This window comes from Halobacteriovorax sp. RT-1-1 (assembly GCF_047085455.1).
Lineage (GTDB): Bacteria > Bdellovibrionota > Bacteriovoracia > Bacteriovoracales > Bacteriovoracaceae > Halobacteriovorax_A.
The window spans coordinates 939,603-996,904 of record NZ_JBKIXZ010000002.1; the positions used below are offsets into that span (position 1 = coordinate 939,603).

Genomic DNA, 57,302 nt, shown 5'->3' on the forward strand with positions numbered 1-57,302 from the left:
GAGCAATTGGCAATTATCTGGCTAAATTATTCAATCATTCAAAAAGAAAGAGGGCGGTTCTTCTTATGGCCGGATGTGGGGCCGGGTTTGGCTCTGCTATTGGTGCTCCCTTTGCTGGAGCAATCTTTGGCATTGAGGCCATTTACTTAAATGCAAGAATAAAGTTATCGACTTTTCTTGAGTGCTTAATTGCTTCTTATATTGGCTTTTACACAACACATCTATTATATGCGCCACACTCAAATTATATTCGATTCAAATTTTTAGGTTTTTCATGGAATCTAATCTTCTATGCACTTATTGCTGGAGCTGCCTTTGGTCTAGTTGCAAGGATATTTGTTTTAACTGTTGAGAAATCAAAATTGAAAATTAAAACTTTGGGAAAACCTTTGCTAATTACATTTACGGGAAGTGTTGTTTTATTACTTTTCTACTTTGTACTTAATGACTTCTACAAGCAGCGCTACACTGGACTAGGTATCGAAGTTATTCAGCAGGCATTAATAGAAGTTGTTTCAATAAAAGATTTTATTTTAAAATTCATACTCACGGCAATTTCTCTTGTTTCAGGAATTAAAGGAGGAGAGTTTACACCTCTTGTTTATATTGGAACGACAATGGGCTCTTGGATGTCATCGATTGTTGCGATCAATCCAAACTTTCTCGCTGCTCTTGGTTTCTGTGTTGTTTTTGGAAGTGCTTCAAATACACCTCTTGCTTGTATTGCTATGGGAGCTGAGATCTTTGGTTATGAATTATTGCCATATCTCTTTGTTGCGATGGCCATAGGACAATTTGTCTCGGGTAAGAAGACAATTTACACATCTCAAATCGTTAAGAAGTTTAGATAGTTGACCAAAATACTTTCTAATTAAATCTGGCAAGTTAAATTTTTTTCTTCACAGACTGTTTTTTTAATTTCTATAATAACTTGTTTATATTTATTTATGTGCTTTCAGGGAGGAAAGAGATGAGAAAATCAACGCTATTGATTGCTCTTTTTGCTGCAATCTTTTCAATTCAATCTTATTCATGTGATATTCATGGAAAAACAGGAATCATGCCAGAGAACGATCTATACCGTGGTGTTGACGCACTAACAGGTAATGGAATGACTGAAGAGTTATTCAATATCATCATTGATCGTGCAAACGAAGTTTACGCTCCAGTTGTTGAAACTGAAGGTGCAACTCTAAAGTTTCACCGTAAATGGGAAGATGGAACAGTAAATGCTTACGCTAACCAAGGTGGCGGAGTATGGAATGTTCACATGTTTGGTGGTCTTGCTCGTCACGAGCTAGTATCTCCAGATGGATTTGCTCTTGTAGTATGTCACGAACTAGGTCACCACCTAGCTGGTGCTCCAAAAATCAAAAGATTTTGGGTTTCTTCATGGGCATCAAACGAAGGTCAGTCTGATTACTGGGCTTCACTTAAGTGTTTCAGAAGAATCTTCCAAGATGATGACAATGCTCGTATCGTATCAAAAATGAATATCGATCCAGAAGTTGAGTCAAAGTGTAATGCTGTTTGGTCTGATTCAAATGAAAATGCTCTATGTAAGAGAATGGCACAAGCTTCAAAAGGTCTAGCGACTCTTCTGAACTCTGGTCGTTCAGTATCTTTCACAACACCAGATATGTCTGTTGTTAGAAAAACTGATGACAAGCACCCAGCTGGTCAGTGTCGTCTAGATACTTACTTCCAAGGTGCTCTTTGTGACAAAGACCTAAATGATGACGTATCTAAAACAGATGCTCTTGCTGGTACTTGTAACAGAGTAGATAACTACGAAACAGGTATTAGACCACTATGTTGGTATAAGCCAAAAAATATGTAATTAAATTTTAAATTATATATAAAAAGAAAGGCAGGTTTTAAACCTGCCTTTTTTATTTCTATTGATTGATGACTTCTTGGATCGCTTCAATTTTACCATCAATTTGATAATGGTTATCAAGGCCTAGAAGCCTTAAGACAAGAGGGAAGATGTGAATATTCTCTTTTGAGTCTGCAATGTAATTCTTTTTAAAATCTGGCCCTTGAGCGTAGAAAATTCCATGCATCTGCTGATTTGTAAACTGATCCCAGCCATGTGAGCCCGCCGGTGTATCAAAGTCTGTTGCGGCAATCCACCAACCAGCATTAGCAATACAGGCAAATGTTCCAATACGAACATTATTTTTGAAATTGTATCGTGATGGAATTGAATCTTTATCATAGCACTTAAAGTTCTTTGCTTTTGCGTTTATTTGTTTAAGTGTTGCTTGAATATCTAAGACGATCTTTTGTTCTGTTTCTTTTTTATAGAATTGAACAATTGGTCCCTCTCCAAAAATTCGATAATCATCTTTTAACAGAGCTAGCGTTTCATCTTTTAAGATAATTTCCTTCTTGTTCTGATCAATATCTTCCATTCCATGATCTGAAACAATTATGATATTTAGATTTGGAACAAGTTTTGTTGCTGCTGTGATTAATTTCTCAAGAGAGGTGTCTACATTCTCAATGGCCTCTTTTACTTCTTTTGATTTTGTTCCGTAATGGTGGCCGGCAGAGTCCACATCTGGGAAGTAGAGAGTCATGAAGTATGGCCTTTCTTTAGTCGGTAGTTTTAGCCATTCTAGGATCTGTTTGATGCGATTTTCATGTGGCATTTTATGAATATAGTCATACCAATACGAAGGTCTTATTCCTGAAATATCAGCTTCAGATCCTGGCCAAAATAGAGTAGCAGTCTTTAGTCCTTGCTCTTCTGCAGCTGTCCAAATCGTAGGTGAAAGATAGAAGTTCTTATTTCTTACCGCTTTTCGATCTTTTAGAGAGTAGTTTAACTTTAGATCTGGAGCATAGAAATGATTTGCCACAATTCCATGATTCATCGGGTAGCTACCTGTTGCAATCGAGAGATGATTTGGAAATGTTTTCGTCGGATAAGAAGGAATGAGACTTTTTAATTGAGTTCCTTCATTTGAAAATTTTGTTAAAAACTTTGGTTTATAGTTCTTTGTATAATCGTATCGATAACCATCAAGAGAAATAAGAAGTACAGGGTTTATATTTTGTAATTCTTCTTCAGAGGCCACATTCTGGCTTGATCTCTCAATATGATAACTATTCTTGTAAGTGGAGTCGTTCTTCGTACATGAGCTATACGAGAATAAGCTTATTATTGCTAACGGAGCTAGTAACTTCTTCATTGGTTAATCCCTTGTAAATCAATATTTACTTAGATTGTAAGGGATTAACCGTATTCTTGTATATTAGGAATTAATAACAGTTATAATCGTCATAATCGATGTCAGAGAACCTGAACTTCAATGTACGAATATGGTCTAGAGGGATATCGTATTCTTGACGAAATAATCCATCTATATCCTTTGTGAAAATAATTCCATCTACTACTCTGTATTCAACTGCTTCAATTGTCATAAACTCTATCTCCTTCTTCATGAAGAAATTTTAAGACAAGTGATTAAAGGTGAACAAGTAAAGATTTTCTTAAGAAATGCTCTAAAGCCCCGTTTCTTAAGGTTATCTTAAGGTTCGTTAACGCTTAAAAAGAGGGTGAGTTCCTACACCCGTGTATTCACTAGTGATGTAGATACATGCAACAATAAAAGATGTTACGATTATTGTTGATAGTAGGAGTGTAACATTTTCTGACATTCCTTTCTCTTCTAAATAATTAACTAGCTTGGCCTGTCCCCAGATACCAAAAACGATGGTTACAATAAATAGAATACCTGTTGAAACAAGTGTCAGGAGGATATTTGAAATTTCAGTATAGTCACTATCAGGAGCGACATTTGCTGTCGTGTTCTTTGTGATTTTTCCACTTGGAAGGATGAGAGGCCCTCCGGATGTCTGAGCATCCAGAGAGACTTCACGTTTTACTGATTCTGTTGGAAGGTAAAAGCGAGAAAAAGCCGGCTTATCATTTGATTGATAGGCTTCGATCGTAAAGTTGATGATAACTTCTTCACCAACAACAAGTCCGCCGTCAAAGTTTTTACTCCAGTTGATACCAAAGTCAAAACGATTGATCTTAAAGCTTCCTTCAAAGTAGATCCCTTCTTTATTAGTCCAAGGATCAGTACGCTTACCAAGATATTTTAAGCTAACAGGAACAGTCTTCGTTTTTTCTTTTACTGTTATCGCTAGCTTTGCATCGGCCTTTTTGTCTTTTAAAACAATGGCCTGAGCACTTTTAAATTTGATAATTGGAAAATTCTCAGCATTGAAGAATTCATTTTTCTTTAAGTGCTGATCTCTTTTCTTATCAAAAGTATTGATACTCTTAACTATGATCTCACCTTGAAGATCAGAGATCGTATTATCGTCTTTCTTAAAGTAAATTGTGTAATCGTCAAATTGACCTTCAACATCAGTCAAGGCCATGTACTTAACACTGAACTTTAATTTTGAATGTTCTTTATTAACAATATAAGAAGATGCAAGAGTATTAAGGGAAATTAGTAGGGCAAAAAAAAGGTGCCCAATAAGGCACCCTTTGTAATTATTTAACAAATTTTTCATTATAGTCTTCTACGCCGAGGTTGATAACTTTCATTGCTGTTTCAGCATTGTATGTTTCTGTAATTTCTACTTTAGCTTCACCATCTTTTACAGGGATTTCCTTGTAAGTTAGGAAGTAGTGCTTAAGTTCTGCAAGTACAGCAGCAGGAACTTGATCGATATCAGTGATGTGACCAAACATTGCATCGTCTTTTAATACAGCGATGATTTTATCATCAATTTCACCACCATCTAGCATTCTAAAACCACCAACAGGAATACAGTTAACTAGGATATCACCTTGAACAATATTCTTTTCTGCAAGTACACAAATATCGATTGGATCATGATCTCCAACAATTCCTGTGCGTCCTGTTTCTGCTTCAGCAAAGCTTGCTGATTTTGAGTCAGAGTAAGTGCGTGGGATTAATCCATATAATTGTGGAATAATATTTGAGAACTTCTGTGGACGATCTACCATTAGGTATCCACTTTCTTTATGAACTTCATATTTCACGCGGTCATTAGGAGTAATTTCGATATAAGCATTAAGAACTTTCTTATCTTCATTGTCCCAAGTCTTGATACCATGCCATGGATTTGGCCTAAACATTTTTCCATATTTCTCTAAGAAATCATTTAGCTCTGAGTTAGTCATTATTAATCCTTTTTGTGAATATTTTGGCATTAACTTAGCACAAAGAGGATAGTCTAGGAAGTTTTATCAGGCCCAATAAAAAGGGATTCGTCGCTACTTCGAAAAGAAGCGAATGATCTCTGCAAATGCACTTTTTGGTCCATTTACTGTATTCTTTAGATTGTTTTTATTGAGCTCACTTATAGCATGAGCGCTATGGGTAGTAGCGTTAAGAATACCAATCTTCGCCTCAATATCATCGAGGATTTTCTTTAGAAATGCTTCTTCTTTTGGGTCGAGCTCATCAGAGCGAAAGACAATATTTGCCAGGTGATGGAGTTGGCTTAAGTGAGCAGGGTAGTTTACTTTATGAATGAATTCATCTGGGCGATGTCTTTGAATCAGGTCTTCTTTTAGCTGAAGTCTATCTTTATCTTCAAGCTTGGCATTGTTGATAAAGTCTTGAATTAGAGTTTTTTCTTGTTCTGAAACAATATTATCGAGATGAGTCAGAGAAACTAGTGTTCTCCACATATTTAGGAAACTATCGTACTTCTTATCATCACTTAAACTATTCATTGAAATATCTTAGCACAACTGAAAAATCAGCTATTTAGGCATGACACTCTTTGCCTAGTGAACGCGAAACTATAAAGAAGGTATAATTTTTAGGACGGGCGGTAGTGTAAATTTATGAAAGTCGAAGATTACTCTAAGAAAATTACTCAAATGAATCAGGAGCAGCGAAAGCAGCTCAATCATATTCGTGAAGGCTATCAGTCCAATCTTCAAAATATTCAAGATAAGAATTCTCATAAAATCGATAATATTAAGCATGAGCACGCAAAGAAGCAGCAGGCCCTTATTGAGGATAATCAGCAAAAACTTGATGAAGCTGCAAAGAAGGCCAAGCTTGCTATGGCCAAGTCAAAAGAATACTTTCGCGAAAGAAATGAGCAAATTAGAGAAGACTTTCATAAGACTTCCACTGATCAAAAGTCTAAATTCGACGAAAAGCTTGCTACCTTAAAACAAGCTTATGCAGATACTATTGAACAAAGAGATACTACATACGAAAGTAGTTTAGAGTCACAAAATAAAAGATCACAAGAGCGAATTGCACTTAATCAAGACCGTTTCCAAGATACGATTAAGCAATTAAATGAGCACACGAGTGAATCAAATCAAAAGCTTAATGCTGACTTCGCTGCCCGTGAAAAAGCACAAGTAAGAAGAAATCGTGACCAATTAAATGAGCTTAAGTCACAATTTTCTCTAGAGAATCGTGACCTTAAAAATGCCGCTGACAAAAATCTTAGAAAAGTTGTCGATGAAGGCAAGAGGCGTGAAGACTTCTTAGTTGCTTCTAAGAAAAATGCATTGGAAGAAGCAAACCAATCTTATCTTCGTCAAATTAATGAAAAGCAAGCAGGTGTTGATCAAATTGCTCGCGATCTTCATATGAAAACGCAAAAGTCTCTACAAGACCAAAGACTCAGTCACGAAAAAGAGGTCTCTGAGTTAATCAGAGATCAGGTTAGTAAAAGAGAAGATATCAAAGGTGATCATGATCTCGATATTGCTCGTTTCAAAAATTCTCAGTCGATGAGCCAAATGGAGCAAAAAGGTGTTGAAGATAAATTTCAACAAAAGATAGATCGCTTAAAAGAGCTTAACTCTCAAGTCATTAAAGATTTTGAGGATAAGTTAGTTGAAAAAGATAATGCGGTAACAAAAAGAGTTAAGGATCAGTCTCGTGAGCAACAGGCCCGTATGGCCGATTTCCAAAGTGAGACCAGAGCGAATGCTGATGAGATACAAGCTCGCTCTCAAAGACAGCATGAAATTAAAAAGGCCCAATATAATAGAAATATTTCTTATGAAAAAAAGGTTGCTGAAGACAATATTGTTCAAAAAGAAAATCAATTTCGTGAGTTGATGGATGGCCAGAGAAATCACTTTAGAAATAATCTTATTCGTACAGAAGAGAAGAATCTCGAAACAGTTAAGTCTTTGCAAGATTCATTTAGAGAAGAAAAAGAAGAGATCAATGCTCGTAATCACGAGATGTATGCAGATACACTAAAATCTCATCGCCAAGAAATGGATAAGAAAATCTCTGATATCCAGGCATCATATGAAAGTAAATTTCAAGTTCAAGAAGAGCACTTAAAGAAGTCAATTGCTGATGCTGAAGAAAAGCTATATATGCTGAGAACAACTTCAAAGAGAAAGCAGCAGTCTGAAAGTGAATTCTTTCAAGAACAGTCTCGTATGCAAAGAAGCGAAATGAAGGAAAATTTGGATCATATTAAGGATCAGTATGAGAAACAATTCCAAGCGCTTCGTGACGACTTTAACACTCGCCTTAAAATGGTAAAAAGAGAAAATGAAGTAAAAACATCTCGTATGACCCATAATCATAATCTTGAAAAACAGAAGATGACAGCAGATCACAATACAGATATGAGAAGAAAACTTAATCTTGCTCAGAAAAAGCTAGAGAGACAAATGAGCGACTCGCAAAGACTTAGAGATCAACTTGTTTCAAGTTACGAAGAGAAGATTAAGAACCTTAAAAAACAATATGAATTAAAACAAATTGAAGAGTATAAGCAAGTTTAATGAAAGTAGTTATTCAACGAGTCTCTAGTTCTAATGTAAAAGTAAATAATAAAGTCGTGGCCCAGATATCTAAGGGCCTTCACTTACTAGTCTGTATTGAACATGACGACAACCGACAAACAATCCAAAAGGCCTGTGAGAAGATCCTTGCTTTAAGAATATTTGCAGACGAGCAAGGAAGAATGAATCGTTCTGTTGTGGATATTGAAGGAAGTATTCTTGCGGTTTCACAATTCACTCTTTCTTGGAATGGTAAGAAAGGTAATCGACCAAGCTTTGATGGAAGCGCCAAGCCTGAAGTTGCAAATAAATTATTTGATGAGTTTGTTGAGATACTAAAAAGCACTGTCCCTGTAGAGAAGGGAGTCTTTGGAGAAAGCATGGCCGTCGAAATACATAACGACGGGCCAGTAACTTTTCATATTGAATTTTAATTAAGCAGTAACTTTAGATTTAGATCCTTCTTTTTCTCTTTTCTCCATTCTAACTGCTGTTTTCCAAATTCCAGCAAAGATGAAGGCAAAGATCACAAAGAAAGTCATAACGTGAAGAACTTCAATCGTCAGAGAAGATGCAATATATGCTGTATCTCTAACTGGCTCTAGCATTTCACCTTTAGGAACAATAGACGTCTCGTAAACTTTAGTGTTTTCCATGGGGTCTCCGTTTAAGTAGTCGATATTGCGTCAATATTAAACAATTTAAGAAAATTGTCCAGTATTAACTTACTACAAATATGAAATAGAAAACATGTTCTTTATCAGTTTTTTGTTTAGATTCGAAATAAGTATAAATTTCATGGCACTTATGCAAGTATGGACAATCCATTTTTTGTATTTTAAATACAATTTATTTTTATTTTCATCATATGGAGGGGATATGAGATTTTTTACATTTGCCTTATTACTAGGGCTATTAGTTGGTTGTAAGACTGAATTTAAAGGTACTCTAGCAGTTGACTCTGCTGTAGAGCTTAAGTCTAAAGATGATAGTATTTCACTTGCTCAAGGTGAGTACAAAGCTAAGCTGAAGTTTATCGGTAAGAGAAAGCTTAAGATTCAAGTTGCTGGTGAAAAGCTAACTGTTAAATTCGATGAGAAGTTTAAGCTTCCAAGTAATGGAGAGTTTACACTTGATAAGGCCGACACAACTCTAAATTATGATCTTCATGGAACGATCACAACTGATATCGAGCGTGGACCAATTCGCCACCGTGATGAATTCTGTGAAATTACTATTCCTGAAGTTGTTTGTAGCAGTAGAAGAAGACAGTGTACGACAGTATATCGTCGCTACCCAGGTCGTCGTTTTGTTGAGTACCGTGATGACATTATTTCTAAAGTATTTAGAATTGATGTTGCAGATGCTGGTCAAACTTACTCGACTTTTGATGCAACTTCTAGAGACTACGACCGTGTTTACCTTTATCAAGGACGTTGTGGTTTTTAATTAAATCAAAATTAACTAAATGAAAAGGCCCTCTGTGTGAGGGCCTTTTTTATGCTATACCTTTGTTGATATCGTCGATTTGCTCATTAAGTGTCCAAAAGTCATAAAGAACGCCAAAGAGGAAGAAGCCACCCGTTAGAAGATAGAGTATCCCCATAAGAATCTTTCCTTGATAAAACTTATGAAATCCAAAGACACCTAGAAATGTTAGAAGAATCCAAGCGATATTATAATCAAGGACGCCCTCATAATAGCGATTATCACATTCTTCATCCATAGAAGGAATTAGAAAGATATCTACTAGCCAGCCAAGCCCTAAAAGGCCTAGTGTTAGCATCCAGATCGTTCCTGAGATAGGCTTACCATAGTAGAAGCGATGAGCTCCCATAAATCCAAAAAGCCACAATAGATATCCCATGACTTTACTGTGAGAGTTATTAGGGAGAATTCCTTGTTGTTGATTCATTATTTATACTCCTTTAGACCCCATGGAGGTGCTTTGCGCTCACTTAAAAGAAGCTCAAAGGCATCTTCTATTTTTTCAAAAATTTCCTTGGCCTCAAAGAAATCCTCTAGCTCTTCCATTTGCTCTTCTTCATCAAGAGACAGGGGGATACCAGTGATAAAATAGTTAAGCTCTTGACCTTCATACTTAGCATTTATCGTTAATGTATGAAATTTCATTTCATTATTTTGGTACTTCGTAAGCTTTGTACCAGATAGAAATAAATGGTATTTATCATTTGTGTCTGGGCCGATTTCAGTAGTGAAAAAATACTCAATATCGTTAAATTCGCAAGAGAACTTCATATTTTGCTCGTTGGTTTATTAGATTTAAATTTAAGTTACACTAATATTATACTAGACTTGGAGATATATGTGAAAGTTGATTATTTAATGAACTCAAATGGAGATAACGTGAGCGAAGAAAATAAGTCGAAAGACAGGAAAGAGCCTCGTCGCATTCTAGTTTCAAGTGATAAAAAAACTCTTAACCTTGCTGATAAAGATATCTTAATTGTGGCCTCAAAACTTAAGAAATATATTAAGGATAAGCATGGCCTAAATACTTCTGCAAATGTCATGGAAATCTTGTCTGATATCATTAGAGTAAAATGCGATTCTGCGGCCGAGCGTGCAAAGCAAAGCGGAAGAAAGACACTTCAAGAAAAAGATTTTTAAGTAATGTCCAAATTAGATGAAATAGCCAATAGTGTAGAGCTTTATTCTTCTGAGACGAAGTCGACAGTTACATTGTTTGGAGGAAGTTTTCATCCATTTCATCAAGGGCATCTTGAGTGTCTAAATCAATGTAGTGAGTTTGAAGACAATATTATCATTGTCTTAGACTACAGCCCTTGGAAGTCCAATGAACAAGAGGATCCGTACGGAGAGTATCTAAAGATCAAAGATGCCACAGGAGCTCGATTTCCTATCTATACGGGCTTTTGGGCCCAGAAGCTTAGAAGACCCACATATGAGTGGCTGCAAGAGGTTAAATACCCAAATATTAATTGGTTGATGGGTGATGATACATTTGGCTCATTTCTTAAATGGTTTGAAGTTGAGAAGGTTTGCCAGCTTCTAACTAAAATCTATGTTGTTCCTCGTGATGAGAAAATGGATGAATATAGAGAAGTTGAAAAGAAGATAAAAGAATTTAATCCAAAGCTTGAGGTTGTCTATCTTAGGCCTCATGAGTATCAAGAGCTAAGTTCGACAGCGATTCGAAATAAGTAAAATAATAATTAAATAGTGCGTTGATTTGGCGGCTATGGCGAACCGGTCGGGCGTGAACCCGACCTCTCGTATATTTTGGCAAGCTAAAGACTCCTGCCGATAGAAATAAAAAAGGCTCCGTAAGGAGCCTTCTTTTATTTCTATTACTTTACTTTCCAGTAGTACTCAATAACTAGCTGAGAGTTGAATTCAAATGGTACATCTGATTCAAGAGGAGCAGCAACCATAGTTGCTTTCTTCTTATCTGTACCTTCAACATTGTAACAAGCTGGAACTGCTGCGAAACGTGGAGTTTCTTGAGTTTGCTTGTAAAGTTGGTTGTTATAACCTTTCTCAGTTAGAGAGATAACATCACCTTGGCCAACGATGAAAGATGAACGGTCAACTTTCTTTCCGTTAACTAGGATTTGTCCGTGAGAAACCATTTGAGAAGCTGCCATCATTGATGGTGCAAATCCAAGTCTGAAAACTACGTTGTTCAGTCTTGACTCAAGGTTAGATAGAAGTACTTCCATCCATGGCTTACCAGCAGTGTTCTTCTTAGCTTGCTTAACGTAAGTAACAAGTTGCTTTTCTCTTAGACCGTAGTGGAATACTAGTTTTTGTTTTTCTTTTAGACGAACGGCGTAGTCAGAAATTTTCTTTCTTTTGTTACCGTGTACACCTGGTCCGTATGGACGACGTGCTAATGCACCAGCTTTACCAAGACCTGGAAGTTCAACACCTAGTGCTCTTTGGATTTTAAAGCGTGATCTCGCTGTAGTACTCTTTGCCATTGTTGGCTCCTTTTGAATAAAAAAGACTTTAGGGACAAGGAAAAGTTACATCACATCTCAAAGGCTAACGCCTTAGGCCCATCAATCTTACTTAATATTTTCGGATGTAACTGAAGCTTTATAGCGAACAATGGCCACTATTGTCAATGGGAAAGGATGTAAATATTAGATATTATATAAGTTTCAGAGTTCAGACTTAAAGATATCAAGCACTTGTATAGTTTTACTTCCAGGTTTTCCATTTCCGATCGTTGTATCGTCAACTTTTACAATTGGAACAAGGTATTTTGTTGATGATGTAAGAAAGCATTCGTCAGCTTCTTTAAGCTCACTTCCCGTGAAGTTTACCTCTTCAAATGGGATGCCTTGTTCGCCAAGAATACGAATAACATTTTCTCTGGTTATACCTTTAAGAAGTCCAGCTGCAATAGGGGGCGTTTTAAAAATACCATCTTTTACTATCCAGATATTACTCGTTGTACATTCTGTGACATTGCCATCTTGGTTAAGCATGATGGCATCAAAGTAGCCTGCTTCTTTGGCCTCGTTATATGCAAGGATATTATTAAGATAGTTTCCAGATTTGATATTTGGGTCCATCGACTTGACTGGATTTCTAAGAGTTGAAGCGATAATTACCTCAACACCATCTTCATACCAAGTGCTAGGATTTTCAGGAAGCTCTTTACCGATGATAATGACATTTTGATTACTGGCCGCTTGCGGGTCAAGAGTAATTTCTCCCTCTCCTCGTGTGACAATTAATCGTATATAGCATCTGTCATGACCTGCTTCGTGCAGCTTCTTTGCAACGTCTACAATGCGCTTTTCATATTCAGTAAAGTTGAGTTGAAGATGCATGTGCATCTTTAAAGCAGAGTTTTGTAAGCGTTCAAGGTGCTCTTTTAGAAAACCAATTTTACCATTTCTAACTTCTGTTACTTCGTAGACAGAGTCACCGTAGAGGAAGCCGCGATCAAGTACAGATATTTTTGCATCTTCTTCTCGCTCTAGAATTTGGCCATTAATACTTATTACTTTCATGGTAGAATTGCTTTATATCCTTCTGGGATGATATTCCAGGCGTCATTCTCGAAGCGAATTTCTTTTGTTTCCTTACCCATTAGATAAATCTTCTGGCCACATTGTAGCCACTCGAGGATTCCACCAAATAAATTTGTAAACTTTGTATTAGGGTTAGTTTTTGAAAGCTCGAGGATTGCTTTCGTTGAACGTGTTCCAATTGTAGAGTAGACGACAACTTCTTTGCCTTGAAGTTGAGGATAGACTTCATGAAGCTTCGATAAAGGAATTGCGCGTTCAATGTGAGAAACTTCAAATTGATAAATATCTCGTGCATCTACAATTACGAGGCGATTATCTTTTAAACGTAAGCGTCTTTTTAGGTAGTCACAGTCGATATTTTCAACGCTTGGGTACTTCTTAGAAAGGGCGGTTGCCATACTGCCAATAACTTTTCTCTGATCCTTGATTCCATCAGTTCCGATACAAGAAGTTAGCAGAAGTATTGAGAGAACAATATATTTCATAATTTGATCCAAACCTTTGTCATTTAAACAACTTAACTATTTTGATTATCATGCCAAATCTTTAATTATTTGACCATGAATAAAACTTAACCCATAATTTTACTATGCAGAAATTATTTAAAATCTTCATTTTTCTTTACCTTACAATCACTAGTGCTTACGGTGCGTCTCTGAGTCTGGATGACAAAACTGAGCCAATCTTCTACTTGAGAAATTCTACAGGTGAGAACTTAAATGAGCTTTTTTATAATTTGGGTGGGGATGGTTCCACTCCTGAAGCCGCAATTACTCTTTATGTTCCCCTAAGCCTTGGGACGGGAACTCAAGATTTTGCTTATTATACTGCAGACTCTGGGGGGCTAAGCCCAAACTTGGCAGATGAAACATCTGAGTTAGGTGGTCTCTACTTACAGGATGTTGACTCACTTGCTTACACTAATGAAGAGCTTTACGTTGCATTAAAAGATAACGACAATTCAAATCCTGCTTTTCGAATTGTTACTCAAATACCAAGCTCTCAAGTTGAAGCTCCCTTTGTAAGTTTTGCAGATATCTGTTCAACGAGTGAGCTAAATTGTGCTGGTATTACAGACTCTATCGCTTCTATTAAAGACAGTGTTGAATTAGTGTTGTTCTTTATGCCTAATGATACTGATTACAGCTCAAATGAAGAAGTAGAGATTCCGGATGCTGTTGGTAGAGCAATCTACTTTAAGCTTGTTATTAGTGCAGCAGCTACTGATATTAGAACTCGTGCAACTCTTAACATTATTGGTACATATGCAGGGGATCAGACTGCTGTTATTGAGTACACCGGTGATCATGGTGGTAATGGTGCCTATATTTCTCGAATGGCCCTTTACGTGCAAAGTGGCGGTGGAGTTGTAACGAGAAATATTAATGATATTAGAATTGTTGAAGATCAATCAAATGAAGGTAATGTAAAGGTAACTAACCTTACTAATAATACTACCTACAGTTCGGCAATTTCATATCTTGATCATTTTGGCTATGTCGGTCCAGGGAGTGTGAGTAATGCTGATTTGGCCACGCAAACTGGAAATTATCAACCGAAGCCAATTGAAAAGCTTTTGTCGCAAAATCAGTGCTATCTCGTGACTGCAGGCTTTCAAAGAGATCATTATGTCTTGAATTACTTTCGTGTCATTCGCGATGAGTACTTGATGAAGACGACGCTAGGGGCAGCATTTGTTGATTTTTACTATAGCAGTGCGCCATTTTTTGTTGAAACGATCTTAAATAACAAGGCCTTGGCCTCGATGGTTAAGAGATATAGTTTCTCAATGTATTTTATTTTACAAAATATCCTGTTTATAATAGGATGCATGACTATAATTACGTTGTTAACGTTTAGAAGAGAATTAACATATGCCGTACAAAGTTTTAATCGTCGATGACGAACCAGATATTCTAGAACTATTGGCCGAAGAGCTTGAGTTTGAAGGTTATGAGACAGAGTGCGCCAACTCTGGAAATAGCGCTGTAAAGCTTATCAATAGTGGAAAAACATTTGATGCCATAATTTCTGACTATAAAATGCCAGATGGTAATGGAAAGGTTGTCCTTGATTGCACAAATAGCAACGATAGCCAAAAAGAAAAAGTTTTCTACTTTGTTTCAGGTCAAGCTGATATTTCTTTGAAAGAAGCTATGAAGGAAGGGGTGACTCGTTTCTTTTATAAGCCTTTTGATTTAGATGAATTACTAACAAGCTTAAAAAGAGATTTACAATAAAAAAAGGGACCGTTTGCGGTCCCTTTTTTATTTGGCTAGTTTAGAATTGTCGAATGCGTACCACGTACGTATCGATTTTTTCCGATGTGATCTTCTTTGCTTTCTTCAAGCAGTAGATCCCAAAAACCATCCATCTCATTATATTTGGCCAGTAGCTCATAAGTACGGCCAAGCCCCTGTCTCGAAAAGGCACTTCGTTGAAATTCTACATTTGTACGAAGTGACTCAAATTCACCCTTTAATTGATTTACTGTCTCTTGTGAAAGATCGCTGAACTCTTCTTGCATTAGCTCTAGAATTCTTCCTGCAAGTCTCTTTGGACCAAAGTATGAGGAAATGAATTTCACAAAAACGCTGGCATTAATCTTTCTAAGAATAGGATTTGCTTTGTCATAAAAAGCAGCAAGGAAACACTCATCAATTTGCTGATGTCTTACTTCATCAAGCATATGATAGTAGTGGCATTGCCAAAAGTTCCAGTCCACTTCACCGGCCTTTAGGGCCTTATTGTATTTTTTAGAAATATCTAATGTTCTCTCTTCAAAGAATAGGGCAATCCAAATCCACCATAGAAAGATATTTGGAAATGTCGTAACAACCTTCATGATAAAGTTTTGAACTGGGCCAAGTTTAAAAATGCGAAGAGGACTTTCTTTCGAATAATTTTCTGGCTCTGCCTTCATGAGCATTCTAAGAAAGATTTCACCGTGCTTATCTTCTTCTTCCATAAAGTGATCAATGGCCTCTGTCATTTGAGGATTAAGCTTATAGATTCTTTTACAGCTTTTAAGTGCCGGATTTAGAAGTACATTTTCAAACCAAATAAATTGCTCACAAATAGAGAGTCCAATTAATTGATTGAATCTAAGTTTTTGTGCTTCAGTAAGCAGATCATAACTAGGTAAGTAAGAGATAGTGACCATTTCTTCTGGTGTCCACTTGAGATTCTTATCGATTGGTTTAGACCAATCAAGTGCATCAACAGTGAAAGCACGCTCTACAGATTGCTTATTAAGTTTTTCTAATTTGCTAATAAGTCTTGTTTCCATCTTAGCTCCAATTATGAAAGTACTTGTCTCAGTTCTTCGTTATGATTTTTTTCTAAGTAATTAATTAGGTCTTGAGTTGTTTGACACTGTAAAAAAATTGTTACAGGTAGTTCTTCAAAATCTTCCTTAAGACGTCCAATAAATGACATGGCATCATAAGAATCAAGCCCAAGAGTGATAAAGCTAGTCTCTAAAGTCAGTGTGATCTCTTTTTCATCACTAACTTCAGCAATTGCTTCATTCAAATATTTTAAAATTTGTTCTTTCATCTATTTATCCCAATTTCTCTTTAATTAAGAAATTAAACTTAAATTTATTTTTTATGTAACGAGATACTATAAGATTAAATCGATAATTTTTCTCGATTTTTGTAATTTCTCCGGCCATGTATCTTTTTTGGGCATTTTGGCGTTTTACTTTCCCACTAGTTGTCTTTTTAAGAGTTAGCTCTGGCACTATTGAAATATTGTCTTCTGTGAGTGCTAATTTTGATTTTAGAGCATTTGCCACGTCTTCTTTGACTTTGTTACGGGCCTCTTTTGACTTCTCATTTAGCTCAATGATGAGGTGAGGTTTCTCGCTCTTATCTGTTTGAATTGAAAAAGCAACCATACGCCCAAGCTTTACCGCAGGTACTTTTGCGGCCATAAACTCGATATCATTTGCAAAGATATTAACACCATTGCAGATTAAGAGATCTTTACTTCGTCCTGTTACGTAGAGCCTACCTTCTTCATCTAAGAAGCCTAGGTCTCCTGTGTTTAGCCATCCATCTTCGAGATGAGTTTCTCTACCATAATAGTTAGTCGATACTGATGGCCCTTTTATATAGATTTCACCAACACCTTGGTGTTGATTTCTAATCTCAAGCTGAGTCGGTGCTAGAACTTTACCACAAGAAATAAACTCTTCATCTTTAATCGTGACAGTCTCAAACTGTGTACCAACCTCATGAAAAGTTACTGCAAGAGTCGCTTCTGCTAGTCCATAAACTGGCATAATGGCATTAGTATTGAAGCCATATTTTTCAAAACGATTGCTAAAGGCCTTTAAAACATTGGCCTTAATTGGCTCAGCTCCACATTGAGCAAAGCGTATATGAGAAAGATCAAGACCTTCTAACTTCTTTTCTGGGATTTTAGTTGCACAAACATAATATGCTGAATTTGGGATACAAAGAGCACTACACTTTGTTTCTGAAACAAGGTGAAGCCATTTATGAGGCGCAATGACATAGTCTTGAGTACGAATAATATGACATTCAAGATTCTTTAAAAGTGCTGTGAGAAGACTTCCTATCAGCCCCATATCATGGTGAAGAGGTAGCCATGTACAAATAGAGTCAGAATCACTCAATTTGATCCCTTGATTAATTTGATCATTATTTGCAAGTAGATTGCTATGGCTTATCACAACTCCTTTTGGTGCAGAAGTTGATCCTGAAGAAAATTGAATAAAACAAGTTTCACTGCTTTCAGGATTTGCAAATTGTGTTGCCATCTCAGCGTCATTAAATTTTGCTATATTGGTAAAGCCCTCTGGAGAGTTCTTTGCTGCGATATACTTTGTTTGTGCCGCAGATGCGAATTGGAATAGTAATTCTTGGTAATCATCTTTTAACATTAAGGCACTTGATGCCATTGGTACAGGTACGTTACCTGATAGGATGATACCAAAGAAGTAAGTCACAAAGTTTTCTTCATTTTCAAATGAAAGAATTATATTTTTTTTAGTAATATCATTTGCCTTAATTTTAGAAGCAATGACACGGGCCTTCTCCATAAGCTCATTTATAGAAAGTGAGCTAGCAAGCTTAAAGTTCTTGTAAAAGAAGAGAACCTTCTTTTCTTGATCTTTATTTGAAAGTAGCTTGTCGATGAGATTACGCATTCAGCTGACCTTCTAGGTATGAGATGATCTCAAGTGTTTTATTGAAGATATGTGGCATGAACTCATATTCATTTACACTGTGGCCTACATAGTAGAATAGGACTCGGTTAAGTAGATATTCATTTGCACAAGATAACATATTTTCTAGTTTTTCTTGCTTAGATAGTTCAAGCCCATCTTTTGAGAAGTAATAATTTATATCATTCGCAATTTCACCACTTGGTGTTGTAAAGCTCATGAATTCCACAAGGTCTCTATATGGAGAGTTGTAGCGAGATAGTTCCCAGTCATAGAAGCATGGGCGACCATTTTTAAAACAAATATTTCTTGGATTAAAGTCGTTGTGAGTAAGTGTCTTTGGACCTTCGTTGATGATCTTTGACCATTGTTCAAAAGTATTTAGAACTTCTTCTAACTTTTCCTCTGTCTTTGCACTGATGTAGTTTTGTGCACGAATATAAGTGATAATTGATTTCGTTAAGTCTTTATCAATATTTACTTTTCCAAGGTTAAGAGACGACTCAGAAACTTCTTGTGAATTTGCAAAGTTCTGATGAATCTTAGATATAGCATCAAAAATTAATTCACGAGTTGAGCTTATCCATAATTCTAAACATCCTTGAGTGTTCATTAACTCAATTTGAGAAAAGTTTAAATTTTCTAAAAGAAGAAGGTATGCTTCTTTCTGAGCATTTATATATGTTCCATGAAGCTCTGGCATATAGCGAGAGAAATCCTTTGAAACCATACGGTATGCCTCAATTTCTCTAATATGACATTTCGTAAATTCATTATTGTGAATTGTTTTAATGAATTTTCTTCTGATATCACTATCCGCAAAACCTGCAATGGCCGCAAAACCTGCAATTACGTCAGTATCAAGGGGTTTTGACTTCAGAATTATTTTATCTTCTTTGTTGATCTCTAGTGATGTAAAGCCAAGAGATTTGTTCACCACTCTTGAAGTAGCTTCTGTGATAATTCCATTTTCAATATTAATCTTGTGGTCGTGTTCAATTGACTCACTTTCTTTCACTAGAGTTGACTGATCAGTGAAGTTTTCATTGATAAACTCTTTTGTAATATCTTTCGTTTTAAGCTGATCTTTCGGATTATTTCTACCAAGCTTGTCGTGTGCATAAGCAAACTGTCCACCACAGATGGCCGACATTGTTGAAAGCTCAAGAGATAGCGCCGCTCCAGCTATAATTTTTGCAAACCTTTCGACCTTTCCTGCTCCTGCACAACCGATCGACTTTAAGCAGTCTTTATAGTGGCCAAGTCCTGTTCCACCTCCAACAGTTCCAATAACTAGTGAAGGTAGAGTTAAGCTTACGTATAAACCTTTTTCGTGTTTTTCAAAATTTAGAACAGCTGTTGATGACTCATGAATACAAGCAAGATCTTGTCCTGTTGAAGCAAAAATGGCCGCAACAGCGTTGGCAACGTTTACGTTATATCCTGTCATTCCTTCAAGACGAGTAATAGGTAGTGATCTTAAGTAGAGATTGATTAGATCAGTACTTGATGTTTTCAGAATACGCTTTAATACTTTTTCTGGCACTACACATTCTGCAGTTACATATGTTCCACGAGTCTGCATTGCAGAACCAACAGAAACTTTCTTATCACTTGAACCATTTCCTTCTAAGAAGAATTCAACGAGTTTAATTTTTGAAGTTAAAAGCTCTTCTTTGATCCAAAGACATGATTGCCACGTACAAACAGTTGTCATGTTTTGTCCGGAAGCGTCGGCACACTCATAGATAAATTTCGCGTGAACATTGCGACCGATAAGAACTGGCTTGATCTTTTTTAGATCTGCAAAGTTTGAATACTTTTTAGTAATACTTTTAATCGTATCGAAGTTATCTTCTAGCCATGAGATAAATTCATCAGCATGGTCAATATCATCAAATGTGAAAACAGGAGCACGGTACATACGCTTTCTTAAAACCTTGGCCTTGAAGCCACCACTTAAAGAAACAGCAAGTGCACCACGAGTGATCGAAGAAACTAGAGCGCCCTCTGAGGTTGCAATTGGAATATATAAATCTTCCTTTTCACCTTTCTCATTAATTTTTAATGGCCCACAAATTCCCATTGGAATTGAAATACTTCCAGCATAAGACTCGATATTACCCTTGAGGTTTAATCCATCTAGGTCTGTTATTTGAATTGAGTCGAGATTTTCCCCACACTGGGCCTCTAAAATCGCAATACGATTTAGCCTTGCCGCTTCAGAGTAGTCAAAACGAGATGGGGCCGAAAGCTTCTGCTTTACGACTTTTGCTTCCTGCTCAGAAGCTGAATTTGTGCTAATTTCATTGATCTTCATAGTTCAAATATAGCTTATAAAGATGAACGAGAACGTTTGATTGAAAATTGTACTATGGCCGTCTACACAGTAGACGGCAGTTTTATACTAGTAAAATCAATGATTTAGATAGTGAATAGGTGATAGTAGCGAGTTTTCTGCGAAATATCTTTCGCAAATAGTGAGGGAAGGTTCCCGTCTCGCATCAAGCATAGATAAGCTTGCTCATAATGAGATCTTACTTGGGGGATAATTTCCTTAAGTAGGTAAATGAAGCTTAGCCCCATGTAACGATGATCTGGATGGACTCCCATAGTCTTAATTAAGAGCCTCTTTATATTTGTTGCTGTGGGATCCACAAAATTTAGGATGATCCCAATAATTGAATTGTCTGCTTTTGAAATTAGAGCACGTGAGGTATGAGGACAAATAAGGCCAGCCGCTTGTTGGCCATACTTAAGTTTGAATGTTTCAAATGAAATTGGTGAGTAGGCGATATTCTCTCCAAAAACTTGATCAGCACTTTGGTAAAATCGTTCAAGGTTATCAAGCCAAAATTGTCCATCAATTACTTTTAGGTCATAATTTTCAGTCATTGGTGAATCATCAATTTCATCAAATTGCTCAGACCATTTTAAGAGCTTATCAAAATCATTAATTTCATAAGTTACATAACTCTCAAAGATCTCACCATGAGACTTCAGTAATTCGTACAACTCTTTGTCGTAAGAGGGCTCCATTAAGTGATGAGGTAGATCTTCATTCTGTTTTAAGCGGTAGCTATTATATGTAGAAAGATTTAATGGCCCAACCATCTTTTCGCTTCCATACTTTTCACGATAATCTTTGGCGGCTTCAATAAAGCTTTGTGATAGCTTCCCATTACAAAAACCAAAGTACGCTTGCTTATCAATAAGAATGAAAATTGCTGAAGCATCGCCATCAACAAATTGTTCAATACTTGAGATTGCTTCGTTATCTTTAAAAAGAAGGAACTCTTGTTTTTGCTCTTGGGTAAGTCGGTCTAAATTAATTTGCATAAACACCTACAATAAGAGCGATATAAAGTAGGAGAGCGAAGAGTCCGAATGACTTTTCATTCTTCTTACGTCCTTCAAGACTTGGTTTTTTTAAATATTTAAAAAGTGTCGATTGAGCAGCTGCAAAACCTGCGATACCCATTGCAGCTAGAATTGATCGTAGATTCGGCATTAGTGGGATGAGATAAAGAAAACATCCAAGAGTTATCATATTCATTAATGTGATAATGAGAACGCTTCCACCTGTGCCATAAATCTTTGTATATGAGTCAAGTGTTTCAGTCTCTTCTTCAGGGCCACGAGTCTTTCTTGTAAATTCATATGAGAAACCTGATGCAAAAGACATGGCAAGAATAAGATAAACATAGAATTCAAATGTAGGAACCTGCCATTTTGCCGACATAATCCAAATAATAATAAGAGGAGAAACGAGCATGTGGCTAATTGAATAAAGCGTTAAGCGCTTTTCTAGCCATGTACCAATAAAGAACTCCTTGGCCATAAGTATGGACCACAGATAAACAGCGCCGTAGCAAATAAGCGTTAAATAATTATTTGAAATTAAAGCAGAATAAATTAATCCAATAATAGTAAAAACTGCAGCAATAATATCTAGGTGCCAAAGTTTAATGAGGCCTCTTTGGAGCGCACGCTCTGGGTGATTAATACAGTCAACTTTGAAATCTTTATGTTCATCAAACACTCTTAAGACAAAGTAGTGTCCGACTACAGCAATTGCCCCTAGGATATCTAATGGTGTAAAATCTAATGCTTTATCTTGTAAGAATAGAGCAAGGCGACTCATGACAAAGAAAGTGATTAGACCGGAGATGACATTGGCCATTGGGAAGCGCTCGTTTGACCAAGCTAAATATCTCTTAATAAATGAATCTTCTATTGTAATATGACTTATATCTTTGCTCATACATCCTCATCTGAATTTATTTTCTTTGTACCATTATATAATGAAAACAACTATAATTGTGACATGGCAAAATATTTTACTGACAAATTAAATTACTCACTAGCAAATGAAGATATTGAGATGGAGTCAAAAGTTTGTGAAAAACTTTCTCCTAAAAAAATTGGCTCTATTTGTGGTGCAGGACCAAGAGGGTTATACCTTATTACAAATACTGACTCAAAGTTAGACCTCTTTGATGTATCGGGCCTTCAGATTGAATGGGCAAGAGCGTATGAGAAGGCGATTCTTGCACTTGAAGAAGTGGATTATTTAAGAGCATACCATGATGATTCCGCGATTTTAAAAACAGTTGGTGCTAATGTTGGACTTAATGATTATTTTGAGGCCAATGAAATTGCGGCACTTGCCGGATCATGGGAAAAAACATTTATTACCTTTTCAAAGCTTTGTCGTAAAATTTTAGGGCATCGTATTATTGAGGCCCTTAGAAATTGTAAAACAATTCAAGAGCAATTAAATATAATGGATACAGTAAGCTTTAAGGTTAAGTGGACAGTTGTTTTATCAATTGTAGGAAATAAGGCCTTAATGAACTCTCTCTTGTATCGAGGTGACTTCATTAGAAAGAATATCCCAGAAAGTTATGTGAAATTTTATCGTAATCGTTTTGCTCGTCTATTTAAGAATAATCTTATTAAAGATAATTTTTTCTTAAGTCTATGCTTCTTTGGTGAAGTAACTTTGACAAATACGCCTCTACGTTGTCGAAGTTTTTCGCATCTTAAAGATTGTATAGAAACAACTCAAATCAATTATCATATTGGTGATGTTGTTTCAGAGCTTGAAAGTGGAAAGTATCAATTTGATTATTTCTCTTACTCTGATGTCCCTAGTTACTTTGATGATAAATTAGGCAAGGATTTCGTTCAAAAAGCAAAGTCTTCAATTTCTATCGGTGGAGTGATTTGTGTTCGTTATTACTTACGAGTTCATACTCCAGATTTAGATGGTTTTGAAGATATCACAGCTGAATTTAAAGATCTTATAAAGAAAGAAAAGGTCGGAGTTTACGACATAAAATTTTATAAAAGAGTTTCATAAAGAAAAGGCCTCTAATGAGGCCTTTGTTATTCTTTGTTATTCTTGGTTTTCTTGTAATAAGTTGATTAGACCTTTTTCACAGTCCATTTCGATCTCTTGTCCATTCTCTACTATTTTTGTAATTCCTGGAACTCCGACGATTGTAGGAATCTTAAGTTCTCTAGCAATAACTGCTGAGTGGGAAAGTGTCGATCCCTTTTCTACAAGTAGTCCTTTGATTGACGGAAATAATGGTGCCCATCCTGGATCAGTTCTTACTGTACATAGAATCTTGTCATTAACATCAATTCCATCATCCGGCTTAAAGAGTAGGGCAACCTCTCCTGTGATGTGACCTGGGTAACATCCTATACCTTTTAATGCACCATCATGATCAAGATTTGTATTGCCTTCATAGATAAATTTATTTCCTGCGTGAACGAAGCCAAATGTCTTAAAGTGATGACCAGGTTCCTCATCTTCATATGAATCGTACTCAGACTTTCTTAAGCTTATTAGTTCTTTTAGATTTGTCTGAACAATACGCCCATCTTTTAGTTCTTCAATTTCACTAAGAGTTAAAAAGAAAATATCATCTGGTGTACTAATTAGATTGAAGTTTGCTAATTGATTTCCCATTTCACGGTAAATTTGACGTGAGATACCAAAAGACTTTGTTCTAAGAAGTCTTGTGTTTTCACGATAACGAATGGCCTTTCTAAGTTTTGCCAGATCTTTATAAAAACGTTTTCTTCCAAAAATTGAAAGCTTTTTCTTAACTATTGGCTCAATCTTTTCTTCTTCAGACTCTCTAAGTTCAAGCTCATTTGCAATGAAGCTTTCATAACTTAGGCTTTCTTTAATCACGTAATTTTTTAGAATATTGATGAGAAAGTCTGGGCTTTCTCTCAGTGATAAGCTTTCAAGCTTAAGCTCACCAATTGTGCGATCACCATAGTTTTCGATATAATCTTGGCATAAATCAAAAATGGCCTTATTGTTGATATAGAAGAAGTCCATAACTTTTGAATTTTCTAGTTTTAGGAATTGATCCTTAAGATTTTGATCGCATTTCTTAATTTCATCACTTATTTTTAAAAGTTCTTTAGTCGGTTGAGTACTGGCAATATCATGTTCTCCTGATAATAAATTTCCAAGAGTGATATCTGCATTTTCAACACCAAGCTTATCCATCCAGCGATACATCTTTCCATTCATCATCATAACGTAGAAGTCATTTATAAGTGGAGCGTGCCATTTACTTGTGATTTTCTGATCGAGCTCTTCAGTTAGATCATAGAGTTGAGTAAGATTAAGTCTATTGAGTTTGGTGAAATCAATGTCATTATAAACTTTATAAAAATCAGACATAAAGTCGGCAACAACTTTATCTATTTTTGAGAAATACCAAAGAAGACTACCAAAGGTTTTTATCAGACCTGGTAACATTCTTAATCTCTCACATAAAGGTAGGTCTTTATCTTCAATAAAGTCGACAGGGTCTGTAATCCCCATCATTTTCTCCATATCTCCTTTAGATTGTTTAAAGGACGGAAGCAAAAGGAGCCCCTTATACCAAGATTGAATATTGTAGAATACTCGACCTTCAATAAGAGCGATCATATTCTTATGTCTTTTTTCGTGCTTTTTTAACTCTTCTTCACTTAGCCCAGTTAAGCCTAGTAGTTGATGATAGACCTTGTAGTACATCTTTGAGGCATAAGAGAAAGTTAGGGGTGTTGTAACTCCATTGAATGATTCTTGGATATTTGAGTTATCAAAAACATTGGCGAAGTCTTCACGCTTATCCATTGGAAGAGATGTGATATCTCGTGTCTGGACAATATAGATATTTCCATTTTGAAAACAAAATTCTATATCTTGAGGCTTCTTCTTTAATGCAAGAATATTTAGGGCAAGCTTATTTAACTCAATGATTTCTGCGTGAGTTAAGACACTTGAATTGATATCATTTCCTGTAACTTCAACTTTCTTTGTTGTTTTGTTTTCGTAGTCAGCAATAATCTTATAGTCTTTTTCCCTAATTTCATCTCTAATGATACCAAGGTCATTGATTGTGTATTCATCAGTATTGCATTCACCACTTACAACACCTTCTCCTTGACCGTAGTTTGCTGAAATAAGCATCTCGTCTCTGTATCCATTAATTGGATTGGCCGTAAAGAGAACACCTGACTTCTCAGGATCAATCATCTCTTGGATGATAACCGCCATCTTTGGTGTCGATTGATGGATTTGATTTTTAAAGCGATATGTAAGGGCCGTTAGAGAGAAGTTGCTTTTAAAACAATTTCTAATGGCATCTTCTATTTTATCTTTTCCTTGAACATAGAGAAAAGACTCTAATTGTCCAGCGAAAGAGAAGTGACTACCATCCTCATCAGCAGCTGAGCTTCTAATAGCATAGTGAATATTAGGATTAATTCTCTCCATAACTTCATCAATAATGGAAATTTCACACTTATCAATTTCAGCATGAATTTTTGCGATTAGTTCTTTTAAATCATCAATAAATTGAAGTTGTGTGTAGCTTACGATGAGTTGCTTTAATACCTCATTTTGGTCAACTAATGTTTGAAAGTAATCACTAGTGATACAAAACCAATCTGGTGTATTAACACGACACTTTTCAAGCTTAGCAAGGTTATAGGCCTTACCACCAACTTGTGTTTTTGTTGTAAGAAGAGAATCAAATTTACTTAATAGATACATTTACTACCTAACATTACAAATTATATTATTTTCATTTAATATTATCATATGAAAAAAATTGAAGATATAAGGCAAGAACTGGGTTACGAAGGTATACCGATAAATGGATGTCACTACCTGGATTCTCACTTTCGAAATAATTTAGAAAAGCGATGCTTGATCTATCAAAATAAAGATCAGAACTATGGCGAGTTTATGTCTCAGGTTGGGGCATGGATAAAGACATTATCTGATGCTGGAATAAAGAAAGGGGATCGAGTTATCGTACTCATTCCATTGCGACTGGAGCTTTATCAGATAATGGTGGCATTGTTCTATATGGGATCAGTTGTCGTCTCAATTGATTCTACTATGCCAAAGGATAAACTTAAGCAGGCCATTGAAGATGCAAATGCTCAAGGGATCATCTCTGTTAAAGAGCTTTTAAAATGGACGCCTTTAATTCCTGCTCTGTGGAAAATGAAGCGCTTTACGTTTGATCAAAATTGTCTTTTTACTAAAACTTTAACAAGTATTAGAGCACAAGATAATCTTAATTTCTCGCAAACACCAATTGAGCAAGATGCTCAGACACTTATTTCTTTTACAACTGGCTCCACTGGAAGACCTAAGGCCGCAAATCGAAGTCTTGATATCTTTTTATCACAAAAGATTGTCTCAGAATATTTTTGGCTACATAAAGAAGATGAAGTTGATATGCCATTTTTCCCAACTCTTGTTCTACAAAACTTGGGCCTTGGAATCACCACAATTTTCCCAGATATCGACTATCGTAAATTAGCTGAGTTTGATGCTTCAAGGGTTATTGCGCAAATGAATCAATATGGTGTCACACGATTTAGTGCTAATCCAATGATTATCAGAAGACTTGCTGATTACCTTGCATCAAATGATATCAAAATTCCATCGTTAAGAAGTATTATCATTGGTGGTGCTGAAATATCGACAAAGCATGCAAGTTTTGTGAAGGAACAATTCGATAAGGCCTGTTCGTTGGTTGAGATTCATATTATCTATGGCTCTACTGAAGTTGAGCCCATTAGTTTTGTTCCAATTGAAGAGTATATTTCAAATAAGAAAGTTGGACTTAAGTTGGGGCATATCATTGAAGTTTTAGATACTAAGATTGATAAGGTCGCTAATGGTTTTGATTTTCAGGAAGGAGTCGTTTGGGGAGAAATCTGTCTAAGTGGACCTCATGTTATTAAAGAGTATATTGATAATCATCCTGCCAATAAAACGACTAAGAGATGGGATGAACAGGGAAGACTTTGGCACCTCACTGGTGATGTTGGATATGTGAGTGGGGGACAGATTTATCTTCTTGGGCGGCTCAAAGATTGTTTAAAGGTTAATGGTAAGCTCGTTCCAACATTTCACTATGAGAATGAATTGGCCCGTATTGATGGTGTTCAAAGAGCAGCTCTAGTTCAAGTCAATGATACGATATTGTGTCTGATTGAGGGTGAAGTTAAGATAAAAGAACATATTAGTGAAATCTTAAATGATTGGAATCTTGGTGAAGCGCTTGTTGAATTTGGCCGTGTTCCTGTTGATTCAAGGCATTTTTCTCGAGTTGACCGAAATGCCATAAGAGAAAGTATCCAGCACAAGTAGATTGTGCTGGATTGATATCTAAACTCTTATACTAGTTATCGTAATTTCGACAAAGAATTGAGATCTTCTTTGTCAGCTCTTTAGGTAGTGTTGAAAATAGGCTTGATCCGCTATTTACTTCGTGTCCATAACATCTTTGCCAGTGAGGAGTATAAAGTTGTCCTTTATCTCTTAAAAGGTACTCTTCCATATAATTTTGAAGATGCTTATCTAAAAGCTCTTTCGAGTCAGATCTTTCTAAAACTTTTCTCTGATAAAGAGTATCTGCGATTTCAAATGGTGTAACAAAACTTGCTTGACCTTTGTAGAGTTCATTTGATTCATCAAAGTTGTAGGCAGCACGTATAAAAGTATGAAACTTAATCCCTGGATAAGTCTGTTTGATACCATTATAGAAAGAGTTATCGTGTTCTCCGTTATCACCAACTAGGATAACTGTATCAGGTCTATTCTCAGCGATTAGCTCTTGAAGTCTTTGCGCTTTAAATACCTTGCTCGATACTTTAAAAGGTCTAATTTCCAAGCTTCCCTCTGGGAAGTTTCCGTTTTTAAGGAGTTCATTGTGCGACCATGCCATCACTTCCTCTGGCGCATTTGTTAGATAAAAAACATCTGCATCGAGGCGATTTTTTATGATGTGATAAAGGTCGGCCATGCCAAGGAAAATATTATTTGTACGGTAGGCGTTTGAAACGGCATCGACCTTTGATCTGATATGGCCAACTTTAATTGTGTCGTCGATATCTGAAATTAGAATCGTCTTCCCACTATCTTTAGTAAAAGCTAGTGTTGCCGAAGCTAAGAGGTTTAACATTAATACTAGGATTACTGATTTCATCTTTCTTGTTTTCATGAAGAAATCATATTGAATGAATTCACTAATTTCACCATGTATCGCGTTAGTATGAACATTATACAGAGATTTCGTTAAAGTTTTCCATCCAAGTACTGAATTGTTGGCATTTTTGGACTTCTTTGGCCTTTAATAAGTAGAGATTCTTATGAGATCTGAATGTGAGAATACTACCATTCACTTTTAGCTCTTTTAGCTTTTCAATCTCTTTATAGTGCTCAATATTTCGATAATCACAAGTGCTGATTGTTTCGGCTTCAATTTTTTCTTTTTTAGTCACTTCTTCGTGTAGTTCATTTAAGAGATTTAATTGTTCTTGGGAGAGTTCGTGCTTAATCTGTGCTAATCTTTCTAGATAATCTTTTGATTCGTTAAGACTTCTGGCCGCAAGATGGCCCAGTCCTTTCTTTGAAAAGTTATTAAACTCTTCAATTTTCACTTGAGAGCGAAAGAGGTAGTCATTGGCCTTGGGTCCAACTGCATGAACCGTATTTGAAAGCCAGTAGACTCCGATTAATATAAAGATAAAGTATCTTAGTTTCATATGTATTTTATAGAGCAAGAAAAGTGCCAAGAAATAGGGCAGTTTTATACGAACTTTCAGTAACTTGGAGTGTTTAGTATATGGACAGTGTCTAAAAATATCGTTATTTAAGGTACTTACTGTTTAAAACATGGTATAAGGCAAATTATGTACTATTTTGATCACGCTGCCTCAACTAAGCTCTATCCTGAAGTTATTGAAGTTTTATCGCAAAGCTTCGAACTGGACTATCCAAATCCTGCTGCTAAGCATTTAGCAGGAAAGGAATGTGCTAAGAAAATTGAGGATGCTAGAAGTAATATCTTAAAACTTATTCAGGCAAAAAACTATGGCCTAATCTTCACTTCTTCTGCAACTGAAGCAAATAATCAGGTGATTCGCTCGATTGAGGAGGGGATTATTTTTTTAAGTGGAGATCATCCTTCTGTCACTAAAGTCATTGATAATGGACAAGGTTATAAAAGCATCGATGAAATTGTCGATGGCGTAACAAGTGAAACACAACTTGTATGTATCAGCCTTGTTAACTCACAATCTGGACAATACTTTGAAGTTGAAAAAATAGCGCAAGCTGTGAAGGCCAAGAATAGAAAGTGTCTCGTTCATGTGGATGCGACACAAGGCTTTGGTAAGGTTCCTTTCACACTCAAAGACTCTGAAATTGATTATGTCACTTTTGGTGCTCATAAAATGGGAGGTCCAAGAGGAATTGGCGGTCTTATTTTTAAAGAAAGTAAGGTTCAATTTCTTAAACGCTACCTAAGAGGTGGTGCACATGAAAAAGGCCTAAGAGCATCGACACCTCCTACTTCTCTTGTTGTAGCTCTTGAGAGAGCATGTGAATTGGCCTTTAAGGATTTAGAGAGTTCATTTGAGAAAGCAGAAGTTCTTAAAGAAGTAATTAAAAAAGGGCTAAGTGCTCTACATAAAAATATAAGTTATCCATTTGAGGATCGAAATACTTCACCATTTATTCTATGTGTTCTCTTTGAGGGAATTGCTAGTGATATCATCATGAGACACCTTGAAACCAAGGGAATCATGATCTCTTCATCTACAGCTTGTTCATCAAAGATTAAGGGATTAAACCCTCTCTTTGCAGGACTTGGGATTGAAGAGAAGTTTCATAAAAATATTCTTAGGATATCGATTGGTAAGTCAACAACACAAGAAGAGGTGGAAGGCCTTTTAAAAGGTTTTGGCGAAGTTATTGAAGAAATTGGTTTTTTAATTAAATAGGAATAATAAAGATGTATAAAAGTTTAATTTTAACAGTTGATGAATTATGGCTTAAGGGTAAGAACAGAAAGAGCTACTATAAGAAACTTCAGACAAATCTAAGTCGAATATTTAGTAAGTATCATCACACATCTTGGAAGCTAAAAAATAATCAACAGCGACTAGTGGCCGAAAGTGAAGAAGAGTTTAGTGAAGAACTAATCCATAGATTAACTTCTGTTGCTGGCCTAAGCTCTGTTACTCCGATGCGAGCGTGTCCATTAGATCTTGATTATGTTTGTGATCTTGCCGTAAAAGAATTAAGTCAATTATCAAATATTAAGACTTTTAAAGTTCAAACAAAAAGAGCTCTTAAACAATTTCCAAAAAATAGTGATGAAATTAACCGCTATATTGCAACTGCAATCTTAAAAAATACGGAACTTAAAGTTGATGTAAAAAATCCTGATCTCATGGTTGATGTAAAAGTCATGAATGAAGAGATCTATCTATCTTGGGAAAAGATTCCATGTATTGGTGGTCTCCCTGTAGGGACAAGCGGACATGCTATTACTCTTTTATCTGGTGGGATTGATTCACCTGTTGCTAGTTATTTAATGGCAAGAAGAGGCGTGAGACAATCTTTTGCTTTCTTCTATGCCTATCCATATGTTGGAGAGGAAGTAAAAGATAAGATTTTAGAGCTTGGAAAAATTCTTTCTAAATTTCAGGATAGCTTTAAATTATATGTTCTTCCTTATGGAGATATTCAAAACTATATTGCAAAAAATTGTAAGGAAGATTACAGAACATTATTTTTTAGAAAATATATGATGGATACTTCTGCGTATCTTGCAAGAAGAACAAAGGCGAGTGCCCTAATTATGGGAGATGCCCTTTCACAAGTTTCAAGTCAGACACTTCAGAATATGAGTGTACTTGATCGTTCTTGTCCGATGCTTGTGATGAGGCCACTTATTGGGATGAATAAGCTGGACATCATTACAGAGGCCAAAAAGATTGATACATTTGAAACATCTATTATTCCACATGATGACGCTTGTTCAATGTTTGCACCGAAACATCCAGTAATTAAGGCAGAAATAAAGTACTTTATGGAGTTTTGCGAAGAGCATGATTTATCAGAGTTAATTAAAGAATGCGTTAATAATGCTGAAGTATATCAGTATGATATTCAAGGTAACTTTGAAAAAAAATGAGCGGAATGAGATTTTATTGTGCATTGCAAGTAATTTCTTCCTGAATAATTAATCTTTGATTAATACTGAAGAGGCTTTAAAATATAATTTAGGAACTACCTAATATTATTAGAATTGGAGCTTCAATGCACAAGAAATTTCGAAAGTCGTTGGGACTATTTTTAGGTCTCATTCTTTTATCAACGCCATTTGTTTTAAGAGCGGAAAATGGTTTATTTAGTATTAATAAAGATCAAGTTTTAGGGAACTTATTAATCGATGTTCTCGAAAAACTTCATTATAAAAAATTAAAAGTTAATGATGATCTTTCTAAAAATGCTTTCAAAGAATTTGTTCAAAAAGTCGATTACTCAAAGCAATTTCTATATGATTCGGATGTTAAAGAACTTAAGAAGTATGAGTCTTTAATGGATGATGAGATGAGATCAGGAAACTACAAGCTTGTTCTTGATGCCATGAAAATTAAAAAGCAAAGAATTGAAGAAGCAGATGCTTTAAGAAAGAAAATGTTTAAAGGTAAGTTTAACTTTCATGGAAATGAAGTTGTTGAGCTAGACCCAGAAAAAAGACATTTTGCAAAAGATAAGAGTGAGTTTGAAAAGAACTGGCGCCTTACTTATAAGCAATCAGTAATGGCCCGTTATATCTCGATTAAAGAAGACCAAGAAGACCTCAAGAATCCTAAGAAGAATGCTAAAAAGACTGCTAAGAATAAAAAGAATGGAAAGAAGAAGCTTGAGTCTGAAAAAATTCTAACTGAAAAAGAAATCGTAGCTAAGGCCCACGAAGCTATCGACAAGAAATATCGCCTTTATTTCGAAAGACTTTTAAAAGACACAAGAGATGACTATATGGAGCTTTTCTATAACTCTGTTGGTGCTGTATTTGATCCGCACACAGCGTACCTTGCTCCAAAGAGAAAAGAAGATTTTGATATCGATATGTCAGGGCAACTTGAAGGTATCGGTGCTGTCTTATCTGAAGATGAAGGTTATATCAAAGTTGTTGAAATCGTTCCAGGTGGAGCTGCATGGAGACAAAAGGAACTTGAAGTTGATGATTTAATTCTTGCTGTAAGCGAAGGTGACTCAGAGAAGGAGCCGGTTGATCTTGTTGGGATGAGAGTTGATGATGCCGTTAGATACATTCGTGGTAAGAAAGGAACAGTTGTTAAGCTTCATGTTAAGAAGGCCGATGGCTCACGTAAGTCAATTGGTATCACAAGAGATGTTGTTAAGATGGGGGCCTCTTTTGCTAAGTCTTCAGTTCTTGAACTTAAAGGTGTGAAAGGTAAGTTTGGATATATTAATGTTCCGAAATTCTACCGTGAATTTAATGGAACGATTAATTGTACTGATGATGTAAGAGCTGAACTAAAAAGATTAAAGAAACAAAAAGTTAATGGTGTCATCCTTGACCTTAGAAATAATGGTGGTGGGGCCCTGACAGATGCACAACTTATGTCAGGTCTATTTATTAAGGAAGGGCCAATTGTTCAAACTAGAAACTATATGAATCAAGTTGAAACTCTTGCAGATGAAGATCCAAGTATTGAATATGGTGGCCCACTAATTGTTATGGTTAACCGTTACTCAGCTTCTGCATCAGAGATTCTAGCGGCAGCAATGCAAGACTATAAGAGAGCTGTAATTGTTGGTGGTGCAGTTACTCACGGTAAAGGGACTGTTCAGGTTGTCTATAGCCTTGATCAAGGTCTAAATAAAATGATTGGTGAAGAGTTTGGAGCATTAAAACTTACGATCCAAAAATTCTACAGAATAAATGGAGTATCAACACAGTATAAAGGTGTAACACCTGATATTGTAATTCCAGATCCAATGTCATATGCTGAAAACCGTGAAAAGGATTTAACTTACTCACTTAAGTGGGATGAAATTAAGCCAAAGAAATATCAGAAGTGGGCAGGTATGTCTTATGATATGAAAAAGCTTATTAGTGAGTCTCAAAAACGTGTTCAAAAAGATGAGCGCATGCAAAAGATTGAAGAGAGCGTTGCTTACCTTAAGAAGAGACGTAAAGAGACTGAGCTTAAGCTTAATATTGACTCTTGGATGAAAGAAGAAGAGGCAAATAAGAAGAAGCTAGAAAGTCTAAAACTAGATCTAGAAAATAAAGATTTAGTTGTTACTCACTTCGAAGAATCACTAAAGTCACATGAGACTGTAAAAGAAGGTGATGAAAAGCAGTGGAAAGAAGACTTTAAACAACGTAAGGAAGAATGGGTATCATCTCTACGTAAGGATGCAGGGCTTGAGGAAGCAATCTATATTATGCGTGATATGATTGCTCAAGAAGCAAAGAAATAATAAGGATAAGAAATGGATTTTAATAAATTAATTGATAATTCAGATATTGATCATGTGATGGCAGTTCTTGAGGAAATGGATGATGAGCAATTATCAGTTGAGCTACTTAGAAAATTTAATGATAGCACTAAGGCCTTAGGAGAGTTGTTAATGAATCACGATCCTAGTTTAGATCATGCACATTGGAAGACTCAATGTGATGATGCAAAAAAGCTGGTTGATAAAGTCGTAAAAGAGATTCTTTCACATCAAAAATAATTTTTTAAGGTAAAAAAGAGTAAAAGTTTTAGATTTTTTTTATATTTAAAATTAACAAGGGCCAAGTCATAAGTACTTGGCCTTTTACTTTTTATTTGCTGAAATTTCTTCCTCTTAATAAAAAGGGAAAAATGGCGAATAATAAATACCATGTAAGTCTTTTCTTACTATCCTCACATCAAGTTAGTCTAATTCGCGTTAGACGGATTGGCCCTGGCCCCCACCAGGGCCTTTTCTATTCTTGAGGTAGCGTTCTTGTTTACTACTTTGTCAGCATCAGTTTTCTCATGAAGTCACTTGCGCTTCGCACTTCCTTAGCAGCATCTTCCTCACTAATATAATTACCTTCAAGAAGATTAAGGATTGCCTGATCAAAACTCTGGCAAGGGATGTCTGCTGAATTTGTTCCACCATTTTCAATAATTGGAATGATGCGATCAAGAGGCTCATCTCCACGAATACATTCTTTAACACCTGGGCCAGTGACCATAATTTCTTGGGCAACTCGTACACCATTAGCAGATTTTTTTGAACGTATCATTCGTTGTGAGATTGTGGCATAAAGGGAGTCGGCCAAACGTTTTCGTGCATCGGCCTGTTCTTCACCTGGAAACATTGAAATGATTCGACTAATTGTCGATATCGCATCTGTCGTATGAATCGTTGCTAGTACCAAATGACCAGTTTCAGATGCCTTTAGAGCAATTTCAATTGATTTTTGATCCCTAAGCTCTCCAAGTAAGATAATATCTGGGTCCTGTCTTAGAGCATATTTTAGAGCATCTTCAAAATTATCGGTATCCACTCCAATTTCTCTTTGGGTGACGCGCGATTTTTTTTGTTCATGGATATATTCAATTGGATCTTCGATTGTAATAATATGTTTTGCACGACGCTCATTAATATAGTTGATCATACTTGCAAGAGTCGTCGACTTACCAGAGCCTGTCGCTCCTGTAACAAGAATTAGTCCACGTTTAGCACGGATAATTTGTTTTAGTGAATCACTTAAGCCTAAGGCCTTATAGCTTGGAATTTCTTTTTTAATGACACGAAAAACAAGGCCATTCTTATTGTTGAATTTAAAGTAATTAAATCTTAGACGACACTTATCTTCAAAGTCAAAAGAGCCATCGAGATCCTTGATTGCCTCAAGCTCTTGCTGTTCCTTATCTCCAACGAGTAGGCGAAGGATATCGTAGATGCTTTCTTGGGTTAGTAATTTATTTGATTTAACGGCGACCATGTCACCACTTATTCTAAAGCAAGGGGTTTCGTCTGCCCTTATATGTATGTCACTCGCATTGTTGTCAATAGCGACATTGATTAGTGACTTGAAATGAGAGTACTCAAATGTCATTAATTACGTCCTTCATCGTATAGCTTCTATAAATCATAGATAGATAGAGACTTGTCGGAAGACCGCGCAAAAAAGTTTAGTATTATGTAATATTAATATCTTACTTCGCGTATTTCTTTCGCATTTCCCATAGAAGATTACTAATATAAGGCCTTCTCGACTCCTTAGTCGTAAGCATTAGAAGCTTTGTGATCTTAAGGTTCTTTGGGTCTGAGTAGAGTAGAATCAGCATCTCTCGAATGAAATTTGTCGAAAGGGTAATGTAATTATCTGTTCCAACCCCAAGCTTAACGCCTTTCTTTTCCCACCATGAAAATGGATGGTCTTTAAAGTCTGGGAAAACTCCTGTGAGCTTAAGGTTTGATGATGGAAGCGCAACAAGTGAAACACTCTTTTGAATAATACGGTTTAGAATATCGTGTTGATAGTGTTCAACTTCACGTGCATTATGAAATTTAGTCTTTAATAGTAAAGTCACTTCATCTGCTTCAAGTGGCTCACCTTTAAAGAGTTTCTTTTTTACTCCAATAGAATAAGATTCCCACTCCATCTCTTCGAGCTCATGTCCTTCTGTTGATTTCTTATCAATCGGTTGATGTTTTGCATTTGCTTCAACTATTCTTTGAAAGAGACGGTGGTAGTAATAGTTAGGATTAATTCCAAGGCTTAGCCCATGTTCAAGTGTATCAATATGCCAAATATTCATAGCATTATCGACAGATTGAATTCCTTTTTTTAAAGTCAACCAAGTCTCTCCATGGTGAGAGCGAATCTTTAATCCACGGTACTGAAGCTTACGTAGTCCACTTTTAAGCTCTTTAAAGTGCGCCTTACGATAAAGGGCCTTCTCATCTCCAACTGTGTCAACTTCTACTAGGTTCTCTTTTAAGTACGGATACTTTTCCAAGATATCTAGTAGGGCATCCACTTGATGCTCAAAGTGTTCTTTCTTAGTCTCAAAGTTAATGTCATCAAAGAAGTTCAATTCTTTTCTAAAAGACGGAGATAGAATAAATTTGAAACTTGGTACTTCTTTTTGAAATTTCTTGAAACCTTCATAAAGTCCTAGAACAACATCTTCTTCAGTAACTTCTCCGATACCAGGGATTTGTTCTGCATCCATATTTGAAGCACGAGATAATGTAAACTTTAGACGAATACTTCCGACGTTATAATTTTCGTACAATTCTTTTGCCATATGATAGGCAGCATCTTGATGGGCCTTTTTAGATGTAAGGATAAGCTTTGCTAAAAAGAGTATTCGAAGGTAAGTTGCAAATTGTTCGCCTTCTTTAAGTCGAATAAGGTTATCGACATCTTCTATACTATTAATTGGGAGAGCATCATCTCCATAAACTTCTGCAATTCTCTTTTCGTAAACTTTTTTATTCTTACCACTTAGAAGTTTCTTTAAACGTGGATAGATAAATTCTGCATTTAAAGATCCTGTTAGGTGGATATGTTCTTCGTAGTATGGAATTGGAAATTTTTGAAAAAAGTTAAAAACTGCATCTGATACAGGGTGATTGAGAAGAGTTTCAATATCAACTTCATCAATTTGAAAAGATGAGAGTAGCTTCATAAATTCAAGAACTGGCTTCTCTAATAATTGATTGTCGCGAATACTAGGTGAGTGCACAAGTAGCTCTAGGGTATCATTTAAAGAGATACCATTTGTTTCGCTTACAATCTTAATTAGCTCACATTCAATATTATTGATAATTTGTTCTTTTCTCTTTTGCATCTTTTACTTCTCTCTATATCAATTACTTATTTTTATTATAAATATTTTGAATCTTATTAAAGTTTTCATTTAAACGATCATCAATGATCTTTGATTTTAATTCTGCCTGCCACTTATCTGGATGATAGGTTTGCACTAATTTCTTATATTTCTTTTTTCGGTCACTTTCTTCTTTTAGTGAACTAAATTCATCACTTAATTTATTTTCATCAATTGGAAAAAGTGCAAAAATCTCATCATATGAAGAGTTCATCTTCTTTGTCAGCGAAGTAAATAAAGAGTCTTTCTTAATCGGTAAGGATATTTCTTCGCTTCTTATAAAGCCTTCAAGAATTGCTACTCTATCACTTTTTATTGTGGATAAAGCTATAAGTAGCTTAAGTGTTAGTTTATTAAAGCGCTTGTGTTCAATTCTTTCTATGTTTTGAAAGAAAAATGCCGTTGTTGCAGCTGACAGAAAGGATTCTTTTGAAAGACTTGATTTGTTTAGCTTTGCTACTTTCAATAGCTCTTCCTTACAAAAGAAACTTTTTATAAAAGGATTTATTAGGGGAGATAGCTCTTCTTTATCAAATTTAAAATCTTTACGTAATAGATTTAATATCTCTTCACCTTCTTTAAAATCTCCCCACTGAAGAGACGACTGAAGACCTATAAAGAAATTTAAATCTTCATTACTTGCAAACATTTTCTTTTCTTCAAAATAAGAGAGAAAGGTTCTTTGAGATCCTTTCGTTGTTTTGGCCCCCGTTGCTTGAGTTGAGTTTGAATTACCTGTAGCAGACATTCTTTCAATCTTTCTTCGAACCATCTCATCAAACTCTTCTTTTGAATGAGACTTGTTTGATTTCTTATGAGGATTAAAGATTCCATCAAAGAACTCTTTAAACAGAGGCGCAAGCATGTAGGCCAAAACGATGGCAATAAATGCTAGTGTGATATTTGAAATTATTTTTGGTAACATATTTTAGTCTTTTTAATAATTATTTTAACGCTTTAAGGCATAATATGGAATGGGCAATAGATACACGACTAGTTAACTTAAATAAACCATGGAAGATTTCAGGGGCCGAGGTTTTGGCCAAAGAGATTATCTACGTGACTCTTAAAAATGGTGAATACAAGGGAGTTGGGGAAATTAGCTATGGTTCAAAAGAGAATATCTGCGTCGAAGATTTAAAACAAGAACTTGAGCGTTTTGCATCAGATTATGAAAATGCAGGTATTGTTCAATATAATGAGTTAACACAATATCTAGACCAATATGATTTTTATGTTCCTCGTCTAAGACTAGGGGTGGAAACAGCTTTCTTAGATTATCTTGTGAAGGCCACTGAACTTAGTCCATGGAAAATTTTAGGTACTAATACAGTTAAAAGCGTAGACTCATTAGACTCATTTCCAGTTTTTGAAACAATAGAAGAAGGAAGAAAGCTGCTTGATGATGCAGATACTAATGGGGTTATCAAATTAAAGATTACACATGAAACATTTCCTGTTCAGGTACAACTTATAAATGAATCAAAGCGTGTATTCGTTTTAGATGCTAACGAGTCATATGGGAGTAATCTCGAATTATTACTTGAGCATTTAGCTATGATAGAAGATGAGAATGTACTTTTTATCGAACAACCGCTTTATCGAAATGAGTTCGACCTTTATAAAGAATTAAAAGAAAAGTCACCAATCGATGTTTTTCTTGATGAAGGCATTGAAGATCATCGATTTCTTGATCCTTTTAAAGACCTTTGTCATGGCGTTGTTCTTAAAACTTCAAAGGCAAATGGCCTGATGAAGACTTTCTCACAACTTCAACAAGCAAAGAAGCTAGGACTTAAGACAATGCTTGGCTGCATGGTTGAATCAACAGTGGGAATTGCGTCACTTTTCAATATTGCTTATGGTTTTGATTATTTTGATTTTGATGGTTTTACAAAATTGAAAGACGATTCAGGGCCTCATGTTATTTGGGAAAAAGGAAAAGTGATTTTGTCTAATATGAATTAAATTCCCCCCCTCGAAAAATTGTGGTGTTCATTTAAAATAATAAGATATGTAAATTGGTAAAATTACAGAAAAACCTGTATTGAAGCTTTTTGGGAGCCCAATGAAAAAAATCAATATCTTATTACCTTTATTTATTCTTGTATCATGTGCAAACGTTCAGCCAACATATGTTAGTGAAACACCGGCACAAAATCCAAAAGTAATTGTAAAGGAAGTCGTAAAGTATAAATCTAAAGATGTAGGTAGTGTAAAGGCTTACACCATCAACAATATGGATAAACTTGAACTTCACTATCACCAGAAACATTTCGATTTTTGGGTTAAGTATTTTACAGAAAAAGAAAGAGATTTATTTCTTAGATATGTTAATAATGGTGCACGCTATCGTAATGTAATCGAAAAGATTATGCGCTCACACGGTATACCGGAAGATTTATTTTTTGTAGGCTTAATCGAGTCTGGTTACAATACTTTTATCAAATCAAAGGCCGCTGCAGTAGGTCCTTGGCAGTTCATTAAGGCAACAGGTATTAGATATAAGTTAAGAGTTGATAGCTACGTTGATGAGAGAACTCATATCATTAAATCAACTGAAGCAGCTGCTCAGTATTTTAAAGATCTTTATAATATCTTTGGCTCATGGGAGCTTGCTCTTGTTGCCTATAATAAAGGTGAGTACGGTATCATTAGAGCGATTAGAAAAGGTAAGACACGTGATTATATGAAACTTGTTTCACGTAAGTTAATTCCTACAGAAACAATCTATTACGTGCCAAAGGTCGCTGCAGTACGTGAGATCTATAATAATCCAGGTAAATACGGAATGAAGATTACAGAATCAAAAGATAGTCCTTTTGAGAAAGTAAAGCAACTCAACGTAAAAGGTTCATTTGATCTTTACAAATTAGCACGCGCTCAGGGTGTTGATTTAAAAACACTTAAAGTTTTAAATCCAGATTTAAAAAGAAAGTGGGTAAAGGTACAAAGAAGACATACTCAAAGCATCTTCCTACCTTCAAGTGAGTTTACTGATTATGATTCATTAGCAGAGTATGAAACACGTAAGTATATCAATATTGCTTCCAACTCTTCTGATAAAAAATCTTCTGGATTTTATAAAGTAAGACGTGGAGATAACCTTTCAATTATTGCAAATCGTCTAGGTGTTAGAGTAACTGATCTAAAGCGAATTAATGGAATTAGAGGTTCTAAGATTCTTGTTGGACAAAGGCTTAAGTATCAGACTAAAGGCGATATCGTTACTCATAAAGTTGCTAGAGGTGATAACTTAATTGATATTGCACGTAAGTACGGTGTAACAGTTTCAAATATTAAGACATTGAATAATCTTAAAGGAAACAGAATCTTCATTGGACAGAGACTAAAGGTTTCTACAACAAGAGTTCCATCAAGTGTTGCATATAAGAAATACCGCGTACGTCGTGGTGATAACTTAACTGCCATTGCACGTAAGTTTAATACATCGATTGGAACAATCAAGAAAGTAAATGATATTTCAGGTTCTGCTTTATATGCAGGACAAGTGATAAAAGTTCCAAGTGAGGGATAGGCAAATAGTGGCCTTTCCCTTATACTAATCAAATGAAAATTGGATTTGATGCAAAGAGAGCATTTCATAACTTCAGAGGTCTAGGGAATTATTCTAGGGACCTCATTGCAAGTTTAAGTCGCTATCACTCACAGAACTCATATTATCTTTTTACACCAGAATTTGATGACCCAAGGGCCATTCACTGGCTAGATCAATATGATAATTTGAATGTAGTTAAACCTTCTGACTTTTGGTCTAAAAAATTTCCAGCAGCATGGCGATCTTTTAAAGTTGCAGATGAAGCAAAGAGGCTAGAGATTGATATTTTTCATGGTTTATCTCATGAACTACCTCACGGTATTGAGAAGACGGGAATCAAGTCAGTTGTAACAATTCACGATCTCTTATTCTTACGTTTTCCTGAAAACTTCAAATGGATCGATCGACAAGTTTATCTTAGAAAAATAAAGTACGCGACAGAAGTTGCAGATGTTATTTTAGCAATATGTGAGCAAACGAAGAGTGATTTAATTCATTATCTTGGCTGTGATCCAAATAAGATCAAGGTTGTATATCAAACTTGTAATCCTCGTTTCTATTCTCCAATTCCTATTGAGAAACAGGTTTCTACAGTTGAACGCTATGGTGTGAACGAGAAGTTTATTCTTTATGTTGGTGCAATTGAGCCTAATAAGAACGTTCTAACTCTTGTTAAGGCCTATGCAGATATTAAGAAGTCGATTAATCATAAGCTTGTTATTATCGGAAATGGTGGAAGTTTCAAGAAAGAGGTTGAAAGTTATATTCACTCTAAAGGACTTGAAGATCGTATCATGATTCTTTCAAATGTGACTAATGATGACCTTCCAGCTTTTTACCAACGAAGTGATTTATTTGTTTTTCCATCATTCTTTGAAGGATTTGGTATTCCAATTATTGAGGCGTTATTTTCGAAGACACCTGTGATTACTTCTAAAGGATCCGTATTTCCTGAAGCGGGTGGCCCTAATACGATTTATATTGATCCAAGTAATAAACACGAAATGAGTGAGCAAATTGTCAACGTACTTACGAATCCTGATCTTGCCTTTGAGATGGTAGAAGCGGGCCGTAACTTCGTTGAAAAATTTCATCGTCGTAAGACGGCCCAGAATTTAATAGATTTGTATTCGAGTATGTAATTACTTTTCAGTGATTAGTGAGAGGTTAGTTAGGCTGTATTTCTTTAACACATCTAAAATACGCACTAGCCTCGAGTACTGAACTTCTTGATCAACTCTTAGATCAATTGGTTTATTCTTATCTTGAATAGATGCTAACTCAGTATCTAATTCATCAATAGTGTATTTCTTACCAGCAATTGCAACTTCTTCTTTTGATAATTCAATTGTTAAAACTTTAGAATCTGCAGAAGCCTTTTCACCAGACTCTGTCTTTGGAAGATTTAAAAGTAGCGCAAGCTCAGACTTCTTAAATACAGTTGAAGTCATGAAGAAGATCAAAAGTAAAAAGACAACATCAATCAATGGAGTGATGTCAGCATTTGCTTCTTGTCTTGTTCTTTTTGTGCGTGAACTCATAGAACTTTTTCCATGATTTCTTTTTCTAGTTTTGTCTCTAGTTTATCAACTGAACCAAGTAGGTAGTTGTGACCAACAAAGTGTGGAATCGCTACGATCATTCCACCAACTGTCGTGATCAGTGCCATTGAAATCCCTTGTGCAAATGAAGCCGGATTTGAAAGACCTGTTTCTGACATTACGTGGAAGGCCGTAAGAACACCAACTACTGTACCAAGAAGACCTAGAAGAGGTGAGATCGTTGCAATAATTTTTACAGTGTTTAGACCCTTTTCAACATTCATGATGTGGCCAGCAAGGTACTGCTTTGCAATTTCAATAGTTGATGAGGTGTCCATGTGCTCACCATTATCTTTTATCCTCTTTTGAATATCGCTTGAAGTTTGAGAAGTCATTTTCATTTCAACTGAAAGAAAATAAGCTTTTGATAACATGATTGCCCATCCTACTACATTGATAAATAGTAGAATATACATAATTAAGCCACCCTGTTGGATGTATTCATATAAGCGCATTGCGTCTCCTTTATTATAAAACATTTTAATTTTATTATAAAAATGGGGCCATGAGAACACTAAAATATTTTGATCAGATATGCTCAAATCAAACAATTTATTACTTTTAGAGAAATTTACAAAAATCTAACATAGCTCAGATAATTAATTGTGCTGGCCTGATATTATATATTCATAGAGGAACACAGGAAAAAATTGGAGGTCCTATGAACTATGAATTAAGCTTTCACAACGTTGATCACTCACCAGCTTTTGAGGATTACGTAGCTAAAAAGTTGAAAGGAATTTCAAACGACTTTAGAAATGTGGGTCATATTCAGTTCGTGGCCGATAAGAAAGGTCCAGAATATGTATTCTCGGCCAATGTGAACGGTCACAAACATCAGTTCCACAAAAAAGCCAAAGGAGATAATGTTTATCAAGCAGCTGCTGGTGTCTTAGTTGCTTTTAAAAGCTGGTATCGCGATCAGAAGATTGCTAGCTAATTAAAATAAGATACCAAAACAGTCGGCTTACGGCTCTCAATTCTAACTAGACAAGTGCCCAAAGTTTTTTACTTACACGTATAAACTTTGGGCATTTTTTTCCGATAAATTTTAAGTAGTAGACCCTTTCATGGTGGAAAGGGCCGAAAATTTAAAGGGTAGTCTTCAGGGATGAGAGTAGGGACTAATGTCACATCACAGCTGGCGCAAAGAATGCTAGGTGAAGTGAACGATCACCAGACGAGTGAGGTTCGCAAACTAGCAGGTGCAAAGCGCATTTATCAGGCCGCAATTGATCCGGCAGGCGCAGCTATATCCCTAAAGATGTCTGCACAGAATCGCTCTAATCTTCAGGCCCAACGAAACTCAAACGATAGTTTTTCAATGCTCGAGGTTGCTGATGCAACAATGGGGAGTATGCAAGATATTGCAATTCGCTTAAAAGAGCTCTCTATCCAAATGGCAACTGATACTTATAACGATAGTGATCGCGCCAATACAAACCGTGAATTCAAGCAGCTTGCACGTGAAATCATACGTATTCAAGAAAATGCTGAATATAATGGCACAAAACTTTTAAATGGTGGCCGTGATCTTGAAATGCAAATTGGTATTCGTAACTCAGAGAAGAATGATCGTATCAAGTACAATATCAGTGATGTAATGACTTCAAATCGTAAGCTTCTTAATCAAAACGTTCTGACAAAAGAAGGGGCGAGGTCTGCAATGGGAGCTGCAGATGCTTTAATTGATAAGATCTCACATTCTAGGGCCAAGGTTGGTTCAACGATGAAAAGAGTAGAAAGTACTAGTGCTAATCTTCAGCATAATTATGAAAACTCTGAAGCGGCGAGATCAAAAATAGAAGATACAGATATTGCAAAAGCGACGGCAGCAAAGGCCCTCGATTCGATTAAAATGGAGTCTGCAACAGCATTCCTAGCGCAAGCTAATACTGCGCCAGGAGCAATTGCAAAGCTTCTTGGTTAGTTTACTCCAAGAGCTTTTTTAACTTTTCCAAGAGTGATTGTTTCACCTAGCTTAATTAACTCACCATTCTCATTGATCACAAAGTAAGCAGGAACACCAACCATTCCCTGAGACTCTAACCATTTTCCGATGGCCTCATCTTTACGAGTCCAGTCTCCAAGAAGTAGATCGATCTTATTCTCAGCAACCATATCTTTGAATGAGTCAGTATTGATAACAAGCTTTTCATTTACCTTACAAGTGATACACCAGCGAGCAGTGAAATCGATAAATGTAAGCTTCTTCTCATCAATGCGCTTATTCATTTCTTCTTGTGTCCATTTAGTCCAGTTAAGGCCTTCTCTTTTTTTGTCTTCGATAAGAGAGTTTCCGTTACCACCAGTATTAAGTGGAGTTGTTATTGCAGAATAGCCTAAGTAGAAGACTGGAAGAACAATGATTAAGGTTGCTAGAGCTTTCTTTGTCATATTCTTTCTCATATAGAAAAGGAAGAATGTGAAGACAAGGGCCGAATTGATATACATCATCGCAACAGGTGATCCCACCAGTGCTGAGTAGACATCAAGTAACCAGACAACTGTTAGAATTAAAGTTAATCCTAAAAGTTTCTTCACGTGATCCATCCACATACCTGGCTTAGGAAGGAAGCGAATTAGTGCAGGGAAAATTCCTGTTAGAATAAAAGGTGCACTTAAACCAAGTCCAATTGCTAGAAAGATCATGACAATATTTGTACTTGATTCTGAAAATGCAAAAGTAAGAGCTGTTCCAAGAAATGGAGCCGAGCATGGAGTTGAAAGTACTGTCGCTAAAACACCACTAATAAAGTCACCGTAGAAGGTATTTCTAACTTCAACATTTCCAAGTTTTGTTCCACCTGGAGTTTTAAATTCAAAGAGACCAAAGAGGTTTAGCGCCATCGTGAAGATGACAAAGACCATGATCGCTACAAACATTGGTGATTGAAGCTGAAAACCCCAACCAATTTGTTCACCAGATGCTTTAAGGCCAACAATAGTAAAGGCAAGTGCCGCAAATGTAGCAAGGACACCTAGTGAGTAGAACATATTATGTTTTAATACTTTTGAACGACTCTCATTCGAATGCTTAATTAGCCCAAATAGCTTAAGAGAGATAACAGGTAGAACACATGGCATGATATTTAGAATTAATCCACCAATAAAGGCCATAAAAAGAAAGTAAGGTAGGGAAGAAGAGCCTTCCTCATTGCTTACAATATTCTTATCTTGAACAGGCCTATCATTATCAACTTTTGTTAGTCTCGCGTAGAATGTTTTAAATGACTCTTCATTTGTTCCAAATGAATTAATGTCAAAATCAACTCGATATGTTTCACCGATAACTGGGTCATTAAAAACAAACTTAAATGCAAGTGGTTCAACAAAACGCCCATCTGTCGGAAGAGGGTATTCTGGCTCTAAGTATTCTCCATCCCAATCTAACTGGTAGAGTCCGTAGTGATTTCCTTTTGTGTCTTTATAGAGTGCTTCTCTTTTAAAACTGATTGGACTCGTTGTATAAGGTGTCAGGACATTTTGTCCCGCCGTAAGCTTTTGGTTTTCACCAGTAATATTATAGACAAGAGCAAGTCCGCCTTCATACTTTGTTAATTGAAGATTTAGGTATGTTGGAGTTTCTCTAAGAGTAGGAAGGTTATTAAATCTTTTTTCAATTTCAGAATTTGCTACTTGGATTTGATTATCTTTAGATTTGAAAACACCATCATCAAAGTCACCCTTAATTATCTTTTCCTGTGGAATACAAATGTCATGACAAATTAAGTATTTTAAATGAACTTCAAAATTCTTCGCATTATCAAATGAATTTCCTAGGTAGTAGAAATACGAGTAATCATCTTTGTGACCGAATGTCTGAATATCACCCTTCTCAATAAACTTATGTGGTATTGGCCATTCCACTAGATCCAGTACAATTTTATCGCCATCTTGTTTAAACTCAACTTCTGTCGCTAAACCTGAATCCCCTGGGTTTTGCCAGTATGTATGCCAACCATCTTTATTTCTCAAGTTAATGGCCAAGTACTTATTGTTGTTCTTAGCAAACGTTGTTACCTGGGCCTTCACTAGGTCTGAGTAATCTTTTTTATCGGCGTAGGCAAAGAGGGTGATGGCTAGGGCCAGTAGGATTTTGTACATTATTTTTTCCTTAAAATATCTTAATTAATTTCATACCTTAGCGGTATTATACGCTAAAGCATGACGCTAAATCTAGGAATTGACAAAGATTTGACGATAAAAGCTTCTCTCTTAACATTGTGAATGAATATTAACATTCTACCTTGTAACTCCTTAAAAATACGTAGTCGCAAATTTTGCTAAATATTTTAGTCCATTATCCGAAAAGAAGAGCGAAGAGGTACTAATAACGAGGAAAAAAAAGTGAAAACCGTTAATTCTTTATTCTTTGGACTTGCATTGATGTCGCTAACATCGTGTAGCTATGTGGAGCATTTTGAAAAACGCGCCCAGGCCATTAACGAGTTAGAGGACAAGATTCTAGTTTTATCAAAAGAAAATCAAGAGATGAACAATAAGCTTATGCAAGCTAATTACAAAATCAAAACTCTTGAAAGTAAGAATTATTATCTCGAAACACAATTAAAAGATAAAGCTCCTAAAAAGGAGAGTTATACAAAGAGAACAATTGCAAGTGTCGCACGCGTCGATAGTAACGACCTCGTTAAGTACGATGTGTATAAGTGGGATGCAAAAGAGATGGTCTCAATTGCACAAAAAGAATTTGATTCTAAGAATTATGAAAAGAGTGCGCAGTTTTTTAATGCATACACAAAGAACTTTCCAAACTCAAAAGAGCTTGATGCTGACTTCTTATTTCAAGCAGGTGTAGCAAGTTATGAGTCAGGAAAACACTATGATTGGAGTGAGAAATATTTCACTTATCTTACTAAGAAGTATCCAACATCAAAATACTACCTAGGTGCAAAATTATGGCTAGGTATGAGTTATTTAAAACAAAATCGTAAAGACGAATTCTTTGCAGTCGTTGAAGAATTTAGAAAGAAATATAGAAACACTCCTGAATGGAATATCCTAAGTGGGCACTATGAGAAAATCGTACAGAAATATAAAAAGAACTAGTCTGCTAATCTTAGCATTCATCTCGACTTTTTTTACAGTTGCTCTTGGTGCCGAAACGGCAAAATCTCCAAGGGCCGTTGTTGCAAGAGTGCAGGGGAATGTTTTTGTAACTAGTAATCAACAAACAAAGAAGTTAGATGCAGGAAGCTACATCTATGACTTTGACGATATTTTTACTGAAGTAGGCGCTGAACTTGTTTTTAGAGATTACTTTGATCACGAGTATCATGTTTCAGGTTCAAGTTATGTCTCAATGCTTAATAAAATAGTTGAGCTTAAGTCTGGATATATCTGGGTAAAGTCTATTGAAAATACTGATGATAAGTTTCAACTTCAAACTGTTAATGCGACAATTTCGTACGATAGTGGAGAGTATATTGCTTCTTATGATCCAGAAAATGGAAAGACTCAAATTTTAAGTATTACAGGTACTCATACAATTAATAATAATGTTTATGAGTTTATGAAAGAACAGGTTGGCCCTGGCCGCTTTTCTTTTGTGAAAGAAGATTATGAAAATGGTGCTCCAAGAGTTCCGACACCTATTTCTTCTAGCGCTTATGAAGCAGTGACTTCTTTATTTCCTGCAGTTAAACCGATGAATGAACGCACTCTTGTTGCTAGAGCACCAAGGCATAAAGACAATAAGATCTCGCAAGAGCTATATACAAAGACTCCTAAAAGATCGACAGCTTCTGTTACTCTTAGAGAAGATATGAGGGTTTCTAATAAGCCTGGTGAAATTGTTGTCAGACAATCTCAAACAGTTAAGTCTCGTCGAGAGATTGCTTCTGTTGGAGTAGAAGGTGGGGCAAGAGCAACTCGACTTGAGCAATTCTATGAAGAAAAACTTAAGGAAATGGCTAAAGAGTCACCTAAGAAGAAAGCTTTTAAGAAATTTAAGCCAGACTACACAACTAAATCTGATGTAGAAGTTAATGTATACGGGCCAAATACTAGGGTTCCTGCTTCTGAAGAAAAGGCTCCTACTCAAATGAAAAAAGAGCGTGAGTATGAGAGGGAAGCTCCTCAAGAAGGAGTACGTCCAGAGCGTAAGTTTAGGCCAGAGAAGCCTCAGTCTTTAAGAAATCCTGCATCTGTACCTTCACCTGTTGATGAAGAATTTAAAAATGATGTATTTGAGACATCTTTGAGAAAAGAGTATTTAGGTCAACAAAAGCATAGCGATGCTGTAAACAGTCTAATTAATGATCTTGAGAGTTATAGTCAGGATTACAAAGAAGCCTACTAAGAAAAATTCCCGGTATTATAAAAAAATGATCTCAGTTAAAATATAAGCAACTATTTGCTTATATTTTAACTATTTAGATGGGATCAGTCTTATGTCTATTGCACAAATTCCTCAGGCCCTTACTTATGATGATGTCTTAATCAAACCAGGATATTCAGAAGTATTGCCTGGAGATGTTTCTTTAAAAACAAAGTTTTCTCGTAATATTGCTTTAAATATTCCAATCGTTTCGGCGGCCATGGACACTGTAACAGAGTCTAAGACTGCAATTGTTATGGCCCAACAGGGTGGTATTGGTGTTATTCACAAGAATATGTCACCTGAAGATCAAGCGTGGGAAGTTGAGAAGGTAAAGAAGTTCGAGTCAGGTGTTGTTCTAAATCCAATTACAGTTAATCCTGAAATGCATTTAGAAGAAGTCATAAGGCTGACGAGTAAAAATAAGATTACAGGGGTTTTAGTTGTTGATTCTGAAAACTATCTTGTAGGAATTCTTACTAGTCGTGATATTCGTTTCGAACATAATCTGAATCAAAAAGTTAAAGATATCATGACTCCAAAAGATAAGCTTGTTGCAGCTCTGGAGGGGATTGATCTCGATGAGGCCCAGAAAATTCTTCATAAGAATAGAATTGAGAAGCTTCCAATTATTTGTAAGGATGGAAAGCTTAAAGGTCTAATTACAATCAAAGATATTTTAAAGCGTATCAACTTTCCTAACTCGAACAAGGATGCATTAGGACGTCTTAGAGTTGCCGCTGCTATTGGCGTAGGTGATAAAGAGGTTGAGCGTGCAAAGCATCTTATTGCTGCTGGTGTTGATTGTATCATTATTGATACAGCACATGGTCACTCAAAAGGTGTCATCGGTATGGTTAAAACAGTAAGAGGGCTTATTTCTAAAGATCAAAGTGTTGATATTATCGCAGGAAATATTGCAACACCTGAAGCATGTCTCGCTCTAATCGATGCTGGTGTTGATGGTGTAAAAGTAGGAATTGGCCCAGGATCAATTTGTACAACTCGTGTTGTTGCAGGAATTGGAGTTCCTCAACTTTCTGCAGTTATGGATTGTGCTGATGTTTGTTTTAAGGCAGGGATCCCATTTATTGCAGACGGTGGAATTAAATACTCTGGTGATATTGTTAAAGCACTTGCTGCAGGGGCCAGTTGTGTCATGCTTGGTTCAATGTTTGCAGGGTGTGATGAAACACCTGGAGAGATGGTTTTATATCAAGGTCGTACTTATAAAGTTTACCGTGGTATGGGCTCACTTGGAGCAATGAAGCTTGGTTCAAAAGATCGCTACGGACAAGGTGATGTAGATGATCAAAAATTAGTTCCAGAAGGTATTGAAGGGCAAGTTCCATATAGAGGAAGCCTTGCTTCAAATATCTACCAATTAAATGGTGGTATTAGAAGTGGTATGGGCTATATCGGTGCTTCAACAATTGTCGAAATGCAAGAGAAGGCCCAATTCGTAAAGATTACGGCAGCTTCACTTAAAGAGAGTCATCCACATGACATCATGATTACGAAAGAAGCGCCAAACTATCAAATTGAAAAATAAAAAATAGGAATAATAAAATATGAGTGCAAGACAAATATGGATCGTGGACTTTGGTTCACAGTACACACAATTAATTACAAGAAAATCACGTGAGCTCGGTTACTCTAGTGAGATCATCACTGTAAAAAAAGCGCGTGAATTATTTAGCGAAGGAAAGAAGCCTAACGCTCTTGTTCTTTCTGGTGGCCCACAATCAGTTTTTGAAGATGAAACAAATTATGATTTTGTTTTTGAAAATGAGAAACTTCCTATCCTAGGTGTGTGCTACGGAATGCAGCTAATGGGGAAGTACTTTGGTGGTGTTGTTGAGAAGGGAACAATCGGTGAATACGGTCATGCTAAGATTCATTTAATAAATGGATTCAAAATGGATGGAGTTCCTGAAGAAGTAAATGTTTGGATGTCTCACTCTGATCATATCTCAAAACTTCCTGAAAATTTTAATCTTGTCATGGAATCAGGAAATGGTCTTGTTTCTGCAATTGAGCATACAACACGTCCAATGATGGGATTACAATTTCACCCTGAAGTTGAACATAGTGAACATGGAAAGGATATTTTAAATCATTTCTTTAAAGATATCGCAAAGCTTGAAAAAGATTGGGATGCGACTGAGATGCTTGAAGAGGCCAAAGAGCTTGTGCGTGGAATTGAAAAATCAAAAGTTCTATGTGCTTTCTCTGGTGGTGTAGACTCACTTGTTGCAGCTCAACTTTCACACGAAGTAATCGGTGATAATCTATACTGCTTCTTTGTTGACCACGGACTTCTACGTCCACAAGATTACCAGCATATTGAAACATTAAAAGAGAAAACTCAGCTTAATATTGAAGTGATCGACGTTAAGGCCGAGTTTATGGCAAACTTAGAAGGTAAGTCTGATCCGGAAGATAAGCGTAAGGCCATTGGAAAAACTTTCATTGATATCTTTGAAATGAAAGTAAAAGAATACCAAGAAAATCACGGCATTAATTTTGAATACCTTCTACAAGGTACTTTATATCCAGATGTCATTGAATCAATCTCTCCCCATGAAGAAGATGGAAAGTCAGTAACGATTAAGTCTCACCACAATGTTGGAGGACTTCCTGAGAGAATGAATTTAAAACTTCTTGAGCCTCTTCGTTACCTATTTAAAGACGAAGTGAGAAAGATGGGAGAAGAGCTTGGTCTTGAACATAGTTGGGTTCACCGTCATCCATTCCCTGGGCCAGGAATCGGAATTCGCGTTCTTGGTGAATTAACTGAAACTCGTATTGCCCAGGTACAACAAAGTGATCAAATTCTTTTTGAAGAATTACATAAGCACAATCTCTATGAATCAACTTGGCAGGCACTGACTGTTTTACTTCCTGTAAAAACAGTTGGAGTAAAAGGTGATGGCCGTGCCTACGAAGAAGTTATTTGTCTTCGCATGGTTAACTCAAGTGATGGGATGACTGCGACGTGGACAGATATGCCACACGCTTTCTTATCTCGTGTTTCAAATCGCATCACTAATGAGGTTAAGGGTATCACTCGTGTGGTTTATGACATCACGTCTAAACCTCCTGGCACTATTGAATGGGAATAGCCGCGGTCATCTTGGCAAAGCCAAGATTTGACGCGGCTATAGCGCCCCATCATCTGGAATGAATCAATACTTCAACAGGCCGACGTTTATGTCGGCCTTTATGTTCAGGATGAACTGTATGTCAGCGAGAGGCAGGAGCCGGAGCTGACTGTTGCCTCAGGCGCAATGGGAAAGATGTCGCATTTGACCGAAAGCCGCACCTGCGGTTTGCTTTCTTGAATCACATCCATCTCTGCTTCAAAACTCCCCTTGGGGGGACTTTTGCTGCAGGATGTGCCTCAGGCGCAATGGGAAAGCCTTCGAATAGTAGTGCCACCCAACCAGCGCCAATTAATCACGAAGTGATTAATTAAGCAACGGTCTACGGTACGCGCCACCTTTTCGAGATTTTAAATACTTAAAAATTTATATTATTCAATAAAACGAACATAGGTCTACTTTGGCCAACTATTTTTAAGTAAGACTAATTTCTAGCTCTAAATATATTAGTTAATTTAACAAGACATTAGTTATTAGCTTCAGTTTTCTTTTCTTCGACTTAAATTATTCGATAACTTATTTAAATCTCGTAAAGGTGGCGTGTACCTTACTGAGTACAAACAAGCTTATAAACAGTTGCCCCATTTACGCTTGCTAGCTCAAAACGATTATTTTGATCAAAGGTTGCTGTTGAAACAATTCCTTTCGTGTAATCAGGACCAAATGTAATCTTAGCGACAAATTGTTCCTTATCGTACTTTGTGAAAACGAAGTAGGCTTCGTCGATATCTGCGTGAATTTTTGCATCAGTATACTCAAATGCATTTTCTAGTTTGATTTCTTTAAGTTGAGACTGTCCTCTGTCGTCCAAATATCTTTTTGAACCGATACAATCCATTGACAGGGCAGAAGATGCCAAAAGTAATGCTAACGTGATTTTTGCGATCTTTTTCATTTGAACTCCTTACCCCTAAGTTAATTAATAGGAAATTCTAGTGAAGAAATGCTATCAACGCAAAATATTGTGCTCAATAGTTAGAAAGTGTTAGATTTTTGTCGACTTAAGTTACTGAATTAACTTTAAAAGGTCCTTACTGAATGCATTAGACATGAGGGCCGAGAATAAGAAGATAAAGAATGTTGCAAAGACTTGTTTGATGAATTTCTTTTCCATATCGAAATCTTACTGGATTTTAATATTTGAAAATACTTTTTTAATAATTGCCTAGGTAGTGTTCAGCTTTATTTTTATTACTGTGCAAAAAGGTTAAGCTGATCAAGGCGTGATTCATGCTTAGAGAAAATTGTCTCAACAGAGTGCTCATGAACTTCGCGTTTTTCAAAGCCATTGTCATAAGTTTGAATAACGAAGAAAGACATACGTGGAAATTTTGCTTTTAGCTCTTTCATCGCATCTGTAATGAGATCGATATTTCCAGCATCATCATCACTCATTCCAAAGCGGTGATAATCTGAGTATCCGTATTTTTGAATAGCAAGTTCAACTGATTCGATAATGGCCTTGTACTTAAGTTCAGGCACATTATAATCCTCATCACGTCCACCAAGTCGTACACGAGTTTCTGGATTTGAAACAGCATAGACAGTGTGAAAGTTTGGCATATTTGGTAGGTGACCTTCGTTATAGATAACTTCGATCCCTTGCTTAATTGTATCTTCTCTGTGACCACGAGCTGTAATAATTGAAACTGGTCTTTGATTATAAGTTGCATGATAGAAGTGATTCCAGCTCGGAGCTTTCCAAGTTGAATCACTTCTTTCAAGTGCATCCTGGATATCTGTGATAAGTGATTGCTTTCTTCCGGTTAGTCGTTGAGTAAGCGAAAGATCTGAATCGCGGAAATTTCTAAAAGTTCCCGTCTCATCATCGAAATCCATGTGATAATTTGCGTAAGGTCCTTCTTTTCCAATGATCTTATTATGAGCAGCAAATTCGTGAGAAGAAAGAAGCTTCTCTTCGCCTGTCTCATTGTGAAAGATAATGATTGGAGTTGAAAGGAAAACGACATTGTCGTCGAAATCGAAGAAATAGAAAGACTTTCCACCAAGGTGGAAATTGCGATCGTTTTCGCGCGGAAGCTCAAAGTTAAACTCGAGCTGTTCCTTGTTTTTAGGTGATTTTTTCTTACGATTAAAAACCATGGTTTCTCTTTTCTATTTCTAACGAAAATACTTTTTATGGCGTATATTCGCAGAAGTTGTGGTCGTGTTCAAGAAAAGAGCTTAGTATCTGCAATATTTACAGATACTAAGTTATTGAAAACTAATAGCATTTACTATCGTTTAGCAGGGTAATTGTAGCTGAAATCATCATTTTAAGGTCATTACTATCAAATACTAGTGAGCTATTTGATAGAGTTGCAAGGCTTTGTTCAATACCTGTACAAATCATCCAGTCTTCAGAGGCAAAACTGATCGCACTTAAAAGATTACTCGTGTAATCTGAAATGATATAGCTATTCTCCTCTGTTAGTTCAAAATTCGTCATTCTAATTTTAAAGAAGAAGTCACGTAGAAGTATTAATGTTAGTTTATTAAGTAATGCATAATTTGGATTACCTCGGATTTGATCATAAGAGAGTTTATCAATCATTGGGATGATATCTCTTAACATTTTATAATCTGCCCTTAAGGTTTTTAGGCGATTAAGTTCTTTCGAATCCACATAAAGTTCGTTCGATAAATTTAGATTTAAATTAATTAAAGGTGCAAGTGCAATTGTATTATATTTCTCAAGTGATAAATTTCCTTGCTTGAAATATGCAAGCTCTTCTTTTATCGAGCGTGAATTAAATGAACGCAACTGAGTGTTTTCAACGATGTCAAAAGACTGCTTGGCCCATTTCATTTTAAAGTCACCAAAGCTCAAGATATCTTGCTTTATTAATACTTTTGTCGAGTAGACATAGTTATCATCATTAATTCCTTGAGCTCTAAGAAGCTCGTGAAGAACCATAATGTTTGTAAGGCGAGAGTTTTTAAAAATATTATTCCAGTGAAGCTCTGGAATGGCATCTCCCACATATAAAGTTATCTTTCCCGGAACCCCAATCGCGCTAACTGGATTTCCAAGATTGTCGATTAAAATATCATTGGAAGTACTAATCGTATTGATATTTAGATGGGCCTTAAGTAGAAGAGGAGATACAAGAACTTCACTAATAGACTTAAAACCATCTTTATAATAATCGATGATACCATTTCCTGTGTTTATAAATCGAAGCCTTATTGTATCACCACCATTGCCAACTCCTGAGCCTCCTTCTCGTAAAACAGGACGTTCTTTAGCTGCTGAGGTCAAAGTTAATAAAGATAGTGCTAGAATTAAAAGTACTTTCATTGGTCAACCTTATTTGAAATAGCAAAGAAGTTAATTGCTAAGTGATATAATTGATTTCCTTCAAAGTCCTTTTCGATAAATTTTTGAGAAAATTCCTCTCTGAATTTTCTTAACTCTTCCTTCGCTTGTGGAAGATTTTCGGCGCGAATCCCAAATGTAAAGCCAGAGAACTCTCTGTCCTCCACATCTTGTTTTTCAACTGCTTCTTTTGCGAGTTCAGCAATGTTCTTGTGATATTCTTGCTTGGCAATATTTGGGATATCATTTGCTGTGAAGACTGTCTCGTGGGCCTTGCGATAACTACCATCTTTTAAAATTAACATTTCAAGCTTTGTTAGTAGCTCAACACTTTTTCTGATTTCTGTAAGAGGGTAGTTATGAATTAGTAATTTTTGAATCTTGATTGGTGTAAGATCAGCATCTATTAAGCAAAATAATTCAAGAATGAAGAAGTTAAGAGGATTTCGTATCAGCTCGTAATTATCTACTTCATAAACTTCAAGAGTTTCATTATTTCTCTGTATTGAGTTTAAATAGAATAATTTTTCTTCTTCTGACTTTGCGGCTTGAAGTTTTACTAGTTTTTCAAAATAGTCTGCTTCCTCTGCCTCAAGTTTTAAATCTCTCGCAATAGTCATTATATACTTACTAGGAAGATTGCGTTTTCCGTTTAGAACTTGGTGTAGCTGAGAATGGGAAGTTATTCCAAGTTTTTGTGCCCAAGACCTAATTGAGAAGTTTGGGTTAAGCTCTTTCTTCTTAAGCCAAGTATCTCTTAAGTACAGAGAAGCATTTACGTAGTTGTAAATATCTACGCAATGCTTATCTGATAAATATGGGTGATTTGTTTGTATATCCAATTATTTTACTTTTAAATCAAGTCCGTAATCTAAGTTCCAAATACAAGTGTAATTATTTGTCCCTTTTGTTTTTTGAGTCATATTCTCTGGGATTGAAATATTCACTTTACCTTTTTGGTAAGTCAGAGTTCCGATATTAAGGTTTTGTAAATAGTCGTTCTTGTTACGATATAAATCGTAGCCACCAAAACCATCTTCTTCACCGATGAAGCTCATTGCAAAACCTGCACATTTCTTTCTGTCTTGTGACTTTAGTAAAACAGTGATTCTACCTGTACTTGATTTTGTAATCTGAACATCTAACTTAATATTTAGAGTCTTACTTTTTCCATAGTAGTCTTCGTAATCAAAACAAAGAAACTTGCTACAATCAGCCTGAAAATAACCCGTGTAAGTTAAAGAGATCTTTTTCTTTCCACTATATTCACCTTCAATTGATTTCTTTCCAAGTGCCTGAGTACTTAAAGAGAGTGTTAGTAGGGTAATTGCTGTGATTAATCTTTTCATTTTTTATCCTTATAATATTATTTCTTTAGGTTTACGTTTAATCCGTGCTTAAGATCCCATATGCAGTTGTGTCCATTGCGACCTTTTGTTAGCATTGATATCTCTTGTGAAATTGCAATATCTAATTCTTTTTGCGCATAAGTTGCTGTACCAAAGACCTCATTTTTTAAGTATGATTCTTTGTTTTTGAATAGATCATATCCTCCAAAACCATCGGGCTCACCGATTAGTTTGATTGAGAAACCTGCACACTTTTTCTTGTCTTGTGAAGAAATCATAAGAGTAATTCTTTCTGAACTTGTCTCAACAACCTTTGCTTCAAGTTTTACTTTGAAAATATTTTCGCGAACATAGCTATTGTTGAAGCATACTGATTGCTTGTAACTTTGAACCAAGATAAATGTTCCGATGATCCCAATTGGACCAAGTGACCACGCTGCTCCAGCGGCACCTAGTGAAAGTGCATTGTAGCCAAGCCTTCCATCGAATGAGCATTTGTTAAGGAATCTAACACCATCGTAGTTTAAGGAAATACTCTCTTTACCTTTATACATTCCCGTGATGCCATTATCTTTACCACCAAAAAGTGCATAAGTATTTGTACTTAAGATGACAGTACTAAATACTGCGATTAATACTCTTTTCATTTCTCTCTCCCTAGTTCTAACTTATTAGTTACAACCATTATTTCTCATCATTCTATAAG

57 protein-coding genes (2 of these 57 cut by a window edge) are annotated in these 57,302 nt (G+C 36.0%); 24 read left to right on the forward strand and 33 right to left on the reverse strand.

All coding sequences use genetic code 11. The features are described from left to right. Positions 1–851, forward strand: the 3' portion of a protein-coding gene (locus ACMAWV_RS14880; protein ID WP_412470093.1) for a chloride channel protein. Its footprint begins 364 nt before the window's first position; the window shows 851 of its 1,215 coding nt (coding positions 365–1,215); its start codon lies beyond the left edge, outside the window; its stop codon occupies positions 849–851. A 119-nt stretch (positions 852–970) separates the two neighbouring features. Beyond that, on the forward strand, positions 971–1,840 hold the full coding sequence (locus ACMAWV_RS14885) for a hypothetical protein (RefSeq protein ID WP_412470092.1): 870 nt from the start codon (positions 971–973) through the stop codon (positions 1,838–1,840). Positions 1,841–1,898: 58 nt separating this feature from the next. On the opposite strand, the gene ACMAWV_RS14890 is transcribed toward ACMAWV_RS14885, so the two are convergent. From ACMAWV_RS14890 to ACMAWV_RS14910, 5 genes are all read right to left on the reverse strand, one after another. Next, on the reverse strand, positions 1,899–3,200 hold the full coding sequence (locus tag ACMAWV_RS14890) for an ectonucleotide pyrophosphatase/phosphodiesterase (RefSeq protein WP_392992418.1): 1,302 nt from the start codon (positions 3,198–3,200) through the stop codon (positions 1,899–1,901). A 70-nt stretch (positions 3,201–3,270) separates the two neighbouring features. After that, positions 3,271–3,453, reverse strand: a complete 183-nt coding sequence (locus ACMAWV_RS14895) for a hypothetical protein (RefSeq protein WP_146037917.1) — start codon at positions 3,451–3,453, stop codon at positions 3,271–3,273. Between the two features lie 96 nt (positions 3,454–3,549). Further along, on the reverse strand, positions 3,550–4,539 hold the full coding sequence (locus tag ACMAWV_RS14900; RefSeq protein WP_412463130.1) for a YceI family protein: 990 nt from the start codon (positions 4,537–4,539) through the stop codon (positions 3,550–3,552). Further along, the gene (locus tag ACMAWV_RS14905; RefSeq protein ID WP_392992415.1) at positions 4,520–5,176 is read right to left on the reverse strand and encodes an inorganic pyrophosphatase; all 657 of its coding nucleotides are present in this window, start codon (positions 5,174–5,176) and stop codon (positions 4,520–4,522) included. The genes ACMAWV_RS14900 and ACMAWV_RS14905 overlap by 20 nt, the downstream gene beginning before the upstream one ends. Positions 5,177–5,269: 93 nt before the next feature. Then, a complete protein-coding gene (locus tag ACMAWV_RS14910) occupies positions 5,270–5,734 on the reverse strand; it encodes a hypothetical protein (protein WP_392992413.1) in 465 nt (154 codons plus the stop codon). Positions 5,735–5,848: 114 nt separating this feature from the next. Between ACMAWV_RS14910 and ACMAWV_RS14915 the strand changes: the two genes are divergently transcribed. Both ACMAWV_RS14915 and dtd read left to right on the forward strand, forming a co-directional pair. Beyond that, positions 5,849–7,780 carry a hypothetical protein gene (locus ACMAWV_RS14915; protein WP_412470091.1) on the forward strand — a complete coding sequence of 644 codons (1,932 nt, stop codon included), beginning with the start codon at positions 5,849–5,851 and terminating at the stop codon, positions 7,778–7,780. Then, a complete protein-coding gene (dtd, locus tag ACMAWV_RS14920) occupies positions 7,780–8,214 on the forward strand; it encodes a D-aminoacyl-tRNA deacylase (protein ID WP_392992410.1) in 435 nt (144 codons plus the stop codon). Before ACMAWV_RS14915 ends, dtd begins: the two co-directional genes overlap by 1 nt. On the opposite strand, the gene ACMAWV_RS14925 is transcribed toward dtd, so the two are convergent. Further along, positions 8,215–8,436 (reverse strand): hypothetical protein, encoded by a 222-nt coding sequence (locus ACMAWV_RS14925; protein WP_103219125.1) that lies wholly within the window; start codon positions 8,434–8,436, stop codon positions 8,215–8,217. A 223-nt stretch (positions 8,437–8,659) separates the two neighbouring features. Here ACMAWV_RS14925 and ACMAWV_RS14930 point away from each other — a divergent pair, with 223 nt between their 5' ends. Next, complete coding sequence (locus ACMAWV_RS14930; protein WP_103219126.1) at positions 8,660–9,229, forward strand: hypothetical protein; 570 nt, start codon at positions 8,660–8,662, stop codon at positions 9,227–9,229. 49 nt (positions 9,230–9,278) lie between these two features. On the opposite strand, the gene ACMAWV_RS14935 is transcribed toward ACMAWV_RS14930, so the two are convergent. Further along, positions 9,279–9,695 (reverse strand): NINE protein, encoded by a 417-nt coding sequence (locus ACMAWV_RS14935; RefSeq protein WP_103219127.1) that lies wholly within the window; start codon positions 9,693–9,695, stop codon positions 9,279–9,281. Beyond that, complete coding sequence (locus ACMAWV_RS14940; protein WP_103219128.1) at positions 9,695–10,039, reverse strand: hypothetical protein; 345 nt, start codon at positions 10,037–10,039, stop codon at positions 9,695–9,697. Before ACMAWV_RS14940 ends, ACMAWV_RS14935 begins: the two co-directional genes overlap by 1 nt. A 69-nt stretch (positions 10,040–10,108) precedes the next feature. Here ACMAWV_RS14940 and ACMAWV_RS14945 point away from each other — a divergent pair, with 69 nt between their 5' ends. After that, complete coding sequence (locus tag ACMAWV_RS14945; protein WP_103219129.1) at positions 10,109–10,411, forward strand: hypothetical protein; 303 nt, start codon at positions 10,109–10,111, stop codon at positions 10,409–10,411. A 3-nt stretch (positions 10,412–10,414) separates the two neighbouring features. After that, complete coding sequence (locus ACMAWV_RS14950; protein WP_412470090.1) at positions 10,415–10,969, forward strand: adenylyltransferase/cytidyltransferase family protein; 555 nt, start codon at positions 10,415–10,417, stop codon at positions 10,967–10,969. A 143-nt stretch (positions 10,970–11,112) separates the two neighbouring features. On the opposite strand, the gene rpsD is transcribed toward ACMAWV_RS14950, so the two are convergent. The 3 genes from rpsD to ACMAWV_RS14965 form a co-directional block, all read right to left on the reverse strand. After that, the gene (gene rpsD, locus ACMAWV_RS14955) at positions 11,113–11,745 is read right to left on the reverse strand and encodes a 30S ribosomal protein S4 (protein WP_103219131.1); all 633 of its coding nucleotides are present in this window, start codon (positions 11,743–11,745) and stop codon (positions 11,113–11,115) included. A 183-nt stretch (positions 11,746–11,928) separates the two neighbouring features. Further along, positions 11,929–12,789, reverse strand: coding sequence for an aminotransferase class IV (locus ACMAWV_RS14960; protein WP_103219132.1), 861 nt, complete (start codon positions 12,787–12,789; stop codon positions 11,929–11,931). Continuing rightward, positions 12,786–13,295 carry a rhodanese-like domain-containing protein gene (locus ACMAWV_RS14965; protein ID WP_103219133.1) on the reverse strand — a complete coding sequence of 170 codons (510 nt, stop codon included), beginning with the start codon at positions 13,293–13,295 and terminating at the stop codon, positions 12,786–12,788. The genes ACMAWV_RS14960 and ACMAWV_RS14965 overlap by 4 nt, the downstream gene beginning before the upstream one ends. A gap of 104 nt (positions 13,296–13,399) precedes the next feature. On the opposite strand from ACMAWV_RS14965, the gene ACMAWV_RS14970 reads away from it, so the two are divergent. Beyond that, on the forward strand, positions 13,400–14,713 hold the full coding sequence (locus ACMAWV_RS14970; protein ID WP_412463127.1) for a CFI-box-CTERM domain-containing protein: 1,314 nt from the start codon (positions 13,400–13,402) through the stop codon (positions 14,711–14,713). Beyond that, entirely contained in the window at positions 14,685–15,050 is a 366-nt protein-coding gene (locus tag ACMAWV_RS14975) for a response regulator (protein ID WP_392992403.1), read from the forward strand. Before ACMAWV_RS14970 ends, ACMAWV_RS14975 begins: the two co-directional genes overlap by 29 nt. Before the next feature lie 35 nt (positions 15,051–15,085). Here ACMAWV_RS14975 and ACMAWV_RS14980 read toward each other — a convergent pair whose 3' ends face one another. The 6 genes from ACMAWV_RS14980 to ACMAWV_RS15005 all read right to left on the reverse strand — a co-directional run bounded on the left by ACMAWV_RS14980 (position 15,086) and on the right by ACMAWV_RS15005 (position 22,271). Further along, positions 15,086–16,099 (reverse strand): diiron oxygenase, encoded by a 1,014-nt coding sequence (locus ACMAWV_RS14980; protein ID WP_412470089.1) that lies wholly within the window; start codon positions 16,097–16,099, stop codon positions 15,086–15,088. Between the two features lie 11 nt (positions 16,100–16,110). Beyond that, on the reverse strand, positions 16,111–16,368 hold the full coding sequence (locus ACMAWV_RS14985) for an acyl carrier protein (protein WP_103219138.1): 258 nt from the start codon (positions 16,366–16,368) through the stop codon (positions 16,111–16,113). A 4-nt stretch (positions 16,369–16,372) separates the two neighbouring features. Continuing rightward, entirely contained in the window at positions 16,373–17,989 is a 1,617-nt protein-coding gene (locus ACMAWV_RS14990; RefSeq protein ID WP_103219139.1) for an AMP-binding protein, read from the reverse strand. Then, positions 17,982–20,327 (reverse strand): phosphotransferase, encoded by a 2,346-nt coding sequence (locus ACMAWV_RS14995; protein ID WP_412470088.1) that lies wholly within the window; start codon positions 20,325–20,327, stop codon positions 17,982–17,984. The genes ACMAWV_RS14990 and ACMAWV_RS14995 overlap by 8 nt, the downstream gene beginning before the upstream one ends. 104 nt (positions 20,328–20,431) lie before the next feature. Beyond that, entirely contained in the window at positions 20,432–21,346 is a 915-nt protein-coding gene (locus ACMAWV_RS15000) for a hypothetical protein (protein ID WP_412470087.1), read from the reverse strand. Further along, the gene (locus ACMAWV_RS15005; protein ID WP_412470086.1) at positions 21,336–22,271 is read right to left on the reverse strand and encodes a hypothetical protein; all 936 of its coding nucleotides are present in this window, start codon (positions 22,269–22,271) and stop codon (positions 21,336–21,338) included. The genes ACMAWV_RS15000 and ACMAWV_RS15005 overlap by 11 nt, the downstream gene beginning before the upstream one ends. A gap of 63 nt (positions 22,272–22,334) precedes the next feature. Between ACMAWV_RS15005 and ACMAWV_RS15010 the strand changes: the two genes are divergently transcribed. Next, positions 22,335–23,372, forward strand: coding sequence for a DUF3419 family protein (locus tag ACMAWV_RS15010; RefSeq protein ID WP_412470085.1), 1,038 nt, complete (start codon positions 22,335–22,337; stop codon positions 23,370–23,372). A gap of 36 nt (positions 23,373–23,408) precedes the next feature. Here ACMAWV_RS15010 and ACMAWV_RS15015 read toward each other — a convergent pair whose 3' ends face one another. Next, on the reverse strand, positions 23,409–26,084 hold the full coding sequence (locus ACMAWV_RS15015; RefSeq protein ID WP_412470084.1) for a PEP/pyruvate-binding domain-containing protein: 2,676 nt from the start codon (positions 26,082–26,084) through the stop codon (positions 23,409–23,411). A 48-nt stretch (positions 26,085–26,132) separates the two neighbouring features. Here ACMAWV_RS15015 and ACMAWV_RS15020 point away from each other — a divergent pair, with 48 nt between their 5' ends. After that, complete coding sequence (locus ACMAWV_RS15020; RefSeq protein WP_412470083.1) at positions 26,133–27,701, forward strand: AMP-binding protein; 1,569 nt, start codon at positions 26,133–26,135, stop codon at positions 27,699–27,701. Positions 27,702–27,732: 31 nt separating this feature from the next. Here the strand turns inward: ACMAWV_RS15020 and ACMAWV_RS15025 are convergent, their stop codons facing one another. Then, positions 27,733–28,554: a phosphatase domain-containing protein gene (locus ACMAWV_RS15025; protein WP_103219146.1), complete on the reverse strand. Its 822-nt coding sequence runs from the start codon at positions 28,552–28,554 to the stop codon at positions 27,733–27,735. Positions 28,555–28,612: 58 nt separating this feature from the next. Continuing rightward, complete coding sequence (locus tag ACMAWV_RS15030) at positions 28,613–29,098, reverse strand: hypothetical protein (RefSeq protein ID WP_412470082.1); 486 nt, start codon at positions 29,096–29,098, stop codon at positions 28,613–28,615. Between the two features lie 147 nt (positions 29,099–29,245). Here ACMAWV_RS15030 and ACMAWV_RS15035 point away from each other — a divergent pair, with 147 nt between their 5' ends. From ACMAWV_RS15035 to ACMAWV_RS15050, 4 genes are all read left to right on the forward strand, one after another. Continuing rightward, entirely contained in the window at positions 29,246–30,337 is a 1,092-nt protein-coding gene (locus ACMAWV_RS15035) for a cysteine desulfurase family protein (protein WP_412470081.1), read from the forward strand. 11 nt (positions 30,338–30,348) lie between these two features. Continuing rightward, complete coding sequence (gene thiI / locus ACMAWV_RS15040) at positions 30,349–31,536, forward strand: tRNA uracil 4-sulfurtransferase ThiI (RefSeq protein WP_412463120.1); 1,188 nt, start codon at positions 30,349–30,351, stop codon at positions 31,534–31,536. A gap of 125 nt (positions 31,537–31,661) precedes the next feature. After that, entirely contained in the window at positions 31,662–33,863 is a 2,202-nt protein-coding gene (locus ACMAWV_RS15045) for a carboxy terminal-processing peptidase (RefSeq protein ID WP_103219150.1), read from the forward strand. Positions 33,864–33,875: 12 nt separating this feature from the next. Continuing rightward, positions 33,876–34,121 (forward strand): hypothetical protein, encoded by a 246-nt coding sequence (locus ACMAWV_RS15050; RefSeq protein WP_103219151.1) that lies wholly within the window; start codon positions 33,876–33,878, stop codon positions 34,119–34,121. Between the two features lie 262 nt (positions 34,122–34,383). Here ACMAWV_RS15050 and ACMAWV_RS15055 read toward each other — a convergent pair whose 3' ends face one another. From ACMAWV_RS15055 to ACMAWV_RS15065, 3 genes are all read right to left on the reverse strand, one after another. Beyond that, positions 34,384–35,481: a type IV pilus twitching motility protein PilT gene (locus tag ACMAWV_RS15055; protein ID WP_103219152.1), complete on the reverse strand. Its 1,098-nt coding sequence runs from the start codon at positions 35,479–35,481 to the stop codon at positions 34,384–34,386. Positions 35,482–35,581: 100 nt separating this feature from the next. Next, positions 35,582–37,225 carry a hypothetical protein gene (locus ACMAWV_RS15060; protein WP_392992384.1) on the reverse strand — a complete coding sequence of 548 codons (1,644 nt, stop codon included), beginning with the start codon at positions 37,223–37,225 and terminating at the stop codon, positions 35,582–35,584. 22 nt (positions 37,226–37,247) lie between these two features. Next, positions 37,248–38,189, reverse strand: a complete 942-nt coding sequence (locus tag ACMAWV_RS15065; RefSeq protein WP_412463119.1) for a hypothetical protein — start codon at positions 38,187–38,189, stop codon at positions 37,248–37,250. 44 nt (positions 38,190–38,233) lie between these two features. On the opposite strand from ACMAWV_RS15065, the gene ACMAWV_RS15070 reads away from it, so the two are divergent. The 3 genes from ACMAWV_RS15070 to ACMAWV_RS15080 all read left to right on the forward strand — a co-directional run bounded on the left by ACMAWV_RS15070 (position 38,234) and on the right by ACMAWV_RS15080 (position 41,965). Next, positions 38,234–39,232, forward strand: a complete 999-nt coding sequence (locus ACMAWV_RS15070) for an enolase C-terminal domain-like protein (protein ID WP_412470080.1) — start codon at positions 38,234–38,236, stop codon at positions 39,230–39,232. A gap of 100 nt (positions 39,233–39,332) precedes the next feature. After that, positions 39,333–40,802, forward strand: a complete 1,470-nt coding sequence (locus tag ACMAWV_RS15075; RefSeq protein WP_103219156.1) for a LysM peptidoglycan-binding domain-containing protein — start codon at positions 39,333–39,335, stop codon at positions 40,800–40,802. Between the two features lie 32 nt (positions 40,803–40,834). Then, positions 40,835–41,965, forward strand: a complete 1,131-nt coding sequence (locus ACMAWV_RS15080; protein ID WP_103219157.1) for a glycosyltransferase family 4 protein — start codon at positions 40,835–40,837, stop codon at positions 41,963–41,965. Here the strand turns inward: ACMAWV_RS15080 and ACMAWV_RS15085 are convergent, their stop codons facing one another. Further along, positions 41,966–42,364 (reverse strand): ExbD/TolR family protein, encoded by a 399-nt coding sequence (locus tag ACMAWV_RS15085; RefSeq protein WP_103219158.1) that lies wholly within the window; start codon positions 42,362–42,364, stop codon positions 41,966–41,968. Next, positions 42,361–42,879 carry a MotA/TolQ/ExbB proton channel family protein gene (locus ACMAWV_RS15090; RefSeq protein WP_103219159.1) on the reverse strand — a complete coding sequence of 173 codons (519 nt, stop codon included), beginning with the start codon at positions 42,877–42,879 and terminating at the stop codon, positions 42,361–42,363. Before ACMAWV_RS15090 ends, ACMAWV_RS15085 begins: the two co-directional genes overlap by 4 nt. A gap of 206 nt (positions 42,880–43,085) precedes the next feature. Between ACMAWV_RS15090 and ACMAWV_RS15095 the strand changes: the two genes are divergently transcribed. Beyond that, positions 43,086–43,364, forward strand: coding sequence for an HPF/RaiA family ribosome-associated protein (locus tag ACMAWV_RS15095; protein WP_103219160.1), 279 nt, complete (start codon positions 43,086–43,088; stop codon positions 43,362–43,364). A 171-nt stretch (positions 43,365–43,535) separates the two neighbouring features. Further along, positions 43,536–44,354, forward strand: a complete 819-nt coding sequence (locus tag ACMAWV_RS15100; protein ID WP_392992378.1) for a flagellin — start codon at positions 43,536–43,538, stop codon at positions 44,352–44,354. On the opposite strand, the gene ACMAWV_RS15105 is transcribed toward ACMAWV_RS15100, so the two are convergent. After that, entirely contained in the window at positions 44,351–46,531 is a 2,181-nt protein-coding gene (locus tag ACMAWV_RS15105) for a cytochrome c biogenesis protein CcdA (RefSeq protein ID WP_412470079.1), read from the reverse strand. The genes ACMAWV_RS15100 and ACMAWV_RS15105 overlap by 4 nt on opposite strands. Positions 46,532–46,774: 243 nt before the next feature. Between ACMAWV_RS15105 and ACMAWV_RS15110 the strand changes: the two genes are divergently transcribed. The 4 genes from ACMAWV_RS15110 (at position 46,775) to guaA (ending at position 51,889) form a co-directional block, all read left to right on the forward strand. Next, complete coding sequence (locus ACMAWV_RS15110; protein ID WP_103219163.1) at positions 46,775–47,494, forward strand: tetratricopeptide repeat protein; 720 nt, start codon at positions 46,775–46,777, stop codon at positions 47,492–47,494. Next, on the forward strand, positions 47,460–48,746 hold the full coding sequence (locus ACMAWV_RS15115; protein ID WP_103219164.1) for a hypothetical protein: 1,287 nt from the start codon (positions 47,460–47,462) through the stop codon (positions 48,744–48,746). Before ACMAWV_RS15110 ends, ACMAWV_RS15115 begins: the two co-directional genes overlap by 35 nt. 91 nt (positions 48,747–48,837) lie before the next feature. Then, the gene (guaB, locus tag ACMAWV_RS15120) at positions 48,838–50,316 is read left to right on the forward strand and encodes an IMP dehydrogenase (protein ID WP_103219165.1); all 1,479 of its coding nucleotides are present in this window, start codon (positions 48,838–48,840) and stop codon (positions 50,314–50,316) included. 19 nt (positions 50,317–50,335) lie between these two features. Next, entirely contained in the window at positions 50,336–51,889 is a 1,554-nt protein-coding gene (gene guaA / locus ACMAWV_RS15125) for a glutamine-hydrolyzing GMP synthase (RefSeq protein WP_103219166.1), read from the forward strand. A 586-nt stretch (positions 51,890–52,475) separates the two neighbouring features. Here guaA and ACMAWV_RS15130 read toward each other — a convergent pair. The 7 genes from ACMAWV_RS15130 to ACMAWV_RS15160 form a co-directional block, all read right to left on the reverse strand. Then, positions 52,476–52,823, reverse strand: a complete 348-nt coding sequence (locus tag ACMAWV_RS15130; RefSeq protein ID WP_103219168.1) for a hypothetical protein — start codon at positions 52,821–52,823, stop codon at positions 52,476–52,478. A gap of 296 nt (positions 52,824–53,119) precedes the next feature. After that, positions 53,120–54,031 (reverse strand): hypothetical protein, encoded by a 912-nt coding sequence (locus tag ACMAWV_RS15135; protein ID WP_103219169.1) that lies wholly within the window; start codon positions 54,029–54,031, stop codon positions 53,120–53,122. Positions 54,032–54,152: 121 nt separating this feature from the next. After that, the gene (locus ACMAWV_RS15140; RefSeq protein ID WP_412470078.1) at positions 54,153–55,229 is read right to left on the reverse strand and encodes a hypothetical protein; all 1,077 of its coding nucleotides are present in this window, start codon (positions 55,227–55,229) and stop codon (positions 54,153–54,155) included. Further along, the gene (locus tag ACMAWV_RS15145; RefSeq protein WP_412470077.1) at positions 55,226–56,089 is read right to left on the reverse strand and encodes a TIGR02147 family protein; all 864 of its coding nucleotides are present in this window, start codon (positions 56,087–56,089) and stop codon (positions 55,226–55,228) included. Before ACMAWV_RS15145 ends, ACMAWV_RS15140 begins: the two co-directional genes overlap by 4 nt. Continuing rightward, positions 56,090–56,596: a hypothetical protein gene (locus ACMAWV_RS15150; RefSeq protein WP_412463113.1), complete on the reverse strand. Its 507-nt coding sequence runs from the start codon at positions 56,594–56,596 to the stop codon at positions 56,090–56,092. A 17-nt stretch (positions 56,597–56,613) separates the two neighbouring features. After that, on the reverse strand, positions 56,614–57,243 hold the full coding sequence (locus ACMAWV_RS15155; protein ID WP_103219173.1) for a hypothetical protein: 630 nt from the start codon (positions 57,241–57,243) through the stop codon (positions 56,614–56,616). A 24-nt stretch (positions 57,244–57,267) separates the two neighbouring features. Then, positions 57,268–57,302 carry the end of a hypothetical protein gene (locus ACMAWV_RS15160; protein ID WP_412470076.1) on the reverse strand. It continues 592 nt past the right edge of the window, so the window shows 35 of its 627 coding nt (coding positions 593–627); the start codon falls outside the window, past its right edge; it ends in the stop codon at positions 57,268–57,270.

Bases quoted from the DNA above. Each gene is read 5' to 3' on its own strand.
- ACMAWV_RS14885 (WP_412470092.1), top strand. From the start codon at position 971: ATGAGAAAATCAACGCTATTGATTGCTCTTTTTGCTGCAATCTTTTCA.
- ACMAWV_RS14890 (WP_392992418.1), bottom strand. From the start codon at position 3,200: ATGAAGAAGTTACTAGCTCCGTTAGCAATAATAAGCTTATTCTCGTAT.
- ACMAWV_RS14895 (WP_146037917.1), bottom strand. From the start codon at position 3,453: ATGAAGAAGGAGATAGAGTTTATGACAATTGAAGCAGTTGAATACAGA.
- ACMAWV_RS14900 (WP_412463130.1), bottom strand. From the start codon at position 4,539: ATGAAAAATTTGTTAAATAATTACAAAGGGTGCCTTATTGGGCACCTT.
- ACMAWV_RS14905 (WP_392992415.1), bottom strand. From the start codon at position 5,176: ATGACTAACTCAGAGCTAAATGATTTCTTAGAGAAATATGGAAAAATG.
- ACMAWV_RS14910 (WP_392992413.1), bottom strand. From the start codon at position 5,734: ATGAATAGTTTAAGTGATGATAAGAAGTACGATAGTTTCCTAAATATG.
- ACMAWV_RS14915 (WP_412470091.1), top strand. From the start codon at position 5,849: ATGAAAGTCGAAGATTACTCTAAGAAAATTACTCAAATGAATCAGGAG.
- dtd (WP_392992410.1), top strand. From the start codon at position 7,780: ATGAAAGTAGTTATTCAACGAGTCTCTAGTTCTAATGTAAAAGTAAAT.
- ACMAWV_RS14925 (WP_103219125.1), bottom strand. From the start codon at position 8,436: ATGGAAAACACTAAAGTTTACGAGACGTCTATTGTTCCTAAAGGTGAA.
- ACMAWV_RS14930 (WP_103219126.1), top strand. From the start codon at position 8,660: ATGAGATTTTTTACATTTGCCTTATTACTAGGGCTATTAGTTGGTTGT.
- ACMAWV_RS14935 (WP_103219127.1), bottom strand. From the start codon at position 9,695: ATGAATCAACAACAAGGAATTCTCCCTAATAACTCTCACAGTAAAGTC.
- ACMAWV_RS14940 (WP_103219128.1), bottom strand. From the start codon at position 10,039: ATGAAGTTCTCTTGCGAATTTAACGATATTGAGTATTTTTTCACTACT.
- ACMAWV_RS14950 (WP_412470090.1), top strand. From the start codon at position 10,415: ATGTCCAAATTAGATGAAATAGCCAATAGTGTAGAGCTTTATTCTTCT.
- rpsD (WP_103219131.1), bottom strand. From the start codon at position 11,745: ATGGCAAAGAGTACTACAGCGAGATCACGCTTTAAAATCCAAAGAGCA.
- ACMAWV_RS14960 (WP_103219132.1), bottom strand. From the start codon at position 12,789: ATGAAAGTAATAAGTATTAATGGCCAAATTCTAGAGCGAGAAGAAGAT.
- ACMAWV_RS14965 (WP_103219133.1), bottom strand. From the start codon at position 13,295: ATGAAATATATTGTTCTCTCAATACTTCTGCTAACTTCTTGTATCGGA.
- ACMAWV_RS14970 (WP_412463127.1), top strand. From the start codon at position 13,400: ATGCAGAAATTATTTAAAATCTTCATTTTTCTTTACCTTACAATCACT.
- ACMAWV_RS14975 (WP_392992403.1), top strand. From the start codon at position 14,685: ATGCCGTACAAAGTTTTAATCGTCGATGACGAACCAGATATTCTAGAA.
- ACMAWV_RS14980 (WP_412470089.1), bottom strand. From the start codon at position 16,099: ATGGAAACAAGACTTATTAGCAAATTAGAAAAACTTAATAAGCAATCT.
- ACMAWV_RS14985 (WP_103219138.1), bottom strand. From the start codon at position 16,368: ATGAAAGAACAAATTTTAAAATATTTGAATGAAGCAATTGCTGAAGTT.
- ACMAWV_RS14990 (WP_103219139.1), bottom strand. From the start codon at position 17,989: ATGCGTAATCTCATCGACAAGCTACTTTCAAATAAAGATCAAGAAAAG.
- ACMAWV_RS14995 (WP_412470088.1), bottom strand. From the start codon at position 20,327: ATGAAGATCAATGAAATTAGCACAAATTCAGCTTCTGAGCAGGAAGCA.
- ACMAWV_RS15000 (WP_412470087.1), bottom strand. From the start codon at position 21,346: ATGCAAATTAATTTAGACCGACTTACCCAAGAGCAAAAACAAGAGTTC.
- ACMAWV_RS15005 (WP_412470086.1), bottom strand. From the start codon at position 22,271: ATGAGCAAAGATATAAGTCATATTACAATAGAAGATTCATTTATTAAG.
- ACMAWV_RS15010 (WP_412470085.1), top strand. From the start codon at position 22,335: ATGGCAAAATATTTTACTGACAAATTAAATTACTCACTAGCAAATGAA.
- ACMAWV_RS15015 (WP_412470084.1), bottom strand. From the start codon at position 26,084: ATGTATCTATTAAGTAAATTTGATTCTCTTCTTACAACAAAAACACAA.
- ACMAWV_RS15020 (WP_412470083.1), top strand. From the start codon at position 26,133: ATGAAAAAAATTGAAGATATAAGGCAAGAACTGGGTTACGAAGGTATA.
- ACMAWV_RS15025 (WP_103219146.1), bottom strand. From the start codon at position 28,554: ATGAAAACAAGAAAGATGAAATCAGTAATCCTAGTATTAATGTTAAAC.
- ACMAWV_RS15030 (WP_412470082.1), bottom strand. From the start codon at position 29,098: ATGAAACTAAGATACTTTATCTTTATATTAATCGGAGTCTACTGGCTT.
- ACMAWV_RS15035 (WP_412470081.1), top strand. From the start codon at position 29,246: ATGTACTATTTTGATCACGCTGCCTCAACTAAGCTCTATCCTGAAGTT.
- thiI (WP_412463120.1), top strand. From the start codon at position 30,349: ATGTATAAAAGTTTAATTTTAACAGTTGATGAATTATGGCTTAAGGGT.
- ACMAWV_RS15045 (WP_103219150.1), top strand. From the start codon at position 31,662: ATGCACAAGAAATTTCGAAAGTCGTTGGGACTATTTTTAGGTCTCATT.
- ACMAWV_RS15050 (WP_103219151.1), top strand. From the start codon at position 33,876: ATGGATTTTAATAAATTAATTGATAATTCAGATATTGATCATGTGATG.
- ACMAWV_RS15055 (WP_103219152.1), bottom strand. From the start codon at position 35,481: ATGACATTTGAGTACTCTCATTTCAAGTCACTAATCAATGTCGCTATT.
- ACMAWV_RS15060 (WP_392992384.1), bottom strand. From the start codon at position 37,225: ATGCAAAAGAGAAAAGAACAAATTATCAATAATATTGAATGTGAGCTA.
- ACMAWV_RS15065 (WP_412463119.1), bottom strand. From the start codon at position 38,189: ATGTTACCAAAAATAATTTCAAATATCACACTAGCATTTATTGCCATC.
- ACMAWV_RS15070 (WP_412470080.1), top strand. From the start codon at position 38,234: ATGGAATGGGCAATAGATACACGACTAGTTAACTTAAATAAACCATGG.
- ACMAWV_RS15075 (WP_103219156.1), top strand. From the start codon at position 39,333: ATGAAAAAAATCAATATCTTATTACCTTTATTTATTCTTGTATCATGT.
- ACMAWV_RS15080 (WP_103219157.1), top strand. From the start codon at position 40,835: ATGAAAATTGGATTTGATGCAAAGAGAGCATTTCATAACTTCAGAGGT.
- ACMAWV_RS15085 (WP_103219158.1), bottom strand. From the start codon at position 42,364: ATGAGTTCACGCACAAAAAGAACAAGACAAGAAGCAAATGCTGACATC.
- ACMAWV_RS15090 (WP_103219159.1), bottom strand. From the start codon at position 42,879: ATGCGCTTATATGAATACATCCAACAGGGTGGCTTAATTATGTATATT.
- ACMAWV_RS15095 (WP_103219160.1), top strand. From the start codon at position 43,086: ATGAACTATGAATTAAGCTTTCACAACGTTGATCACTCACCAGCTTTT.
- ACMAWV_RS15100 (WP_392992378.1), top strand. From the start codon at position 43,536: ATGAGAGTAGGGACTAATGTCACATCACAGCTGGCGCAAAGAATGCTA.
- ACMAWV_RS15105 (WP_412470079.1), bottom strand. From the start codon at position 46,531: ATGTACAAAATCCTACTGGCCCTAGCCATCACCCTCTTTGCCTACGCC.
- ACMAWV_RS15115 (WP_103219164.1), top strand. From the start codon at position 47,460: ATGAGAAAATCGTACAGAAATATAAAAAGAACTAGTCTGCTAATCTTA.
- guaB (WP_103219165.1), top strand. From the start codon at position 48,838: ATGTCTATTGCACAAATTCCTCAGGCCCTTACTTATGATGATGTCTTA.
- guaA (WP_103219166.1), top strand. From the start codon at position 50,336: ATGAGTGCAAGACAAATATGGATCGTGGACTTTGGTTCACAGTACACA.
- ACMAWV_RS15130 (WP_103219168.1), bottom strand. From the start codon at position 52,823: ATGAAAAAGATCGCAAAAATCACGTTAGCATTACTTTTGGCATCTTCT.
- ACMAWV_RS15135 (WP_103219169.1), bottom strand. From the start codon at position 54,031: ATGGTTTTTAATCGTAAGAAAAAATCACCTAAAAACAAGGAACAGCTC.
- ACMAWV_RS15140 (WP_412470078.1), bottom strand. From the start codon at position 55,229: ATGAAAGTACTTTTAATTCTAGCACTATCTTTATTAACTTTGACCTCA.
- ACMAWV_RS15150 (WP_412463113.1), bottom strand. From the start codon at position 56,596: ATGAAAAGATTAATCACAGCAATTACCCTACTAACACTCTCTTTAAGT.
- ACMAWV_RS15155 (WP_103219173.1), bottom strand. From the start codon at position 57,243: ATGAAAAGAGTATTAATCGCAGTATTTAGTACTGTCATCTTAAGTACA.